Annotated in this window: 40 protein-coding genes; 23 read left to right on the top strand and 17 right to left on the bottom strand. The window is 40.0% G+C overall.

The annotated features are described in order from the left end of the window. Nucleotides 1–108 precede the first annotated feature (108 nt). A complete protein-coding gene (locus AC13EX_RS21515) occupies nt 109–693 on the top strand; it encodes a porin family protein (RefSeq protein ID WP_048640719.1) in 585 nt (194 codons plus the stop codon). Between the two features lie 77 nt (nt 694–770). On the opposite strand, the gene AC13EX_RS21510 is transcribed toward AC13EX_RS21515, so the two are convergent. The 5 genes from AC13EX_RS21510 to truA form a co-directional block, all read right to left on the bottom strand. Further along, nucleotides 771–1,664: a carbohydrate kinase family protein gene (locus tag AC13EX_RS21510; protein ID WP_482894290.1), complete on the bottom strand. Its 894-nt coding sequence runs from the start codon at nt 1,662–1,664 to the stop codon at nt 771–773. Continuing rightward, nucleotides 1,657–3,000: a sugar porter family MFS transporter gene (locus tag AC13EX_RS21505; protein ID WP_482894289.1), complete on the bottom strand. Its 1,344-nt coding sequence runs from the start codon at nt 2,998–3,000 to the stop codon at nt 1,657–1,659. Before AC13EX_RS21505 ends, AC13EX_RS21510 begins: the two co-directional genes overlap by 8 nt. Before the next feature lie 260 nt (nt 3,001–3,260). Beyond that, nucleotides 3,261–3,956: a hypothetical protein gene (locus AC13EX_RS21500; protein ID WP_048640716.1), complete on the bottom strand. Its 696-nt coding sequence runs from the start codon at nt 3,954–3,956 to the stop codon at nt 3,261–3,263. Between the two features lie 355 nt (nt 3,957–4,311). Continuing rightward, nucleotides 4,312–4,833, bottom strand: coding sequence for a DUF4494 domain-containing protein (locus tag AC13EX_RS21495; RefSeq protein ID WP_048640715.1), 522 nt, complete (start codon nt 4,831–4,833; stop codon nt 4,312–4,314). Nucleotides 4,834–5,106: 273 nt separating this feature from the next. Continuing rightward, on the bottom strand, nt 5,107–5,898 hold the full coding sequence (gene truA, locus AC13EX_RS21490) for a tRNA pseudouridine(38-40) synthase TruA (protein ID WP_048640714.1): 792 nt from the start codon (nt 5,896–5,898) through the stop codon (nt 5,107–5,109). 208 nt (nt 5,899–6,106) lie between these two features. On the opposite strand from truA, the gene AC13EX_RS21485 reads away from it, so the two are divergent. Further along, nucleotides 6,107–7,615: a sulfatase family protein gene (locus tag AC13EX_RS21485; protein ID WP_482894288.1), complete on the top strand. Its 1,509-nt coding sequence runs from the start codon at nt 6,107–6,109 to the stop codon at nt 7,613–7,615. A 169-nt stretch (nt 7,616–7,784) separates the two neighbouring features. On the opposite strand, the gene AC13EX_RS21480 is transcribed toward AC13EX_RS21485, so the two are convergent. The 6 genes from AC13EX_RS21480 to AC13EX_RS21455 all read right to left on the bottom strand — a co-directional run bounded on the left by AC13EX_RS21480 (nt 7,785) and on the right by AC13EX_RS21455 (nt 18,753). Further along, complete coding sequence (locus tag AC13EX_RS21480; RefSeq protein ID WP_482894287.1) at nt 7,785–8,405, bottom strand: transposase; 621 nt, start codon at nt 8,403–8,405, stop codon at nt 7,785–7,787. A 72-nt stretch (nt 8,406–8,477) separates the two neighbouring features. Continuing rightward, nucleotides 8,478–9,824 (bottom strand): enolase C-terminal domain-like protein, encoded by a 1,347-nt coding sequence (locus AC13EX_RS21475; RefSeq protein ID WP_482894286.1) that lies wholly within the window; start codon nt 9,822–9,824, stop codon nt 8,478–8,480. Nucleotides 9,825–9,880: 56 nt separating this feature from the next. Further along, on the bottom strand, nt 9,881–11,149 hold the full coding sequence (gene dgoD, locus AC13EX_RS21470; RefSeq protein WP_339709877.1) for a galactonate dehydratase: 1,269 nt from the start codon (nt 11,147–11,149) through the stop codon (nt 9,881–9,883). Between the two features lie 309 nt (nt 11,150–11,458). After that, complete coding sequence (locus AC13EX_RS21465) at nt 11,459–12,997, bottom strand: SusD/RagB family nutrient-binding outer membrane lipoprotein (protein WP_048640709.1); 1,539 nt, start codon at nt 12,995–12,997, stop codon at nt 11,459–11,461. Between the two features lie 4 nt (nt 12,998–13,001). Next, the gene (locus tag AC13EX_RS21460; protein WP_482894285.1) at nt 13,002–16,133 is read right to left on the bottom strand and encodes a SusC/RagA family TonB-linked outer membrane protein; all 3,132 of its coding nucleotides are present in this window, start codon (nt 16,131–16,133) and stop codon (nt 13,002–13,004) included. Nucleotides 16,134–17,514: 1,381 nt separating this feature from the next. After that, on the bottom strand, nt 17,515–18,753 hold the full coding sequence (locus AC13EX_RS21455; RefSeq protein WP_482894284.1) for a mandelate racemase/muconate lactonizing enzyme family protein: 1,239 nt from the start codon (nt 18,751–18,753) through the stop codon (nt 17,515–17,517). Nucleotides 18,754–18,999: 246 nt separating this feature from the next. On the opposite strand from AC13EX_RS21455, the gene AC13EX_RS21450 reads away from it, so the two are divergent. Beyond that, nucleotides 19,000–20,160: a DUF4221 family protein gene (locus AC13EX_RS21450; protein ID WP_482894283.1), complete on the top strand. Its 1,161-nt coding sequence runs from the start codon at nt 19,000–19,002 to the stop codon at nt 20,158–20,160. A 596-nt stretch (nt 20,161–20,756) separates the two neighbouring features. Next, complete coding sequence (locus AC13EX_RS21445; protein WP_482894282.1) at nt 20,757–22,001, top strand: serpin family protein; 1,245 nt, start codon at nt 20,757–20,759, stop codon at nt 21,999–22,001. 667 nt (nt 22,002–22,668) lie between these two features. Here the strand turns inward: AC13EX_RS21445 and AC13EX_RS21440 are convergent. Continuing rightward, on the bottom strand, nt 22,669–23,181 hold the full coding sequence (locus AC13EX_RS21440; RefSeq protein WP_339709864.1) for an RNA polymerase sigma factor: 513 nt from the start codon (nt 23,179–23,181) through the stop codon (nt 22,669–22,671). Nucleotides 23,182–23,604: 423 nt separating this feature from the next. Here AC13EX_RS21440 and AC13EX_RS21435 point away from each other — a divergent pair, with 423 nt between their 5' ends. The 15 genes from AC13EX_RS21435 to AC13EX_RS21365 all read left to right on the top strand — a co-directional run bounded on the left by AC13EX_RS21435 (nt 23,605) and on the right by AC13EX_RS21365 (nt 42,626). Then, nucleotides 23,605–24,546, top strand: coding sequence for a FecR family protein (locus AC13EX_RS21435; RefSeq protein ID WP_482894281.1), 942 nt, complete (start codon nt 23,605–23,607; stop codon nt 24,544–24,546). A gap of 38 nt (nt 24,547–24,584) precedes the next feature. Then, the gene (locus AC13EX_RS21430) at nt 24,585–28,028 is read left to right on the top strand and encodes a SusC/RagA family TonB-linked outer membrane protein (RefSeq protein ID WP_482894280.1); all 3,444 of its coding nucleotides are present in this window, start codon (nt 24,585–24,587) and stop codon (nt 28,026–28,028) included. A gap of 29 nt (nt 28,029–28,057) precedes the next feature. Further along, a complete protein-coding gene (locus AC13EX_RS21425) occupies nt 28,058–29,641 on the top strand; it encodes a SusD/RagB family nutrient-binding outer membrane lipoprotein (RefSeq protein WP_482894279.1) in 1,584 nt (527 codons plus the stop codon). 388 nt (nt 29,642–30,029) lie between these two features. Beyond that, on the top strand, nt 30,030–33,584 hold the full coding sequence (locus AC13EX_RS21420) for a PAS domain-containing protein (RefSeq protein WP_482894278.1): 3,555 nt from the start codon (nt 30,030–30,032) through the stop codon (nt 33,582–33,584). A gap of 32 nt (nt 33,585–33,616) precedes the next feature. Next, nucleotides 33,617–34,084, top strand: coding sequence for a DinB family protein (locus AC13EX_RS21415; RefSeq protein ID WP_482894277.1), 468 nt, complete (start codon nt 33,617–33,619; stop codon nt 34,082–34,084). A 466-nt stretch (nt 34,085–34,550) separates the two neighbouring features. Continuing rightward, entirely contained in the window at nt 34,551–34,769 is a 219-nt protein-coding gene (locus AC13EX_RS21410; protein WP_482894276.1) for a hypothetical protein, read from the top strand. After that, complete coding sequence (locus tag AC13EX_RS21405) at nt 34,769–35,074, top strand: type II toxin-antitoxin system RelE/ParE family toxin (protein WP_482894275.1); 306 nt, start codon at nt 34,769–34,771, stop codon at nt 35,072–35,074. The genes AC13EX_RS21410 and AC13EX_RS21405 overlap by 1 nt, the downstream gene beginning before the upstream one ends. Nucleotides 35,075–35,522: 448 nt before the next feature. Then, nucleotides 35,523–36,551 carry a toll/interleukin-1 receptor domain-containing protein gene (locus tag AC13EX_RS21400; protein ID WP_482894274.1) on the top strand — a complete coding sequence of 343 codons (1,029 nt, stop codon included), beginning with the start codon at nt 35,523–35,525 and terminating at the stop codon, nt 36,549–36,551. Nucleotides 36,552–36,749: 198 nt separating this feature from the next. Then, nucleotides 36,750–36,977, top strand: coding sequence for a hypothetical protein (locus tag AC13EX_RS21395; protein ID WP_482894273.1), 228 nt, complete (start codon nt 36,750–36,752; stop codon nt 36,975–36,977). A 131-nt stretch (nt 36,978–37,108) separates the two neighbouring features. After that, on the top strand, nt 37,109–37,765 hold the full coding sequence (locus AC13EX_RS21390; protein WP_482894272.1) for a PQLLE family protein: 657 nt from the start codon (nt 37,109–37,111) through the stop codon (nt 37,763–37,765). A 9-nt stretch (nt 37,766–37,774) separates the two neighbouring features. Beyond that, on the top strand, nt 37,775–37,924 hold the full coding sequence (locus tag AC13EX_RS21385) for a hypothetical protein (protein WP_482894271.1): 150 nt from the start codon (nt 37,775–37,777) through the stop codon (nt 37,922–37,924). Between the two features lie 71 nt (nt 37,925–37,995). Further along, nucleotides 37,996–39,105 (top strand): Fic family protein, encoded by a 1,110-nt coding sequence (locus AC13EX_RS21380; protein WP_482894270.1) that lies wholly within the window; start codon nt 37,996–37,998, stop codon nt 39,103–39,105. Nucleotides 39,106–39,591: 486 nt separating this feature from the next. Then, nucleotides 39,592–39,843, top strand: coding sequence for a type II toxin-antitoxin system ParD family antitoxin (locus tag AC13EX_RS21375; protein WP_482894269.1), 252 nt, complete (start codon nt 39,592–39,594; stop codon nt 39,841–39,843). Then, nucleotides 39,836–40,135: a type II toxin-antitoxin system RelE/ParE family toxin gene (locus AC13EX_RS21370; RefSeq protein ID WP_482894268.1), complete on the top strand. Its 300-nt coding sequence runs from the start codon at nt 39,836–39,838 to the stop codon at nt 40,133–40,135. The genes AC13EX_RS21375 and AC13EX_RS21370 overlap by 8 nt, the downstream gene beginning before the upstream one ends. A gap of 1,048 nt (nt 40,136–41,183) precedes the next feature. Then, nucleotides 41,184–42,626 (top strand): ATP-binding protein, encoded by a 1,443-nt coding sequence (locus AC13EX_RS21365; RefSeq protein WP_482894267.1) that lies wholly within the window; start codon nt 41,184–41,186, stop codon nt 42,624–42,626. Between the two features lie 1,521 nt (nt 42,627–44,147). On the opposite strand, the gene fdhA is transcribed toward AC13EX_RS21365, so the two are convergent. Next, nucleotides 44,148–45,338: a formaldehyde dehydrogenase, glutathione-independent gene (gene fdhA, locus AC13EX_RS21360; RefSeq protein ID WP_482894266.1), complete on the bottom strand. Its 1,191-nt coding sequence runs from the start codon at nt 45,336–45,338 to the stop codon at nt 44,148–44,150. A gap of 273 nt (nt 45,339–45,611) precedes the next feature. Next, entirely contained in the window at nt 45,612–47,678 is a 2,067-nt protein-coding gene (locus AC13EX_RS21355) for a M13 family metallopeptidase (RefSeq protein ID WP_482894265.1), read from the bottom strand. Nucleotides 47,679–47,938: 260 nt separating this feature from the next. Here AC13EX_RS21355 and AC13EX_RS21350 point away from each other — a divergent pair, with 260 nt between their 5' ends. Next, nucleotides 47,939–49,696 carry a DUF5060 domain-containing protein gene (locus AC13EX_RS21350; protein ID WP_482894264.1) on the top strand — a complete coding sequence of 586 codons (1,758 nt, stop codon included), beginning with the start codon at nt 47,939–47,941 and terminating at the stop codon, nt 49,694–49,696. Between the two features lie 255 nt (nt 49,697–49,951). Further along, entirely contained in the window at nt 49,952–52,144 is a 2,193-nt protein-coding gene (locus AC13EX_RS21345) for an APC family permease (RefSeq protein ID WP_482894263.1), read from the top strand. 115 nt (nt 52,145–52,259) lie between these two features. On the opposite strand, the gene AC13EX_RS21340 is transcribed toward AC13EX_RS21345, so the two are convergent. From AC13EX_RS21340 to AC13EX_RS21330, 3 genes are all read right to left on the bottom strand, one after another. Next, a complete protein-coding gene (locus AC13EX_RS21340) occupies nt 52,260–53,510 on the bottom strand; it encodes an NRAMP family divalent metal transporter (RefSeq protein WP_482894262.1) in 1,251 nt (416 codons plus the stop codon). Nucleotides 53,511–53,524: 14 nt separating this feature from the next. Beyond that, a complete protein-coding gene (locus AC13EX_RS21335; protein ID WP_482894261.1) occupies nt 53,525–54,598 on the bottom strand; it encodes an Ldh family oxidoreductase in 1,074 nt (357 codons plus the stop codon). Between the two features lie 75 nt (nt 54,599–54,673). Next, nucleotides 54,674–55,639, bottom strand: coding sequence for a Ppx/GppA phosphatase family protein (locus tag AC13EX_RS21330; RefSeq protein WP_482894260.1), 966 nt, complete (start codon nt 55,637–55,639; stop codon nt 54,674–54,676). A gap of 343 nt (nt 55,640–55,982) precedes the next feature. Here AC13EX_RS21330 and AC13EX_RS21325 point away from each other — a divergent pair, with 343 nt between their 5' ends. Beyond that, nucleotides 55,983–56,432 (top strand): hypothetical protein, encoded by a 450-nt coding sequence (locus AC13EX_RS21325; protein ID WP_339717792.1) that lies wholly within the window; start codon nt 55,983–55,985, stop codon nt 56,430–56,432. 425 nt (nt 56,433–56,857) lie between these two features. Continuing rightward, complete coding sequence (locus AC13EX_RS21320; RefSeq protein ID WP_482894259.1) at nt 56,858–57,397, top strand: lipocalin family protein; 540 nt, start codon at nt 56,858–56,860, stop codon at nt 57,395–57,397. Nucleotides 57,398–57,671: the final 274 nt, after the last annotated feature.

Raw genomic sequence — 57,671 nt, 5'->3', positions numbered from 1 at the left:
CTGAGTTTAAATGGTTGGTTCATTTGTGTTATATTAATATTTGATTAATAAATAATCTCTGGCATAGAATTGGTATCAATTAAAACCTAAACCAATTATTTTATTACTATGCACAAACTAGGACTATTACTATCGTTTCTCCTGTTGGGGACAGTGGCCGTACAGGCGCAAAATGAATCAGGATTTGGAGTAAGAGGTGGAGCAAATTTCTTCACCTGGGGTGGATCGGATGTCAGTAGCAATGACTACAACAATCGAGTTGGCTTCCATGCAGGATTTTATGGAAATGGATTTATTTCCGATCGGTTCTCAATTGAGCCAGGGCTGTATTACTCTGTGAAAGGAACACAAAATGATGATATGGTCAATTCCAGAGCTGTATTGGATTATGTTGATTTGCCAGTATTGTTTAGGATTTACGCTACAGATGGAGTGAATCTATTTTTTGGTCCACAGGCTTCTGTTCTAGTAGGTTCAAGCTTTGAAGCTGATGCCTTAGGGAATACTTATGGTTGGGATACTGACAATATAAGTGATTTTGATGCGGCTGTGGTCGTAGGCGTTGGGTATAATTTACCGAAAGGTCTTAATCTTCAAGCTAGCTATGATTTTGGAATTAATCCCGTATTCAAAGACTCGGATGCCTCAGTTTACAACAGAGGATTTAAATTATCCGCCGGTATTAGTTTCTAATTAGAGGTAAGCTAATTACTTCTTCAGGATGTATTCACCTTCTGAAAAATAAAATGAACCCTTTGGAATGGCTTATCTCATTCGGAGGGTTCACTGCTTTTAATTGTAGCAATGTCTTCATCGTTGTATTGAGGTGTTCCTCCATTGAAGGTGGCCACCAATGCCCCTAAAGCACAGGCGAAATCAAGAATTTTTTCGGGTGATTCCTTCGCTAGAAATTTGCTGACAAAGCCAGCCAAAAATGCATCTCCGGAACCCACAGTGTCTTGCACTTCAACAGGGTAGCCAGGATGTTTGATGATTTCTCCCTCTTGATAGATAGCCGCTCCTTTACTTCCCAGGGTTATGCACACCAATTCAAAAGAAAACAGCTCACTTAATTTTTCCAGGGCTGCATCCATCTGGTTAGGCAAGTCATAGAAATTGGCAAGCAGGGTAAGCTCATCCTCATTTATTTTTAATATATCCGCTTTGGTCATAAGTCGATCCAATAAATCTGCGGTATAATAAGGAGGACGAAGATTGATGTCGAGAATTTTTAATACAGGAGTCTCTAGAAGTTTGAAAAGCGTTTCCTTGCTTTCTTCTTCTCTAGCTGCTAGTGAACCGAAAATTATCGCATTGACATTCCTTGCTACTTTCTCAATGTCTTCAGTCCATTGAATATGATCCCATGCTACAGGTTTTACAATTTCATACTTGATGTTCTCCTTGTCCTGATCGTCTACTATTACACTTCCTGTGGGATACTCCTTGTCTACCTGGATAAGCTCCTGGTTTAACCCATACTTTTCTGTAAATGCCAGTAATTTACGGCCAGGTTTGTCATCTCCAACCTTAGAAATCATTTTTACATCTAAACCAAGATGCTGAAGATGTAAGGCAACATTCATAGGTGCACCACCAGCAATGCTTTCTTTAGGGAATACATCCCACAACATTTCACCAAAACAGATTATTTTTTTAACCATTGTCTTTTACAAATTCTTTTTGAATTTCTTCAAGTGAACGACCCTTAGTCTCTGGCATTTTAGTAAATACCCATACCAATTGCAACAACATCATTAATGCAAAGAAGCCAAAGATGACCATTGGACCAAATTGGTTGGCCATTAAAGGGAAAACATTTGCGATAATGGCAGCCAAAATCCAGTGGGTGAAACAGCCCATAGATTGTCCATGTGCACGGAGTTCATTGGGGAAAATTTCAGAGATGAAAACCCAAATGACAGCCCCCTGTCCAACAGCATGTGAAGCAATAAACATGAAGACAAATACCGGCAATAAAGAACTATTGATCTCTGCACCGGAGAATGAAAAGGCAATTAGAAGTAAGGATACAATATATCCGAATGAGCCTATGTACATTAATTTTTTTCTACCGATCCTATCAATTAGAAATAGCCCTAACATGGTGGCAACTATATTTATTACACCGATCCCAACAGTTGATAGTAAGGCACTTTCAGCACTGATTCCTGCCATATCAAAAATTCTTGGAGCAAAATAGATGATGGCATTTATTCCTGAAAGTTGATTGAACAATGCGATGAAAATTGCGAGCATTGTTATTTTTATGTATTTCTTATTGAACAAGGCCATAAAGCCTACCGTAACCTTATTAAGCTTTTTCTCTTCCAGGGCAAGTCTAACGGCTTCTTCCACACCTTCTGGATCTGTCTTTTTAAGGATCTTTTCTGCTTTTTCAAAATCACCCCATTTAGCAATCAACCATCTTGGGCTTTGAGGTACTCTCAATACCAAGAGTGTATAGATTAAAGCAGGAATAGCCTCCACACCTAGCATCCATCTCCAGCTGTTTACTGCTATGTTTATATCGATAAGGTAATTTGATAAATAAGCCATTAGAATGCCAAAAACCAGATTGAATTGATACAAAGCTACTAACTGACCTCTATTTTTTGCAGGTGAAATTTCACTGATGTACATCGGGGCAACTACTGAAGATGCTCCTACACCCAATCCTCCTATAAAACGGAAAATCATAAAAGAATAAATCTCTGGAGCTATAGCAGATCCTAGAGCGGATACAAAGAAGAGTATACCTATCCAAATCAATGATTTCTTTCTACCATATTTGTCTGCAGGGATTCCTCCGAATAGGGCTCCTATAACGGTTCCATATAAGGCGATTGCAATTGCGAGTCCATGACTCCAATCACTTAAAGACCATAATTCCTGAATCTGCCTTTCAGCACCGGAAATAACAGCAGTATCAAATCCAAACAAAAAACCTCCCAATGCAGCTACAAGGGAGAGAAACAGGACATAACTATTAATTTTCATAGGTTATCTGGGTGTGAAGATTTTTTAAATCTAGAAAGTTATGGGCTTTTTTAAAAATATATTCTGAATTTAAATTGAAATGGATTTGTGAAAGCTTTATTTATAAATCCTTAATTAAACATTCTCTCTCCAGTTAGATTGTTCTAAGCGGCAGCTTAACCTTCGGGCAGTTTCAAAGTTTAATTTATAGCCTTAGGAGATCTCCATAATAAACCTACTCGTTTTATTGCATACCGTTGGTGGTTAAACAAGCTGCTGAATCAATACTTGTAACCTATGTAAATCCTATAATAAAACTGGAGTTGCATCAACATGTCAGCTTTGATTCGTTTCTGTTGTAAATCATTACCATCTAGTTGGCCGAAGGGACTGTATATAAATGTAGATTCCAAACCAATGTCAGCATTGGATTTCAATTCCTTAAAAATGCCAACGCGGAAAGGAATGTAAATTCCTGAGTCCGACGCATCGTAGGTCTCTGATCTTCCTCTTGGGTCATTTGGAATAATCCTTTCATCCCTACGGTCGGCGTAGAAATACCCTAGCCCTAAACCTGTATAAACTTTGATTAATGAAGGAATATACCCGCTTAAATTTGGATTGATATGGTAAATAGGCATAACGTCTCCATAAAAAACATTTCCAGAAAAGGCATGAGGGAGGTTTGCGGCAGCAATTACATCGATTTGCTCTTGATTGTAATGATCCCCGCTATTTATCATCTGCCAGCCTAATGTTCCTTTGAGGTCAAAGTAAGGGGTTAGTTTCTTATGGTAATCAACTGAAATGGCTGGTAATACCTTAAAATTGAATTTGCTGTGTACCCCTGTGTTGTCCCCATACATAAAAGAAGGGCCAATTCCAATCCCAAGCCTATCCGTACGGTCATCCTGAGCCACGACTGAATTGAACGTCAATAAAATAATACAAACTAAAAATGTTAATGAGCTTTTCATCGCAGTATAATTTCCTTCTAACCAATTCGTAAGTTAATAATAACTTATTAATATATAAAGTAATATGTATTTCGTAATAAACAAAACAATTTTCATTTAGAAATTGTTGCTTTTCGATTTATATACGTCGATAGTGCCTGATCCAGATCTGCTTATGGTTGAGAAAAGCATTGAAGCCATAAGGTGACCTTTTGTAGATTTTCTTCGAAGAATGAATTTGGGAAGGTTCCCTCCAAGTTTCTAGTCGTATACCAATTAGTCCCCTCATACCTGAAAGCTATATAGGTAAAAAAAGGAGATGGCTTTTTGGCCATCTCGGGTATGATTTATAAAGAGAAGAAGTTCTTGACCTTGCTTAGGATTGGGTTTCTTCTACATTTTCACTTTCATTCTCTACCTCTGATAAAGGTTTTAAATTATCGGGAATAGCGGGATTTAATTCCTCATCATCCTTTTCGTAAGGGAAAATTTCTACGATTGGGCTTTCTGAAATATCAGGAACATTAAAGCTTACAAGCATATTGTTCAGACTTTCATAGATACGGTCGTAGGCTTCCTTGAGGTTGTGGGCTGTTACCAACATGTATTGGGTAACCTTTTTCTCTTTGCCACTGTCTGCATCGGCTACAATATAGGTGATTTTACATTTATGCCAGACATCCACATCATCGAAGAAAAAGACATCTACGATATTGCTTTTACTAATACTGGTAACTTGAAAATCTCCTCTGATGACACTTCCTAGCATGTCATATATCCTGGCTTCAGCCTCTGTAAAGGATACTGCATCTACTAGGTATTGTTCTGAGACATTTTTGAGAAGTCCCTCCTCATTTTCCTTGGCATACTTTACCTTACACAAAAACCATGTTCTCATAACTGTATTACTTCTTAACGATGAAGTTACGAAGGTAATCTGAAATCCTAAAAACAAAAAAAGCTTTGGAAGAAATCAAGCAAATTTGATTGAATTAATTGTTGTAACCACTCAGGGTCATCCAAATAATACAGGTGAAAAGACATTGAAAAACAGTTAGAAGTACTTAATTCAATACCCTGACATGGTTTATGCAATAAGCTTTTTATTCAATCTATAATTTTCGGATTTGTAAGAAAAGAACAAGTAACTGCTTGGGTTTGTAGATTTAATTCAAAATAAATTGTCTTTGAAAACAACTTTTTCAAGAATTAAGCCATTTGCTGGTGCTTTACCGCAAAACGGAGTTTTCTCCTGGCTTTGAAGTGCATATTTTAAATCAGCTAAAGTTATATCACCTTTACCTAGTTGGAAAAGTGTTGCCGTCATCCTTCTTACTTGATGCATGAGAAAGCCTTCCCCAATAATCCTGAATACCTTTACGTTTTTTTCAGGTAGGAAAAAATGGTTTTCAGGAGGCGTTTCGATTTTGGAGTGGATTATATTCCTTACGAAATCATCCGTGTTTTTGCCTTGGGTGCAAAATCTTCTAAAATCATGTCTTCCTTCAAATAAGGCCGCCCCTTCCTGCATGATGTTTAAATCTATCTTTAAGCCAGCATAGGCAACCGACCCTGCATACATGGGGTGTGGTTTTTCACCATAGGCGAAATAATAGCCATAACTTTTACTGGCAACATCCTGAATGATGTTGAAAGCATACGTGGATTGAGCAGCACTCAAGATTTTTATGTCAGAAGGGAGGGATTCATTTAAAGTGGCAATGTATTCCTCGGGATTGATCTCATGGCTTAATAATAATTCAAAGGCTCCATAAAGACAAGAAACACCTGTGTCAGTCCGGCTTGAACCCAGTATATTGAAATCTTCGTGCTTAAGTACAAATCTGAAAGTTTTTTCGAGTGTACCCTGAATGGTTTTAAGACCTTTCTGAACTTGCCATCCATGGTAGCGGATTCCCAGGTATTGTAAGCGAAAGACATATTTAAAAGGCTTTGTCTGCATGGTGCAAAGCTATAAATTGAGAGATAAATTGCCAACTATGACTAGGAAAGGATTGCACTCAATTTTGGCAATGCCCTAATTGTAAAATGGAATATACCAAGTTTTTAATTATCTTGGATTTCTAATTAATAGCCATCATTAGGTCTTCTTTATCGAAGAAAATGCCAGGTGCTTACTAACAGTAAAAATTAAAAATAACCCAAAGAAAATGACCGTAAATAAAATTAAAGCCATACTTGGGGCAATATGTTTATTGCTTTCTACATCCATTACCTACGCTTTTCAAGAAGCGATTGAAAGGCCCAATATTTTGTTTATTTTAACTGATGATCAGGCCCCATGGGCTTTTGCTTCCTCGGGGGATCCCAATGCTTATACACCGAACTTGGATAAACTAGCAGCAAAAGGAGTGTCTTTTCGCAATGCTTTTACCACCACTCCGGTATGTAGTCCTTCACGGACCAGTATAATGACAGGGCGTTATGCCAGTGAATACAATATTTTGGATTTTATAGTAAGTCCTAACCATAGTAAATTGACATTTGATCCTAATGTGAATGCCGGACTTGATCCTAAGAGTATCACATTTGCTGAGATGCTTCAAAAAAACGGCTACCATACAGGTTTGGTAGGGAAGTGGCACTTAGGAGACTGGTCAACTGAAGATGGGAAGCAATACCATCCCAAAAACCATGGCTTTGATTATTTCTCAGGTCTTTTGGGAGGTGGGACAAGTCCTGAAAATCCTGAATTGGAAATAGATGGGGAAGTAAAAATTGTAAAAGGTTTAACCACAGATATTTTGGCAGACGAAGCTATCTCTTTTATTAAATCCACAGGTAATTCCCCATTTCTTTTGTGTTTCAATACCCGTGCCCCACATTCTCAATGGTTGCCTGTAGCGGATGAAGATTGGGCACCTTTTCAAAATATGGATCCCATCTTACCGAATCCGGGCTATCCAGACCTTAACATTGCAAAAGCCAAAAGAAAAATGAGAGAATACCTTGCCAGTACTGCCGGAATGGACAGGAATGTGGGTAGAGTCCTTGCAGCACTTGAAGAAAAAGGCCTTATGGACAATACCATAGTTGTTTTCATGTCTGACCATGGTTACAATATGGGGCACAATGGCATAGAACATAAAGGGAATGGAAAATGGATTACAAAAAACATCCCCGCTGCTACTTCCAATATTAATACCGGCTATCGACCCAATTTATTTGATAACTCTATAAAAATACCTGCCATTGTGTACTGGAAAGGAGTGACTCAGGCGGGAAGAAAGATAGATCAAACTATCTCGGTGCTTGATATTTACCCTACGCTTCTTGAAATGGCTGGAGTTGGGCTTCCTTCTGAGACTGAACATAAACTCAGAGGTCGGAGCTTGGTTCCTTTAATTAAAGGAGAAGAAGTCGCTGATTGGGACAATGATTTTTATTCTGAATACAGTATGGTCAATTATGCGACTTCCTTTTTAAGAAGCTACAGGACTCCAGAATGGAAATTGGTAAGGGACTTTATGGACCCAAAAAGAGATGAATTGTATCATATCGCCCTCGATCCCGAAGAAAACATTAACTTGATCAACGACTCTAGCGAAGAGGTTCGGCAAGTAATTGAAGTTCTCCACCAAAAAATATTAACTAAAATGAAAGAAATTAACGATCCGTTATTGAGCGAAATTGAGGTGGATAAAGCGTATTTCAGGTAAGGGGTTTGTGTAGAGGAATATAGGGTGATCTGTGATTTAGTGATGTGGTGGTTCTCGCTTGATCAGATGAGATTCGATCATACTTTTGCACTATTGGTTTTTTATTTTTCATCCCTCCTAAAAAACAATACTCAAAATAGCTATTACCTATATGGGTTCATAAATAAGGTTAATCTTCGAATTGTAAAATAACGTCTCTTTTTTTCATCTCCTGATGCAAAGATAAAAAAGCATCGGTTCCCCCAAACCAAGAAAGGCCTTCTTTTTTAGCTAGTTTGGTTGGTTTCGTTTTCAAATAGGTGTGCCAACTACTGTGTGGCCAATCTGAAGGGGCTTTTACAAACCCATGGTGTACCGGGTTATTGTGAATATAGGCGATCAAGGCTGTGAAATAATTGTCCGAATCTATAAGCTTTCGGTGAAAACGTGTAATAAAGAGATTGCCTTTTCTATTGAACATTTTGTTGTAGGCTTGTGAGTACGCGTTAAAAAGATTGGAGAATTGTCTGCTGAAAAGTGTAGGAAGATTGATTCCTTCGAGGGTTTGAAGCCTTTGAAGGGGGCCTGTTTTTTTCAACTCCTCTTGCCGTCGAAACCTTATCATCAAGTGAAGGTGATTGGGCATAAGGCAATAAGCGAAGGTATCTCCAATTGGATAAATGTATTTTGAGTATTTCTCGAGAAAATAACGGTAGTTTTCCTGGGAGCGGAATAGGTTTTCGTTTCCAGTGGCGTGTGTCCAGATGTGATACATACCTTCAGGCTCCAGTGGTATCCGTGGATCAGTCATTTTTCGCTTCTATTTTAATAGCCCTCCAAGGGTTCAAAAACCCTTGGAGGGCTGGTTAATCGTGATATTTCTTTAAGGCCTAATAATCGTCCCATCAAACTTCCTTACTGTCCAGCGAGAATTGGTGTGCATGGGGTATTTGGCGGCCAGCTTTTCGTTGATGTCAACACCCAAACCTGGAACTTCATTTACCCACATATAGCCATCCTTCATCGTAGGTGATCCTGGGAAAATCTCTCTGGATAAATCCGATATTCTGGCAGCTTCCTGAATGCCGAAATTCCAGATGGCAAGGTCTATGTGTGCATTGGCCGCATGACCTACCGGAGACACATCTCCTGGGCCATGCCAAGCAGTTTTTATACCATAAAATTCACCCAGTCGAGCCACTTTCATGGCTGGAGTAATTCCGCCAATCTGGGAAATATGAATTCGGATATAATCAAACAAGCGATTGGTCATAGGCTCTTTGAATTCATTGATATTATTGAACAACTCACCCATAGCCAAAGGGACGGTAGTGGCATTTCTTAATTGTTTGAACCATTCCATCTGTTCGGGAGAGAAAGGGTCTTCAATAAAGAATGGATTGTATGGCTCCACACTTTTGATGACGTTAATGGCGTCTATGGGGTCTAGTCTTTCATGAATGTCATGCAGTAGTTCGACTTCCTCTCCACATTGCCTCCTTACGGTTTTAAATAATTTTGGCACATCCTTTCTGTATTTGCCCTGATCCATGTACTGGTCTGTGTTACGGGCAAAACCTTGTTTTTTAAAGTCTGGTTCGCCGGAAATCCCTGCCCCGCCATAACCTCCTTGCTGAATCCTTACATAACGGTAACCCTCCTCCATATAGGAGGAAACCTGGTTGGCCGCTTCCTCTGGGGTGTTGCCGCTTGCGTGGGTATAGCATGGAATGGCAAACCTACATTTTCCTCCTAGCAATTGATAGGTAGGCATGTTGGCGCGTTTGCCTTTAATGTCCCATAAGGCCTGGTCAATCCCACTGATGGCATTGTTGAGTACTGGTCCATTTCGCCAATAGGAACTTACAAAAAGCGACTGCCACATGTCTTCGATATTGTCAACATCTTTGCCTACGCAAAAATCCTTAAGGTATTTTTCTATGGCGGTTATTACAGCAAAGGCCCTTTGGGTAAAGGTGGCGCAACCTAGTCCGTAAAGACCTGGTTCGGAGGTTTCTACTTTTATTACGATTAGGTTTGATCCACTTGGAGCTAGGCCTATGGCTTTTACATTGGTGATAGTCAAAGGGGGGAGCCCGTTGAGGTAGGCTGGTTTTTCTTTTTCAGGTGCTGCCATTGCTTTTGGGTACATTCCTAGCATTCCTGCCATGGTACCTAGCCCCAGTCCTTTGATTAAATTTCTTCTTGTGTTGTTTTCCTTTACTTTCATTGTTTATCGACTATAAGATTTATCGTTTCTGTTTTATATTGCTTGATTGGAAATTCCTACCAGTCCACCACTGATCCATCCCTTGGGTCATAGGATTGAGGATTGGTCCAGTCGTGGCCTATCTTGTCTTGTAAGGCATCCTCGTCCAACTCAATACCTAATCCCGGTCCTTTTGGAATAAGTACCGTGCCGTCTGATTCCAGCTTAAATGGTGTTTTTAGATAGCCTTCTCCCAATGAAACTTGTTCTTGTACCAGGAAGTTGGGTACGCTAGCCGCTAAATGCAGGCCACAAGCCAAGGAGATAGGGCCCATAGGGTTGTGTGGAGCGATGGCTGCATAATAGGCTTCTGCCATCCCGGCAATCAATCTTCCCTCTGTCAATCCACCAGCATGACAAAGGTCAGGCTGAACTATGCTGGCAGCACCTTTTTCTAAAATCTCTCTGAAACCCCATTTTGTAAAAATTCTTTCTCCAGTGGCAATAGGTAAATGTGTTCCTCTGGCTATTTCTGCCATCACATCCACATTTTGTGCTTGACAAGGTTCCTCTATAAACATGGGTTGGTACTGTTCCAATTCTTTGATGAGTACCTTGGCGGTTTGTGGGGAGATAGATCCGTGGAAATCTATTCCAATATCCATCTCCGGTCCACCGGCTTCTCGAAGGGAGGCGAAATTGTCCGAGGCATATTGTATGAAAGCTGGGTTCTCCACTATTCTGGCAGGCTGTTTTTTAGCTACACCTGTTTTGATTACGGTATAACCTTCCTGCTTTCTTTTTTTCATGTCTTCGGCATTAGAGGCTCGGCCGTATATTCTTACCCGGTCTCGGGTAGGTCCTCCGAAAAGCTCATAGACGGGCACACCGAGCAGCTTTCCTTTAATGTCCCAAAGTGCATGATCAATGCCGCTTAGGGCTGAAGTCAGGATAGGACCTCCTCTATAAAAAGCATGGCGGTAAATCGCTTGCCAGTGATGTACCACATGTCTAGGATCCTTGCCGATTAGGTATGGTTCTAATTCTTTAATGGCAGTTTGTATGGTTAGTGCTCGGCCTTCCAGTAAGGGTTCGCCCAGTCCTACTACACCAGCATCTGTATGGATTTTTAGAAAAATCCAGCGTGGTTTTACTAAAAACGTTTCTAGTTTGGTGATTCTTACTTCGCCTGCCTTGAAGTTGGTTGGGCTAGGTTTGTCAGCATAAGAAGAAAGTGGAAGGAGTAAGCTCGTTCCTGCTAGTCCTAGAACTGACTGGATGGCATTTCTCCTAGTCACAGGTCTGGTGGCTGGTTTTTTTATGACTTTTTTTTCTGTTTTTTTCATTGATTATTGGGTTGTTGTTTAAATCTTTGTTTTGTGAAATTATTGCTGGGTTTTCCTTTTGAAGCAGTGTGAGGCCTAAATTCTTGTCCGAGCAAGCTTCAAAAAAATTCCAGCATGGTTTGTACTCCTGTTTTGTGGTTAACTGCTGCACTTAAGTAATCTTCTTCTTTTAGTGAATATTAAGGTGTAAAAAGAAAGCTAGAATTTAGTGTACAAATTAAACTATTAAAAACCATCTGTGGAATAAGTTTTGGCTTTCACTAAAAAAACGAAGCGTACCTGCATAATTAAGACAGGTACGCTCCCTTCTTAAGGTTGATCCCACCAAACTCTTCGATCCAGATTGTTGGGGCCTTGTCTGCTTATAGCTTCCTGTAAATTGGAGCGGTTGACTACTGTTTCAGAGTCAGGATAAGGCATACTCCTGATAAAATCTCCAGTGATTTCAGATCCTGCATAAGGGTTGGGCTCCAATGTTGGGTATCCGCTTCTTCTGAAATTGGCAAATAACTCTGATCCGTCTAGGAAGGCCGAAATCCAATATTCAGTATTGATCTGTTCCAAAGCCGTTTCACCTACTAGGGGGTGGTTGGCGATATACGTTTCGGCATCCTGCTCCGAAACAGTGGCTTCCACATCATAAAGTGCCATTTGCTCCATATTTGCCCTTATTCCCTCTTCGTAATAAGTGGAGGCATCGCCTTGTACCCATCCTCTTACAGCTGCCTCAGCCAAGAGCAGTTGGTTTTGGGAATAGGTGAGGAAAAACTGGGGAGAGTCCACTTTTAAAACTGTGTAAATATTTGCTTGCGTATAGTCCCAAAGGCTTACCACGCCCGTTTCAGCTGAAACACTGTTGATGGAAACATCATCGTGGCCCATGGGCATGCCTATTTGTAGGTCCGGGTCTCGGGTTATTCGGCTTATTGTTTGACTTGGGCCATTGGTAGCTCCCACATGTCTGATGGCAATGGATACCAGTCTAGGGTCCTCATTGTCTTTAAGGTGATTGACAAATGGTTCAGTTAGGTAGTAATTGGCCTTTTCCCTTGCTCCCAAATGAACGCCTAGGTAATTGTTAAAGATGGAAGTGTTGCGAAGTACGGCATTTTCCTCATTGGAAGAAATCAAACCTCCAGCCACGGCCTTAGAAACATAGGTTTCAGCAGTGGAGGGGGCGACTTTGGTTAGTCGCATGGCGGCACGCAACATTAAAGAGTAGCCGAATTTTTTCCATTTTAAAGGATCCCCACCATATAAGATTTCACTTGTGGAAGATGGTTTGGAAGGGTCTAGGCCTGCTGTGGCTTCTTCCAGTTCTTTCAATAGGTCCATATAAATGGTTTCCTGACTGTCATATTTTGGCGTGACTATTTGCTCTATGAAACCTTTGGCTCCTTCAAAATAAGGGATGTCACCATAGGTATCTGTCAATACCATATAAGCATAGACTTTCCAAATCCTCGCTGAATGATACAGGTTGGTGTTTTCTGGGTCTACCTTGCTTTTTTCAACCGCATCTACCGTGTTCTTTAGGACATTGCGGTAGGTGTTAATCCATATATGTTGTGAATTGGACAGGTTCAATTGGTTGTAATTGGCTCCGGCTAAGGAGCTGCCAAAAGGGGTGATAATTTGTTGTACAATTCCAAAGTTATAGGAGAGGTCTTGCAAGGAGCTCACCCCATCTCTATAGCGCATGTCAAGAATTCCCTGATTCAGTAAGAATAGCGGGTTTAAAGTAGTTGGGTCAACCAGGTTGGTGTTGATTTCATCAAATTTCTCATCACAACTGAAGAATCCCACTGCCATAACCAGGCTCAAAAGGTATTTTGTTAGCTTTTTCATGGTTTTAAAATTTTGCGTTTAGGTTAAATCCCAGACTTCTGGTAGGGGGTAAGGCAGGCCAGAAATCCATGCCATTGGCATTGTCAGAGGTTACAGAAACGTTTTCAGGATCCATGTTTTGGGTCCATTTTTTCAGGATCAGCACATTGTTGGCTACACCACTTAGGCGCAATTGCTTGATGAAGAGTTTGTCCGGCAGAAGTTTTGTGAAGTCGTAACTCAGTGAAACTTGACGAAGCTTCCAGAAACCGGCATTGCTCACCCAATCTTCATTAATACCTAACACGTTGGTTGTTTCGTAAAAAGGCTGAATCAAAGATTGAGTGGTATTGATTTCTCCGTTAGGGTTGACACCATCACCCACCACATAACCCTGATCTCTGCCATCAAGGGTGTTTTTATGTAATCCATGTCGTAGGAAGTTTTGGTTTCTACCTGCGATCATCTTGTGTCCCAGTTTGAAGTCAATCAAGGCGTATAAACTCAATCCTTTATACGTGAAAGTGTTAGAAATCCCTCCAAAGTATTTAGGCAAAACGGAGCCCATGTTTTGAGGTTCGTCATTTCGCAATGGTCGCCCACTGTTTTCATCAAAAACCATTCTACCCTGATCATCTCTCAGGTAGGTGAAGGTGTAGAGCTGACCAATTGGTTGGCCAACTACCTGGCGAAGAATTCTTCCTCCTCCAGAGCTTACGGTGATCATGGTGTCGGCTTCAGATACACCTAGTTGTAAAACTTCTGAGGTATTGTAAGTGGCATTGACACTTGCGTCCCAGCGGAAATCCTTGGTGCGGACAGGTGAGCCAGATACCAGAACTTCCAGTCCTTTGTTCATGCTTCGGCCAATATTTACCAATTGATTGGTGAAGCTGGAAGCATCGGAAATCTGGGTAGCAAGGATCTGATCGTTGGTTATCTTGTGGTAGTATGCAAAATCAAAATTGATTTTCTCGTCAAATAACCTTAGTTCCATGCCAATTTCAGTTTCCTGAACTCTCAAAGGTTTTAGGTTAGTATTGGGTACAGTGCTGGCATTGACTCTTCCAAGTGGAGAAGGTAGCCCGTCGGGGTTTGGGAAAAGGTTATTGTCTACCGCATAAAATAGGGCATTGGAATAAGGGGAGACATTGTCATCGCCCACTTCCGCATAGGCGACTCTCAATTTGCCGAAATACAGCCATTCGGGTAGGTTTTGGAAAGCTTGTGAAAACACAAAACTCGTTGCGGCAGAAGGGTACATAATGCTTCTGTTGGCTGGTGCTAAAGTCGAGAACCAATCATTTCTTGCTGTTAAGTTTAGGAAAAGCCATTCTTTATAAGAGAATTCTCCCAGTCCGTATAGGGAGTTGATCTTTTTTTCAGAAAGGCTGTACAGAGGGTCTTTTACCCTACCATTCATTACTGTGTACAGATTAGGGATTACAAAATCTTTTACCGCTACACTGTTGTAGTCCATTCTAACATAGCGCTGGTTTCCACCGAAGGTCAGGTCGATGTTGAAATCCCCAAAAGTTCGGTTGGCTCCAATTAAAAAATCATGGTTGGTTTCCCTGAACCTTCTGGTGTCTTGGGTGAAACTCCCATTGACAAAGCCTGCAGGTGCGGGTGGTATTGGGGCGTAGCCATTGGGGGTGTTGTAGTCGTTGTCTCTAACATAAAAATCCATGGAGAGTCGGCCCATAGCATATAGCCAAGGGGTAAATTGGTAATTAAGGGATACATTACCAATAAGGCGGTCTCGTTTCACATTGTCAAATCGCTTAGAGGTGGAGTAGTAAGGGTTGTTTCTAACGAGAAATCTTGCCATTACTATTTCATCTCCGTTTGGATAAGTGATATTGTTTCTCAATGCTTCAAAAGGCATGGAGTTGGCCAATGTCATGATCAAGGTCGCCGAGGAAAAATCCTGGGCATTGACCTGTGGTGGATTCTGGTTTGCCTCATGGGAATAATTGGCATTTCCGGAAGCCGTAAGCTTAGGTGTGATGTTTTGGGAAAAGCCCAGATTGATGGTTTTCCGATTTAACTTTGAGTTAGGGACAATGCTTTTGTTGTCTGTATTGGCAAAGGAAAGGCTGAAGCCGCCATTGTCTCCACTATTGGAGACGGTAACTGTGTTGGTCCAGTTGGTTCCTGTGTTGTAAAATTGTTTGATTCGGTCGTGTACAGGTTCGTAGGGCCATTCTTCATTGTCGAAAAGAATCTGTGTCATTCCCGGCTCAAATTTTTCACCAAAACTCCAAACTCCAGAAGTGGGGTAGGCGGTAGTGGGTCTAACGCCTCCTTCTCCTTGCCCGTACTCATATTGGAAATCTGTGAAGTCAAGTGGTGTGTCAGTTGTAAAGTTGGAGTTGATCTCTACCCCTAAGCCTTTGCTGGAGTTTTTGCTTTTGGTAGTGATCATGATCACTCCATCTTTGGCTCGAGAGCCGTACAATGCGCCGGCGGTTGCTCCTTTTAATACTGTCAAGGTTTCAATATCATCAGGATTAATGCTTAGTAGTCCATCTCCACCGTCGGAGTTGTTCAATTGGCGATCACCAAAATTACCTCCAAGGGAATAGTTGGAATTGTCCATGGGGACACCGTTGATGACTACCAAGGGGTTGTTTTGCCCGCTAAAGGAAGATTGTCCCCTTATCCGAATTTTGCTTGTGCCTCCGGGGCCCGTGGACATGGAGGAAATGTTTACCCCTGCTACTTTGCCTTGAAGTGCATCTGCAAAATTGGGAGTTCGGTTGTCTGAAATGAGTTCTCCATCTACTGTTGTGGTGGAAAAGCCCAAGGTCTTGGCTTCTCTTTTGATTCCTAGGGCGGTAACCACTACCTCTTCCAGCCCAATGTCATTGGAGTAAAGTGTTACGTCAATGGTTGTTCGGTTTTGGATTTCGATGGTTTGTGATAAGTATCCAATAAAGGAAAAAATTAAAGTGGCATTAGGTGCTGCGTTTAAGGAAAACTTCCCATCAATGTCTGAGACAGTGCCCTGTGAGGTTCCGCTTATCATGATACTGGCACCTGGAATGGGTTCTCCATTGGTGTCCGTTACGGTTCCCGTAACATTGTTGTTCTGTGCGTAAATCTGGCCATACCATAGCATGGTCAGAAAAAGCAAAAATGCTTTGTTTTTCATAATTTAGGTTGTTTTGGGTTGAATAATATTTAATAGATTTGGTAATTAACATGTTTGTAATAGTTGATTTATGCATTAAATAGGTAATTAATTAAATTATAATATTTTATTTGATATAAAATTTGACTAAAATATTTTTAATATATGTTTTAATGATTTGTTATTGTATTTATTTTGTTATATAATTTATTAATTATTTAACCAATATATTAGTATTCATTAAAACAAACAATTTATGATTGCTAAAATGTATTTATTAAAGTTAATATGGTGTACTATGGTTAATTCTAAGAATAAAATGTTTGAATAAATAGAAATTTACTAGGATCGAATTGTGAATTAATTTTGATTGTTTATTCCTAATACATTGTGAAACAAATAATATATTGTACTAAAAATTGTATTTAATTTGATTGAAGTAATTAAGTCCTTAATTCAATGTGGTTTAGGTCTTGTTTAAAAGTTTCGACCAAGGCTTCATAGCCTTGGCTACAAAAATTTCACCTCCTATAGGGTTTTGGGATTTGTTAAGTTTTGCCGCCAATATTACCATAAGGGGGAATATCAAGCGAAAATGAATTCTAGGGTAGGTTAAATATCAATCCTATATAGCTTTAGTTGCCTAAGCTTGTTCAACCCGAATTATGTAATAGGATTCGTAATGAGTGTTGCAATCGCAAGAAAATCAGACTGTTTGGAGATTTTAGCATAGCACCGCTATGGTGAAATTGAAAACAGCAACGAAGTGACTGATTTTAAAGCGATTTCAGCACGTAATAGAATGTCTATTGCATATTTCGAGTTCAATTCCATTTACTTTTTTAGGCCTTATGGAAATTAGTAAAATGGATTGCTCAATGGCGTTAAAAACAAAAAACTGTTTGAGGCCTTTATGGCTGATTTTTTTTTGTTTAGCCAGGGAGTGATTCATTTTGCGTTAAGATTTCCATACAGCCTTGATTTTTTTGGTTCGTTTTTGGATCAAGCCTGCCCTGATTTCTATTCAGGGCCTGCCCTGATTTCTATTCAGGGCCTGCCCTGATTTATAACTCGCTCAGGGGAAAAAATGAACAGGTAGAAATTAGGATAACTATAGGCGAAAGCGATTCTGTCAACATTATTGCAGAAAAAAGAAAGCAACAACACGCCACAATCGTATCTTACTTTTTTCTGACCATTGACCTACATCCATGACTTTGATTTTTTTAGTTTCTATGGGAATATTGATAATAGGAGGAGGGTTTAATGTCAGGTGATAAGAATGGGAATGGAAAATCAATACCGTTAATGGATGAAACTTAGGTTGTGATTTTGTCAGTATTGTCGCCTAAAAAAGCAATACCACCAAAATCTTAAGTCCTTAGATTACTTATAACATCTACTACCAATTGTGAATAGCGCCATCTGGGCTTTTTAGGTAGGGATGCGTAAACTCGGTGTTTTTAGTGACCTCAAACAAAAGCGATGCTTTTTCTGGTGAGAAAATCACGCCAAGTCCTGGGCGGTCATTGAGATGAACTTTACCCTCCCTGAAATCAATAAAATCTTCATTAAAATAGCTAGGCTTCTCAGGTTCTCCTCCCGCCAATTCTATCATGCATCGGGTGGGGCTGGAGGATCCCAATACATGTACAAGTGCAGCTGTAGACAGGGGTCCAGTAAAATGGGGGATGATGCCTACATAATGGGTTTCTCCTATGGCTATTATTTTCTTTAATTCGGAAATTCCTCCGGTATTGGGCAGGGTAACCCGACTGTAATCAATCAGGTGATTTTCCATCAGCACATTGCTGTCCCAACGGTCTCCAAATTGCTCTCCAACTGCGATGGGCACCTTGGTCATGTTCCGAATGGTCTTGTAAACCTCCGGGTTTTCAGACCTGATAATGTCCTCTACAAAATAGGGTTCTAACTCTTCCAGCGCATCACAGATTTTTATCGCTTCTGTGGTGTCAAAACGGGTATGGAGGTCAATCGCCCAGTTACCACTTCCGCCCACAGCTTTGTCTAATCTTTGGCAGGTTTCTATGGTTTTTTTACTGTTTTCGTAAAAATCAAAAGGAGTAGCACCATTTCCTCCGGTGGGGCCAATCCTGAAACATCTTAATCCGGCCTCCAGGCAGTCCTGCGCTTGGCCTTCCATTGTCGTGGCTTTGCTCTTGCGAAAACCTGTGGCATAGCATTCTACATAATTCCGCGTTTTCCCACCCAATAATTCGTAAACAGGAACTCCTAAAGCTTTTCCTTTAAGGTCCCATAAAGCCATTTCAATGGCCCCAACTCCATGAAGCTTCTCACGGCCGGGAGGGTAGAACATGCCTCGATAGAGGTATTGCCAAAGGTGTTCGATTCTGAATGGGTCTTCGCCGATAAGCATTTCCGCACATTGTTTCACCATGTCGGGAGTGCCTCCTTCACCAATCCCAATCAATCCGGAATCGGTTTCTATTTCCACAATGCCCCTGGCCTGATTAAAAAGCGGCTTGTTGTATCCGGGAGCTGCATAATAACGGATTTTTTTGATTTTGAAATCGGAACGTGCGTGACTTGAAAAAGGAATTCCGGAAAATAAGGCGACAGAGCTCAGGCCACCAATCTTTAAAAATTGTCTTCTTTCCATGGTTAAGGTTGGGTTTAATGCTAATGAAGGGCTTAATCTTCTAATTAAATTTTAATAATGCAAATACTATCGGTTAAATTAAGCTTTCATCGGTTGGTTGGGGGAAACCGGAGCAATTAAAATTATAGTCTGGCCCAAATGCATATTGCCCAACAAATATTCCATTCCCCTGGATAAAAGGGAACGGTTTATTGGGAAGGGGTAATTATTTGTTTAGTTTTAAGCATGTTCTTAGCCAAGCGTTTTATGAAGTGGAGTCTGTTTTATTATTGTTCGGTACTAAGTCTCCTCTTTTTTGCCTGCCAAAATAACACTGAGAAAGGGGAGTTGAAATTAAAAGTGGTGGATGAGTTTACTTTTGAAACAGACAGCCTGGTGCCTATCAATCCGGGGCATATTCAGTTTTTGGAAACTGATTCGGGATCTCAAATATTTATATACAATTATTTTAAAAAAATATACCAGTTTTATTCCTATCCTGAAGGGAAATTGGTGAAGGAAGTCCCTTTGCATATGGCTGGGCCTAATAGTGTCAAGCCTTTTTCAGGTGGAGTACTCATGGCTGAAGACTCTATCTGGCTGGTCAATTATGCCCCTCAAAAAATCGTTTTAATTAACTTGGAAGTGGAGGTTCAGTTACGAAAACCCATTTACAATGAACTTTTTCCTATTTCTTATATAGGTGTGTCCTTGGAAACCCCACTTTACCAAATAGGTAATAAGGTATTTGGTGCGCAACCACTTTTTATGGGGCACCATGACATGGATAAAGCGGACATTCAAAAGCACCAGTTGGTCTACAGTTATGATATCGTGGAGGATACTGTGCAGTGGTACGATGTTTTTTACCGGGAAGACTATTGGGACAAGGGCAAAAAAGGCAGTGGCTATTCCTGGGCAAAAAGAGGAGATAAAATTTATATTGCGGCATTGTATGACCATGAAATTCAGGTTTTTGATACCCAATCGGGTAAGGTTACCAATAGAAAAGTGGTTAAATCTGAAAAAGTCAATAATTTTCTTTATGTAGAGGAATTGGCACCTAATCACAGGGCGGCTTTGGAAGATAGGATAAAATATGACCAATATGGTGCCCTGATCTATGATCCTTTTAGGGATGTTTTTTATAGAATCACCAGTTCAGCAGTGGAATATGATCCGGAGGCCTCTGATGAAGACTTAAACCATTTGAATTATTACCGTCCCTATACCGGTATCATGGTTTTAGACAAAGACCTGAATATATTGGCGGAACATACTTTTGACACTTTCGAAGTGTATGTTGGAAGAAATTTTTTTGTTAGGGAAGATGGTTTGTACCTCTCTAGAAATAACCTTTTCCACCCTGATTATGATGAGGAAGTTTTCAGGTACATGGTGGTCAGGTTTGATGAAGTCAATGACTGATTTAGCTGACTCAAAAAAAAACACCGCCTAAATCTAAGGTTAAGAAAGGGGATTCTGGGCTTTCCAATGTTGGCGAATACGTTTTTGAGGCTAAATTTATTTGCTCCGGTTGAATTCTACCAATTCCGCATAAAATACCTTTTGTCGCAACTCTCCCTTGGCAGGGGGGTAGGGGGATTTGGAGTTGTAGGTCATTGAATTAAAACATTTTATATTTATTATGATAGTGCCTTAATGAGCGAAACCGAAGGAAGGGATAGGCCGAAGTTATTAGCATTGTCTTCCAATTCACTTAGTCACTGGAATAACAAACTTTAATTTAAATCTAAGGTAAGAAGGGGGCGTTTTGGTCAATGTTTTTCAAGGCTGAATTTTTAGAATTTAAAGGTACTGTTAAATCAGGAACGTACTCGTAAATCCTGAAAATCCAAAATCCCCCTTTTTTTTAAAGGGGGACCAAGGGGGATTCTTTCGTAAACATTCAAAAATACAAGCTCTCCCAATCCGAAAATGGAAGCCGATTTTGGTTTTTTCAATTTTTATTGTAGCATTTCCTCACCGCTTCCCGTATAGGTGATAAATAAATTCCAAAAATCATGAAAATATCTACTGCTTTGTTCTGTTTATTGGCATTTACCGCTTGCAACTGGGGTGAAGATGAGGAGATCGATCTTACAGCCAATATCCGGCCTTTGCAGGTTCAGGAGCAAGAGATGGTTTTGAGTAGTTCTCAATTCGCCTTCGATTTGTTTCATGAACTTCAGAAGAAGGAAGATGTCAACCAGTTTTTTAGCCCTTACAGTGTGCACCAGGCACTCGCCATGGCCATGAATGGCAATGAAGATGAGATTGAAGCAGAATTTATGCGGGTTTTGCGCTTTGAGGGGATGGAATTGGAAGAAGCGAATCAAGCCGCAAAGTCCCTGACCAATTATTTATTGGAACTAGATCCCAAGGTGAGGTTGGCTATCGCCAATGCCATTTGGTACAGGCAGGGCTTGGAATTGAATCAGGAGTTTGCAGCAGATGTCAGGGACAGTTTCAGTGCAGAGATTGCGAGCCTGGACATGTCCAACCCACAATCCAAGGACATAATTAATCAGTGGATCGAAAACAATACCAATGGGATGATCAAAGATATGCTTGACGCAGTTTCTCCGGATGCAGCCATGTACTTGGTTAATGCAATCTATTTTAAAGCGGATTGGAAGTATCGTTTTGATGTTGACAATACGAAGAAAGCACCTTTTTATACGGCTTCGGGTTCAGAAGTGACCGTCGATATGATGGAATTGTCTTCTCCGGCAGGGTTGAGGTATTATTCTGATGGCGCATTGGAGTACTTGGAAATACCTTATAGCACCGGGCAGTATACCATGGGAGTGATCATGGACAAGGATTTTGAATTGGACAATAAGATGGAGGCATTTACTTTGGAAGACCTGGAGCACTTTAGAGCCAATGCGGATACCTCCAATTTTATTCTAAAGATGCCCAAGTTTAAAATGGGGTATAGAATAAACAATTTAAAAGAAGAGCTACAGCACTTGGGTTTGGTAAAACCATTTGTGCCCAGTCCTCTAAATTTCAGTAAGCTCTTTGTAAATCCAACCGCACCAATGGTAATCAGCAGGGTGATTCACGAGGCGGTAATTGAAGTCAATGAAAAAGGTACCGAAGCTGCTGCTGCCACCGTGGTAGAAATTGAATTGACCAGCGTAGGACCTTCCCAGCCCAGGGTTTTTAGTCTGGACAAGCCCTTTGTCTTTTTTATTCAGGAGAACAGCAGTGGGGCGATATTGTTTGCAGGAAAACTTGGAGATCCTTCCATATTGAATTAGACGAGGTTATTTATTTTTATGTGTTAGGCCTTTTCGGCCTTCAAAGGTTATGGTTTTTGGAGCAGGGTGGAGGGCGTTAAGAAAATGAGTAAGCTCCCACAAGGAGATCCACTCATTTTTAGCCAGGAATCCTGATACAAAAATCAAATGATGGCTACGTAAAAGACATTTGTCCATTAAACAATTACCCATCATTTGAAATAAGATTTGACAGCCCTGATTTGCAACTCGTTCAGGACCTGCCCTGAAGTACAGCAACTCAGTGGCAAAAATGAACAGTGGGAAGAATGAAAAATCAACCAGTCAGGTGAGATCTGGATTGCAAGGTCAATTCATTTCCGTGAGAAAACGTTCATCAGGGAGATTTTGTCAGCATTGTTGCAGAATTGGCAACAATACCGCCAAAATCGTATCTTACTTTTTTCTGGCCATTGACATACATCCATGGCTTAATCCTTTCAGATTCTACCGAAATATTGAATACAGTAAGAAAGTTTATAGGGTATTTTAAAGTACTCAAGCCCTGACAGGGCAATATATCAAAGCACAGGGTGAAGCCCTGTGTTAGGAATAAATGATTTATACACAAGCCCTGGAAGGGTGTAATAAATTGTATAGGGAGCAACAATTCCTTTAAGGGCGATAAAAAGCGAGGATAAATTCTTCCCTAAAAAATCAATTGGCCAATAGAACCTATAATTATGGTCAATAATTCCGGTTTCATTTGAGAACGGATTACTTTTAATGCCCTGAAAAGATGGTTTTTTGCCGTGTTTGGCGCAATGTTTAATTCTTGCGCTATTTCCAATAGAGACAGTTCTTCTGAATGGTGCAGTTTAAATACCTCTTGCTGTCTTTGGGGAAGCTCTTTTAGGATAAGGTCAAGCCGGTGATTTGCTTCACGTTCATACAGGTAGTTTTCTGTTTTGTTTTCAGATTTTTCCATACGAACCCACACGGCCTCTTGTAAAGATTTCTCTTTGGCAAGTTTTTTAAAATAGTCCATCACGGCATTTTTCGCCATTTTAAAGACATAAAAATCCGGATTGTCCATACCCAAAATTTTATCCTTGTGCTCCCAAGCCTTGAGCATAATGTCCTGAGTAATGTCTTCTGCACAGGATGGGTCTTTGACAAGTTTTAGGGTAAAGGAATAAACCTTATTCCTTAAGATTTTCATCCTATTTTCCATTGTTTATATTTAATAATAAATCGTGGTCTATAGACTGAATAAGAACTATTTATTAGGAGAGAGGAAATATGATCAGCTAATTTATCAAAAAAATGCATAAACAAAAACAGATATGATTTTTAAAGTTTATTACACCCAATAATCTGCCTTCAGTTGCTCTAAAAGCCCAATTTTATACTTATTTAATTTTTTTTTATTTTCTCACTGGTCTGTTTTTACCAATGTGAGGTCTTCTTATCGATTGGAGAATAAATTGACTAAGGCTATTTGAGAGAAGGAGATGCCTAAGATCATATTTGAACGTACGTAAAAGCGCAAAATGGAATGTCCATTTTGAAACCTAACTACCCCTTGACAATGCTGAAAAGAGGTTGCATAGTATACCTATGTTGTTATTAAAAAGACTTACTTGTGAAAAATAAATTCCAAAAGTTATTTAAAAAATATGTTGATGGTACCCTTTCAAGAGAGGAATACGATAAATTTTTAAGCCTTCTTGATAGTGAAAGCGCTATGGCAGACTTAGATAATGAATTGGAAAATTTATGGGAAAAGGACAGCCAAAATGAAAGTAAAGTCCCCGCAAAACCTATAGCGGCCAAAGCTTCTTATAGCCCTAAGTTTATTTGGGGAATAGCCGCTTCTGTATTAATGGTATTGGGCTTTGCTTCATGGTTTCTATTGCTTCAGCAAAGGCCATCGGGAATTGAATCGTACAGTACTGACTTTGGAGAGGTTAGGGAATTATTGCTTCCTGATGGTAGTGAAGTCAAGTTGAATGCCAATTCCACCATCACCTGGGACAATGCCTGGGAGGAAAAAGGAAAACGGCAAATTGTGTTGACAGGTGAGGCGTTTTTTGACATACAATCGCTTCCCGGGAAAATTCCTTTTGTGGTAGAGACAGGGAAAGTGTCACTAGAGGTGATAGGCACTTCCTTTAATGTGGACAATAGAAGCGAAAAGGTAGAGATCTATTTGGATGAAGGGCGCCTTAATGTTCATATGGAAGACCCTGAAATTGACATTATTAAAATGATCCCGGGCGATAAGGTTCAAGTGGATCCTGAAACCAATGAAATAGCAAAAGAATCCAATACTTCATTGATCAATTCAGCTTCCTGGAAAAATGGCATTCTCAATTTTAAGGACATGAAGCTGGCCGATGTGCTTGTTAAGCTGACGGACATTTATGGGAAAACCTTTGTCTGTGAAAATGAAGCCTTATTGGATATTGACCTATACCTGGGTGTTCCTTTTGCCGATTGGGACACTGTAAAGCAGGTTTTGGCTTTGTCTCTGGATATAGAGTTTATTGAAAACAATGATTTAGTTGAGATTAAACGCTTATAATATAACAAACAATTTACCCTGAATAACTGAAATAGAATATGAAACAATTAAAATGGAGACTTGGCCTGTTTAGCCTCTGGGCCATGAGTTTATTGTCTGTGATGGACGTAAATGCCAATGACCTCAAAAACATTGAGGAGATGTACCTTATTGAGGCGATTGATAAAATCAGTCGGGATTTTGATGTTTATTTCACCTTCGACAAAGCCTTGGTTAGTGGCATCAAAGTGAATTATGACAACAATGCAGAAAATGTGGAAGATGCCGTTGGTAAGGTGCTTAAGCGCACTTCTCTTACTTTTAAGCTTATTAATGAACAGTTTTTAATTATCTATAAGAATGACGAGGAAGGCTTAAAGTCCCTCAGAAGCATGTCCAAGCACCTGGACAAATTAATCAGGGAGGAAGAAAAGGCTTTCAGCAAGCAAGCCATATTGACACCCCGGCCAATCCCTTCTCCCTCCAAATTGATCGCCAATATCAATGGAAAAGTGGTTAGCGCTAATGGCGAACCATTGGTGGGGGTTACTATTTTGATTAAGGGCAAAAGCCGCGGAACCGTAACGGACCTGGATGGTGGATTTACGCTTGATGGGGTTGACAGTAATGATGTGTTGGTTTTTTCCTATATAGGCTATTTGACACAGGAAGTAACTGTAGGAAACAATTCTATGCTTTCTGTAACCCTTCAGGAAGATTCCAAAGCCCTTGATGAAGTAGTCGTAACAGCACTAGGGATCAGAAAAGAAGTGAAAGCACTAGGCTACTCGGTAACCAAAATCGACGGAGAAAATTTCTCTAAGGCTAGGGAAACCAACTTTGCCAATTCTTTGGTAGGTAAAGTGGCAGGTGTAAATGTGACGGGTGTAGGTTCTGGACCCGGTAATTCATCAAGAGTTACCATTAGAGGAAATACCTCTATTTCTGGTGACAACCAACCTTTGTATGTGATCAATGGCTTGCCAATGGACAATACCCAATTTGGTAGCCCGTCCGGAGCCAATCCTGATTGGGGAGATAATATCTCTAGTATTAACCCTGATGATATCGCAGAAATCACCGTGCTAAAAGGAGCTACAGCAGCAGCACTTTATGGTTCAAGAGCAAAAAATGGTGCCATTGTGATCACTACCAAATCCGGTGCCGGCAAAAAAGGTCTTGGCGTGGAAGTAACAAGCCACAATACCTTTGATGTCCCTTACTATTTATGGGAAATTCAAGACCAATATGGTCAGGGATATGGTGGGGTGAAACCTGCCAGTCAGCAGGATGCAGCCAATCACGGACAAAATCACTGGGGAGCACCTTTTGATGGATCTCAGGTTATTCAATTGGATGGGGTAGAGCGTCCTTATTCTTATGTGAAAGACCAGGTTTTGGATGATTTCTATAGAACCGGTAGCACCTCTAGTAACAATATCTCTTTCTCAGGTGGAGGCGACAATGGTTCTTTCAGACTTGGTTTTACCAATTTGAGAAATAGCGGAATCATTCCTCACTCAGGCATGGAGAGGAACAATATAAGCTTAGGACTTACCCAAAAGGCAGCCAAGAACCTTACCATTTCTGCCAATGTAGATTACATCACAGAAAATGTAAATAACAGGTATGTCAATAGAGGTACACAGGGAAGTGCCGGTGGTACCATTCTCTTTGTAAACAGCAATATGCCCACTAGTGCCTTGGCACCGGGGTACAATGATGACATGAGCGAGAAAGTATTGGGAACTGACCTTAATGCAACCAATCCTTACTTCGTTATCAACAGAATGAGCAACAAAACCAAAAAGGACAGGTTTATCACCGGAGTAACCACAAGATGGGACATTCTTCCTTGGTTGTTTGTACAAGGTAGAGCGGGTCAGGATTATTATACTTTCAAAGGTGACAATATCATACCTGATGGTACGGGTTTCCGTGTAAATGGACAAATTGACCAAAGGGTAATGAACTTCTGGGAGAGAAATTTTGAAGGCCTGATTGGGATTAATAAGGACTTGAATGAAGATTTTGACCTTGCCGTAAACTTGGGAGGTAACCTAATGTCTCAACACAGGTACACTACGAATATTTCAGGTTTGGGATTTGTTATTCCTCAATTGAACGTAGTCAACAATACCTCCATAAGAAATACCTCTACCCAAAACTATGACAAGAAAATCAACTCGGTTTTCGGAACCATGGAATTGAGCTTTAGAAATTACCTATATTTCAACTTAACAGGAAGGAATGATTGGTTTTCAACCCTTAATCCTAATTCAAACAACTTCTTCTATCCTTCTGCAGGGGTGAGCTTTGTGCTTTCTGATGCCATTGACCTGCCAAGGGCAATTAGCTTCAGTAAATTCCGTGTAGCCTATGCTTCAGTGGGTGGAGATACAGATCCTTACGGATTGAACCTGACTTATGGCTTGTTGGATTACAATTACAATGGACGACCTCTAGGTACCATCAATCAGGAAACCGTGCCCAATAACTTGCTTCAACCCCTTAATGTGGATGAATTCGAAGCTGGTTTAGACCTTAGGGTATTGGACAATAGATTGGGATTGGACTTCGCTGTCTACAATAAGCTGACCACCAATGATATCGCTGTGGAAAGTATTTCTACTACAAGTGGTTATTCCGGTGTATCGGTAAACGTAGGAAGTATCAGAAACAGAGGCGTTGAGTTTTTGCTTACTGGTAAGCCTGTAGTGGGCAATGATTTTGAGTGGGACATCACGGGTAACCTTGCCTACAACAAAAGTAAAGTATTGAAAATCTCAGATACTTCTAATGAGTTGATCTTGGCAACCACTACCAAAGCCTTTATCAAACACATAGAAGGAATGGAATATTCTCAGATCGTAGGCCGGACTATCCTTAAAGATGAGCAAGGTAGAGACATTATAGATGCAACAGGACTTCCTATAGTTCCTGCCAATGTGGTTCCTTTTGGTACAGGTGTTCACAGATGGACGGGAGGATTGGTAAACAACTTCAGGTACAAATCCTTCAATCTAAACATCTTGGTGGACGGTAAGTTTGGCGGAAGCATTTATTCCCAAACCAATTATGACCTGGAACACAGGGGCATGTCTTATGGCTCTCTTCTAGGAAGAGAAAATGGAGCTGTTTTGCCAGGAGTCAATGAAAACGGTGAAGTCAATGACGTATTGGTTTCTGCTGACAGGGTAAACAACAGGGCCATTATTGTAAGGAGAAGAGATGCGCTAGATGATTATTTATATGATGCAAGCTTTATCAAATTAAGGAACGTTTCCTTGACCTATAGCTTACCGGCATCTTTCTACAACAAGTTAGGATTCGTTAAAGGTGGCAGCGTTTCATTGGTAGGAAGAAACCTGCTTATACTAATGAGCCATTCTCCCGGAATTGATCCTGAAAACAATTTGTATCCGGGAAACAGTCAAGGTGTAGAATCCAGTGCCTTGCCTCCTACAAGGAGTTTAGGGGTGAATGTAAACCTTAAATTCTAATCTTAATGTCAATAATAGACCGAATTATCATGAAAAATAATCTGTTAAATAGCGCACTATTATTTTGTCTCTTGATCCTGGCGTCTTGCGACCAAGGCTTTGAGGAACTCAATAAGGATCCAAATGCAGTAACTGCCGAACAATTCAATCCCTCCTTTTTGCTGACCACTGCACAACTGCGCTCAGCACATGGAGACCATAACACAAGTTTGTATTATGGAACCTGCTTTGTACAGCAAATGGCTTCTTTGAGTAATGTGGGGATTTTTGACTACCACGGAGACAAGTACGTTTACCATAAAGGAAACAACGAACAACTTTGGAATGCTACTTATGGTAGTGCTTCAGAGTCTCGCCCAGCCAAGCTAATCGAAGACATACTCGTGCAAACGGAGGGAGATCCGGATTTCAACAACCTACACCAAATGGCTAGGATCTGGAGAACCATCATCTACCATAGGTTGACGGATATGTATGGAGACATTCCTTATTTTGAGTCGAGCAGGGGATATTATGAGCAAATCTTCAAGCCCAAATACGATGCTCAAAAGGAGATCTATTTGGATATGTTAAGTGAACTTGAAGATGCGGTGAGTAAGTTGGATGCTTCCAAGGAGAATTTCGCAGCAGCCGATATTGCCTATGATGGAGACATTGCCAAATGGAAGAAATTAGGCAATTCCATGATGCTAAGATTGGGAATGCGTCTTTCAAAAGTAGAGCCATCTACCTCTGAAGCCTGGGTTAAAAAAGCGGTAGCGGGTGGAGTATTTACCGACAATGAAGACAATCTATTTATCAGTGGCACAGATGCTACTGGCACCTCGGCGGCCCTTGCCAATGGCATGAGCTGGACGATAAGTGTGGGTACAAGAAGCCCGGGTAAAATAGCCGCGACTTTCTTTAACTATCTAAGTGACCACAATGATCCAAGGCTGAAATATACCGTGGCGGTTTACACAGATCCTACGGATGTGAGTACAAAAAATACCGATCCATCCGTCCAAAAAGGCTTGCCTAATGGATTGGACAGGCAAACCCTGGAAGCTGATCCTAGCTACAATCCAAATAGCCCTGGTCAGGAACACCAATATTCCGGTGTAAACAGGTCCGTATATGCCAAGCTAGATGGGCCCAGGATGTTTATCACCTATGCGGAAGTGCAATACATGATGGCAGAAGCTGCTGTTCGTGGCTGGATCAGCGGAGATGCTGCCAGCTATTATGAAAGTGGTGTGGCTGGAGCCATGAAAATGCTGAATCAATATGATGCCTCAGCAGTTATCACGGATCAGGAAATCGCTGAATACCTTCAAGCGCATCCATTTGTAGGAGCTGCAAATACCGCGGCCGCATTAGAGCAAATCAATACGCAGTATTGGGCAGCTACTTTCTTGAATGGCTATGAAGCCTTTTCCAACGTCAGAAGATCCGGCTACCCGGTATTGACGCCTATCAACTATCCTGACAATGAAACAGGAGGGCTTTTCCCTGGTAGGTTAAGGTATCCAGACAATGAGCCTGTACTGAATGCAGAGAACTACAATGCTGCAGTAAGTAGACAAGGAGCCGACAATTATATAACCAAAGTATGGTGGGATGTAGCCAATTAAAACCAAGACAATAAGGACTTATTGTCCCTACTCAATTATCACCAAGTGAAGGCCGCCAAGAGTAAATCTTGGTGGCTTTTTTTATGAAGAGTCCTAGGTAGACTTTCCTACCCACTGCTTATGAAACTTTAAACCAATAATGAATAAACACAAGGTTGTGCTGGTTTGAGAAATAACGACCTATTTTTACAAACATTTTCACATTTTTCACGGTTATCATTGATATATTAGTGGTTCCAATGCAATTTTTATCTTAAATACCTAATTTGCCAAAAAAAGCAAGTTGTAGGAACGAGGGTGATTAATCTTAATACACGCAACTTCCTTCCTAAAAAATAGCTATAAAAAATGCTATTCGTATTTTTTAAACAGTGAAAACAGCTAATTGATGGAAACAAATTACCTCAAACAAGAACTTTACGAACTCATAAAATCAGATGAGCGAATTTTTGATTTCATTCAGGAATCTTGTCTGGATGGCATGTGGTATTGGGATTTGGAAAATCCCGAAGAAGAATGGATGAATGCTAAATTTTGGGATGTTTTAGGGTATGACCCCAGTGAAATGCCACACAAAACTTCCGCTTGGAGAGATATTATTCATCCTGAGGATTTAAAAATTGTTACGGAAAGGATTACTCAACATTTCGAAAACCCGGATTACCCTTACGATCAAACTGTGCGTTACACCCATAAAAATGGGTCTACAGTGTGGATTAGGTGTCGTGGTTTAGCCATTAGAGATAAACATGGCAAACCACTAAGAATGTTGGGAGCTCACCAAAATATTACAGAATTTAAAAACAGCGAATTAAAGTTTCAAAAGAGTACTGCTCTACTTCGTAATGCTCAACAAGTCTCTAAGATAGGGAGTTGGGAACTTGATCTAAAAACCAATGAGGTAGTCTGGACAGAGGAGCTATATGAAATGTATGGCTTTGATCCTTCGCTACCCCCTCCTCCTTATACCGAACACATGAAGTTATTTACTCCGGAAAGCTGGGAGCAACTTACTTCTTCCTTGACCCAAACCAGAGACCATGGTGTTCCATATGAGTTAGAGCTTATAACCACCAAAAAGGATGGAAGTCAAGGTTGGATGTGGGTGCGTGGAGAAGCTATTTACAGTGAAAGCAAGGAGATTATTGGGCTGAGAGGAGTTGCACAGGATATAACAGAAAGGAAGAACATTGAATTGGAAAAAGAAGCACTTACAAAGCGATTGAATTATGCGATGGATGCTTCGGGTGACGGGATCTGGGATTGGACCCCTATGGATGGAGTTACTGTCTTTTCTAAGGCGTGGGTGGAAATGTTGGGGTACAAAGTAGGCGAGCTTGCCTCCTTAGCAAGCGAATGGTCAGACAGATTACACCCTGATGATATAGAATGGGTATTTGCGGATATTAATAAAGTAACGCAAACACCGGAAAACGGGGACACTTTTAGCCATGAATACCGATTTAGGCACAAGGAAGGTAACTATCTATGGATATTGAACAAAGCGAAAGTAGTTGAAAGAAACGAAAATGGAGAAGCGACAAGGGTTGTAGGCACTCATAAAAACATTACGGAACGTAGAAAATTAGATGAAGAGAAGAAGGAAAGTGAATTGCGCTTTTCAGTGGCCATAGAAGGAACGGAAGCAGGTGTATGGGATTGGGACATGATTAACAACAAGGTGGTTTTTTCCAAACAATGGAAAGCCATGCTTGGGTATGAAGACGCAGAAATAGAGAATGCTTTTGAGGGATGGAAAAATCTATGGCATCCTGATGATGCCACTTCAATTGAAAAAGCTGTAGCGGACCATCTGAATGGCATCACCCAAAAATATGAAATAGTACACCGTTGTCTTCATAAAGATGGCAGTTGGCGTTGGATCATGACGCGTGGTAAAATTCTCCGGGATGAAGATGACAAACCTTATCGGTGGATAGGTACCAATGTGGACATTACCGCTCAGAAAAATGCAGAAGAAGAGCAGAAAATAGCCAAGGAACAAGCAGAGACTGCCAGTAAAGCAAAATCTGAGTTTCTAGCTAATATGAGTCACGAAATCCGTACGCCCCTAAATGGGGTAATTGGCTTTACCGATTTACTTACCAAGACTCCCCTTAGCCCTGTTCAGCAGCAATATGTAAACAGTGCCAATGTTTCCGGTCATACGCTTCTTGGCATTATCAACGATATCCTTGATTTTTCTAAGATTGAAGCAGGCATGTTGGAGCTGGAAGAGATTAGAACGGATATGATAGCACTTTTCGAAAATTGCATTGATATCGTTAAATTCTCTGCAGCAGAGAAAGGACTTGAATTGTTAATGGATATTGATCCAGGCATGCCTCGTTTTGCTCATATAGATCCCATTCGTACCCAGCAGATTCTGGCAAACCTTTTAGGCAATGCTGTCAAGTTTACCCAAAAGGGGGAAGTGACCGTTAAAGTGGAGTATTTACCATTAGGTCAGGATCAAGGTACCCTTAAAATAGCTGTAAAAGATACCGGTATTGGCATTAATGAAGAACAAAAAGCCAAGCTTTTCAAATCATTTTCTCAAGCCGACAGTTCCACTACCCGTAAATTTGGAGGTACCGGATTGGGTCTGGTCATTTCGCAAATGATAGCTGAAAAAATGGGAAGCAAAATCCAAATTGATAGTAAACCTAATGTAGGTACTACTTTCTTTTTTGAGATCATAACTCATTTTGAAGAAGGTGAAAAACCGGATCCAACAAAGATTACAGGTGTGAAACGCTGTTTGATTATTGATGACAATGCTTACAACCGCGTTATTTTGCAACAGATGCTTGATCAGTGGCAAATAGAATCAGATACCTGTGAGAATGGATTTCAGGCACTACAAGTGATGGAAAAGGCCTTGCCTTATGATGTAATCATTTGCGATTATAATATGCCCTATATCAATGGCCTGGAAACCATTCGCCTCATGAAGGAAAAACTGAATTTAAATCTGGAAACACATCCGGTGATTCTACTTTATTCCTCCGCTCAGGATGAAATAATCCACCAAAAAAGTATGGAAATTGGGGTTCGTTTTCGCTTGACCAAGCCCGTCAAAAGCCAAGATCTGTTTACTTTTCTCTCCAATCTAAATCAAGATCTAAAAACCGGGCCCAGGCAAGAAGCTGAAGCAAAAAAACCTGCATTAGATTCAAAGGGAAAAATAAAAATCATCATTGCCGAAGACAATGCCTTAAATATGGTGCTTAGCAAAACTTTGCTACGCCAACTAATGCCCAATAGTGAAATTTACGAAGCAGAGGATGGGTTAGTAGCTGTAGAGCAATACAAGAAGCTTAATCCTGATATAGTGTTTATGGACATACAGATGCCTGAGCTGGATGGCATAGGTGCCACCAAGCAGATAAGGATTATAGAAAAGGGTGCCGGTAGACATATTCCAATTATTGCACTTACGGCTGGGGCATTAAAGGAGGAAAAAGTGAAGTGTTTGGAAGCCGGAATGGATGAATTTCTGACCAAACCACTAGAATTCCAAAAAATTGAATGGGTACTGAAGAAATTTTTCCGCCAAGATAAGGAAGCTAATGCAGACATAAATGAGGCCATTGCTACAAATGAAGTTCATTTCGGCTATAGCGAACTTTTGAATAGTCTTGGTGGTGATATCAAGAGTGCGCAACAATTAATCACAATGTGTTTGGGGGATATGCCGGATAAAATATTTCAACTCAACCAAGCCTATGAGGAAGGGGATAGCAAAGCCATAAGCCAAATTGCCCATTCAATTAAGGGGTCAATGCAGGCCATACGCTGTAACCTTTTGGTTGATATTGCTTCCAAAATAGAGCGAGAAACAAATGAAAATTCTCTGAAAATGCTTGGATTACGTTTAGCAGCCTTAAAAGAAGAATGGGAATTCGTGAAGCAATTATTGCTGGAAAAAATAGATGAATAGCCAGCTAAACAGATATCCTTGAAATTGAAAACATGAGGCATTCCGAACTGTTAATTTTGAACTTTACAGAAATAAGGAGAAGAAGCATAATATTGTGGGAAAGTCTTCCTGCCAGCCATTACCAATGGAAACCGGATGAAAAAGCCATGTCGGCAATGGAGATGATTAGGCACGTATTAGAAGCCGATTATGGCTGGAACATCATTATCAATAGGGGGAGCATGGCCAATTATCAAAGCCCTTGGAAAAACCAACCCATGAAAAGTCTTACTGAAGAGCTTGAATTTGCAGAACCCCATAGGCAAGCATTTTTAGAAAGTGTAGGCAAATTTTCTGATAAAGAATTAGATGAAACTCAAATCATTCATCCCGGAAATGGAGAAAAGAAAATCCTCGGAAAATATTTATTGCGGATTGGCTATCATGAATCCGTTCATGCAGGACAATTCCAATCCTATTTGCGGGCGATGAATATCAAGAGACCTGATATCTGGGATTAAAGAAAAATAATATATACACTCAGACCTTGTCCCCTGAGCTTGTCGAAGGGAGTCTAATAGAACCGTAGGATTCTTTTTTTAGGCTGAGTGGAATTGCCTTACTTGGGGGGATGGATTTTTTTAAAAAGGCAGGGAAAGGAGCTTAGGAGCTTATTGCATAAAAATTATAGAAGTGAGGAAAAGCCTAGGCCTAAGTATATGCTGTGTTTTAGGGAGAGAAATGTCCATTTATATCTTTTTTTCAACCATTTTTAATATATTCCATTAATATTTTAGTATTTCCAATGGTTTGTTTGGCCTAAATTGTTAATTTAAGGGGAGAATTTAGGCGGAGGAGTTGGGGGGTAGTTGGTGGATGTAACTCCTTGGGTGGAATTGTTTATATACAAATGTTGGGCTTCATACTGAAAAAGAATCGAACTGAATCATATATTTTGTACATTTGTTTAATTAAAGAGATATTATAATGGATATTCGAACAACAAAACTTGAACTGCTAAAAACAATTTTGGAGACTGAAAACAAAGATTTTATCCAAAGAGTAGCCGACTTTGTGAAAAAAGAAAAAGTTGATTTTTGGGACGAATTGACTCTATCAGAGCAATCTGAAATAAAACAAGGTGTTGAAGAATTAGATAACGGAAAAAGAATTTCATACGAGTCATTCCTAAAGAAAATTTCTTAATGAAAGTATTCTTATCCGAACTTGCCGAATCAAAACTTCTCAAACTATCTGAATATTTACTCGAAGAGTGGAATTTAAAAACTCGTGACAAGTTTATTTCTAAACTAAACGATAAAATCAAACAAATATCAAATCAACCTGATAGTTGTCCAAAATCATCGGAATTTAATAATCTTTATAAATGTGTTGTAACAAAACAAACGACATTTTTCTACAGAATAATAGCTGAGCGAAAAGAAATAGAAATAATTACAATTTTTGACACACGACAAAATCCTGATAAGTTAAAAAAAGACATCGATTAAAAAGTACGAAAGCCCAACAATGGCTATAAGTAATTGCTTGCTCTCGCCTACTTCTGAAAATCCGTGAGGATTTTCAGTTTGGTCTGTACTTGCAAAGTTTCGTGTTATAAACCACGCAACTACTCATAGCCGAGACCGTTAGTGTGCCACGAAGTGGCATTTATCCAGTAGATGTAAATCCTACCAGGGAAATTAACTGTTCACCCTGAAGAATAGCGGACAGTAAATTTCGTGAGTAGTTCGCTGAAGTTCCCTTGGATCAAATTCTCAAGCCGCAATGCGGAAGTGTGAACCCGTTGTAGATTTGATAGGAATAGAATTTCTCTGAATTTAAAAGGCTTCAGATTGATGATGGGGATGCTGATTGTTTAGTTCTTCTTATTATCTTTATAGGTATAAATAAAGTAGGCTGTTAGGCTCTACTCTACTATGCAATCAAAACAAAAAGATGAGCGATAAGAGAAAAACTGTATTTATTTCATATTCTTGGGACAGTCCTGAACATCAAGAATGGGTTTTACAATTGGCAAAAGATTTAATGTCTAAATATGGTTTGAAAGTTATTCTTGACCAATTTGAATTAAGTGCTGGAAATGACTTGACTTATTTTATGGAAAGTTCCATAGAAAAAGCTGATAAGGTATTAGTCATTCTTACCCCAAATTATAAGAACAAGGCGGAAGAACGTAAAAGTGGTGTAGGATATGAAACCTCATTGATTACTAAAGAGATTTTTGATTCAGATATTTTAAAAGTCAAATTTATTCCTGTTTTGAGAAATGGTACACAAGCTTCTTCAACACCAAAATTCTTAAAGTCAAAGCTATATCATCCAATGACAAGCGATAATTTATACTTGAACAAGCTTTTTGATTTATCCAGAATAATTTACGAGAAACCATTGGTTGAAAAACCGGAATTAGGAGATATCCCTGATTTAACAAAAAGCGAGTTAGACCCTATTGTAGAAATAGCTAATTCTGTATTAAGTGAAGAAAAAATTAATAAAGAGATTGATTTTATTTTGGATTCAATTGACGGTGTTCAAATGTTTAAAGAGGAAATTCACGAATTGAATACTCGAATTAAAGAAAAATCGAATTATTATAAAGAGCACACTAAAATACCTTTTACCTACGAAAGCGATGATCGTGAATCTGCAATAATTCAAGCCCTCGGTTATTCTGTAAGTTTTTATTGGAGTGTGGTTTATTCAAATAGTACGAGAGGTTCTAAGGTAGTTGTAAATTATTGGAAAGGAAACTTAAAACTCAATAGCTATGTAGTCTACCTTCCTGGTAAGGAACCTAAAAATGTAAAGGAATTTATTTACTCGTTTGATTTAAATTATGAGAAGGAAATCCTATGGAAATTCAATAGTGAACATTTCCTGACAGACCAAATTATAAAAAGTGCGTTTCTTTTTATAATTGAAGAAATTAAAAAGGAAAAAAGTAAAAAATTTAGAAATAAATAATTGGATACAATAACTAGGCATTTTGAAGATTGGAACCCTTTGGCGGTCTCTTGGCCCTAAACTTGGCCTCACTTTAAAAGCATTTAAAACTTATCCATAAAGCTTTCAATAGGCTTAGGCCTCCCCAATTTTTTGATTTCATAAAAATTTATTATATTCATAGTTATAGCCATAGGATCAATCACTTAGCGATTTGTGATGGGAAGGGATAGGCTTGTAGGCGGTAGGGACGCAAATGTAGGTTGTAGGAAAGGAAATGTAAGCGGTAGGAACACAAATGCAGGTCGTAGGAACAGCCATGTAAGTGGTAGGAATGCAAATGTAGCTCGTAGGAACAGGGATGTAAGCGGTAGGAACACAAATGTAAGTCGTAGGAACAGGGATGTAAGCAGTAGGAATGCAATTGTAGGAAGGGAGATGAGGTGATGTAGTGATGGGGTGAGCTAGTGATGGGGTGATGTAGTGATGTGGTGAGTTGGTGATGGGGTGATCGGGTGAGGGTTTGGTTTTGAATGCGGATTTTCATACTATTTTATAAACCTTTAAATTCAATTTCTATGGCCAGTAAACCCAAATATTCAGAAGCCGGAACTTTAGAGCAGTACAGGATTGCATTGGACAATGTAACCTCCCAATCAAGAATCTCCACGATCATGGCGGAGTTAGGTTATGATGCTGCAAAGATTGAAGAAGGCCGCGCCATTCTTAATGAAACCAGGCAAGCCTACGAACAAAATCAAACCGAAGATGATGAGAAAACAGCAGCCTATGCTGATTTTTCAAGCAAAAAGGAACAGCTGGAGGATATTTTTAGCATGCATCGGAAGAAAGCAAAAGTTATTTTTCGGAAAGATCCCATTACCGCAGAGGAATTGGCCATTTCCGGAGCAAAGCCACGAACCTATATGCGTTGGTTAGAAGCGGTCAAAAAATTCTATGGTATTGCATCAGCAGATACCGTGATTCAGAGCAAGCTCGCTAGGCTCAGGATATCAGTGGATGATTTAAATGTTGCAAAGGCGATGATTTCAGACATAGAAGCGGCGCGTTCTACCTACTTAAAAGAAAAAGGGGAATCACAAGATGCCACTAAAACCAAAGATGCAGCCTTTGCAAGGATAGATGATTGGATGAGCGAGTTCTACGCTGTTGCCCGGATTGGATTAGATGACAATCCCCAGCTATTGGAAGCATTAGGTAAGGTGGTAAGGTAATACAAAGTCATGTCTTGCCCTGTAATCATCAGTAAACGGTTTGATGAAGGTAGTGCTGAAGGTCTGCTGCTTCTTATTATCATTAATGTAGGCTATCAGGCACTACGCTACCCAGCAAGCAAAAGTGAGGACCGTGCAATGAATAAGGAGGGTATTTAATGCAAAATTTGCAACGATTAATTTTGATTTGCGTCGAATAAAAATTATTTTCGTTGCAAATGATGCATTGAATGAAAGCTTTTATACATCAAAAAGAAAATTGGCCGGCATTTACTTGGAATAGTAATGATTTTTTGGATTTACTTAGTGAGGCAAGAAATTTACAAGGCAGACTTATTGGGAAAATGGAAACATTGGGTTTTGATTTGAGAAATGAGGCCCTACTTGATACCTTAACGCTTGATGTATTGAAATCATCTGAAATTGAAGGTGAATTTCTTAACCCAGACCAAGTGCGTTCATCAATTGCTCGAAGATTAGGAATGGAAATCGCGGGTGCAGTTGAATCTGATCGGAATGTTGAAGGAGTTGTTGAAATGATGCTTGACGCAACTCAAAAATGCTTTGACCCTATAACGACAGAAAGACTTTTTGATTGGCATGCTGCTTTATTTCCGACAGGAAGAAGTGGGATGTACAAGATTACTGTAGCAGACTGGAGAAAGGATACTACCGGACCGATGCAGGTTGTATCTGGAGCATTGGGAAAAGAAAAAGTACATTTTCAGGCACCTGACTCTGATTTGGTAGAAAAAGAAATGACTCGATTGATAGATTGGTTTAATAATAGTAAAGTTGATTTGGTTGTTAAAGCTGCTATTGCTCACTTATGGTTTGTGACAATTCATCCCTTTGAAGATGGAATCGGAAGGATAGCAAGAGCACTGACAGATATGCTTTTAGCCCGGTCTGATAAAAGTAACCAACGCTTTTATAGTATGTCAGCTCAGATTCGATTAGAAAGAAAGGGGTATTATGCTATTTTAGAGAAAACACAAAAAGGAGATTTAAATATAACCACATGGATTATCTGGTTTTTAAAATGTTTGATTAATGCTTTAAAAGCAACAGATTCTGTTTTGACAAGGGTGTTGTTTAAGGCAGACTTTTGGCAAAAACACCTTGACACAGTAATAAATGACCGTCAGAAGAAATTGCTGAATAAGCTTATGGACGGATTTGATGGGAAACTTACCTCTTCAAAATGGGCTAAGATTGCAAAATGCTCTAAAGATTCGGCTGTTAGGGATATTAACGATTTAATTGACAAAGGAATCCTACAAAAAGAAGCGGCAGGAGGAAGGAGTACAAATTATGAACTGAAAGGAATGCGGATGTAGTGATCGGATAATGTAGTGATGAAGTGATGTGTTGATGAGGTGAACTAGTGATGCCCTGATTTTTAATTCACTCAGGACCTGCCCTGATTTTTACTCAGGGGCAAAAATGAACAGGTAGAAATTTGGATAACCATAAGCGTTAGTGATTTTGTCAGCATTGTTGCAGAAAAAAGAGCAACAATACCGCCAAAATCGGGTTGTGCTTATTGTTTTGACCAAGGTTTGGTAGCCTTGGCTACAAAAATGTCACCACTATGGGGTTTGGGATTTGTTAGGCTTTACAACATTTATTTCACCCATCCCTGGTAGAAATGACCCTATTAGGACTTAAATTAAAAAAGCAAAATTCAAGCCGATAGGGTGCATGTTTGGTTTATGCGCAAATTCTCAGCTAAGCTTGAGTTTATAAACTTGAGTTTATAAAATTGTTTAGTGTGATTTGGGGGAATTACCAATAATTGGTATTTTAGTGCAAAAATTTAAATTATGAGTAAAAACACCTCAATTTCACTCGGGAATTATTTTGACCAATTTGTGAGTAACCAAGTTGCTGCCGGACGGTATAAAAACGTAAGCGAGGTAATCAGAGCTGGACTTCGTTTATTGGAAAATGAGGAAAGCAAAGAAATTGCCTTAAGAAACGCAATTCAACAAGGACTAAAAAGTCCAATTGTAGAAGACTTTGATTTCGATGAGAATCTTAAAAAACTAAAAGCCGAAAAAAGAAAGAATGGCTAAAGTTGTATTTAGACAAGAAGCCATCGGTGATTTAAATAATATTTGGTTATACACATTCGAGACCTGGTCTGAAACTCAAGCGGACAAGTATTACGCAACGATAAAAATGGTGTGTAAAGGAATCGCTGATAATCCAAATATTGGAAAAGAATATGATGGAATAAATAGAAACCTTCTGGGAATAAAATCCGGAAAGCATATAATCTTCTATCAGATCATTAACCCCGAAAGAATTGAAATTATCAGGATCCTGCACGAAAGAATGGATCTGAAAAATAGAATAGCTGAGTAAAAAAAATACCTATTAGTGATTTTGTCTGCGTTGTTGCAGAAAAAAAAGCAACAATGCCGCCAAAATCGACTCGTGTAGTTCGTTATAACTAAGGCTTGACAGCCTTGGCTACAAAAATGTCACCACTATGGGGTTTTGGGATTGGTTTAATTTTACCGTCGATGGTTGGGGAGTTTCATGTCGGTAATCGTGGTTTTTCTTGAGCGCATAATCTATTAGGTTTTATCGGCCTTCAAAGGTTATGGTTTTTGGAGCAGGGTGGAGGGCGTAAAGAAAATGAGTTAGCTCCCACAAGGAGATCCACTCATTTTTAGTCTGGAACCCTGATTCAAAAATCAAATGATGGCTACGAAAACGACATCTGTTCATTAAACGATTACCCATCATTTGAAATAAGATTTGACAGCTTTGATTTTTTTGGTTCGTTTTTGGATCAAGCCTGCCCTGATTTATAACTCGCTCAGGGCCTGCCCTGATTTATAACTCACTCAGGGCCTGCCCTGAAACGTAGTAACTCAGGGGAAAAAATGAACAGGAAAAGAAAAGGCTAACCATTAGAAAAAGTCAATAAACCATCTCAAAAGGTTAATTTCCCCTATGAATAATATTTTATGATTCTTATAAAAGAGATTCTGTCAGCATCGTTGCAGAAAAAAAAGCAACAATGCCGCCAAAATCGGATTTTGCTTATCATTTTGACCAAAGCTTGACAGCCTTATCTACAAAAATGGTACCCCTATTGGGTTTTTGGGATTCGTTAGGCATCATGGTAGTACGGCCACATAAAGTATTGTTAAGATTTAAAGTGTTAGATGGGACGCTAGGATATTGATTAGTAAGTTAAGGAAACTTAAAGAAGAGGTGAACTTTAAAAATGGAGAAAGAATATTAAACTAACCGTTATGCTTATTTGCGATAAGCTGAGCAATTGTCCAATTAACTATCCATTTACTATGTATTTCTCCTAAAGTTTCATTATTTGTATTAATAGATAGGTTACGATATATTTAAATTTACTATATTGCTGTATTAAGATGAAAATATGGTAATGATGAACCTTATTCCGACAGAAAAGATTATTGAACGTCTTCGATATGAAAATCCATGGTGGATTACCAAAGAGATACCGAGCACCTATAGCTTAATGTCCAGGAGATTATACTTTGATCTCTTTTATCCATTCGTCCTTGAAAGGACCATTAAGAGGGCTTTAGTTCTAATGGGGCCTAGAAGGGTTGGTAAAACTGTAATGTTATTTCATTGTATAGAAAATTTACTGAAAGAAGGAACGAATCCTCATAGATTATTCTTTATCGGGATTGACAATCCAATTTATGTCAATTTAAGCTTGGAGGATGTTTTAACTTTATGTAAAGATTCTTTAAGCCTTGAAAACCTAAACGGTTGTTACGTCTTCTTTGATGAAATACAATACTTGAAAGATTGGGAAAGACATTTAAAAGTATTGGTTGACTCATATCCGGAAATAAAATTTATCGTTTCTGGCTCCGCAGCAGCAGCTTTGAAATGGCACAGTACGGAAAGTGGTGCGGGTAGATTCACTGATTTCTTGTTGCCTCCATTGACATTTCAGGAATATATCCATTTAAAAAAACTAGACCACTTAATGTTTGAAGGGGAGATTCAATATGGATCCAAGGATATAAAGTATTGCTTAACTCATGATCCTAAAGCATTGAATAAAGAATTTGTCCATTATTTAAATTTTGGTGGATATCCAGAGGTTGTGTTATCTGAAAAAACACAAGGTGACATGGGGAGGTATGTGAAAAATGACATTGTAGACAAAGTGCTACTTAGAGATCTTCCAAGCTTGTACGGAATCAAAGATGTTCAGGAGTTAAACAGATTTTTCACCTACATAGCTTATCATACTGGTAATGAATTTTCATATGAGACCATGTCTAGAGAAAGTGGGATTCAAAAGGATACATTAAAAAAATATCTCGAATATTTAGAAGCAGCATTCTTAATTAAGGTATTAAATAAGGTTGGGGTCAATGCGAAAAGATTAAAAAGAATCACAAGCTTCAAAGTATATCTTACCAACCCATCTCTTCGCACGGCTTTATTTTCCCCTATAAGTGAAACAGACCCAGAAATGGGAAACATGGTTGAAACAGCAATTCTTTCACAATGGATGCATCGAGAGCAACTAGATTTAACCTATGCTAGATGGAAAGACGGCAGAAATGAAGGGGAGGTAGATCTTGTTTTGGTAGATGATAAAAACTATAAACCTGTTTGGGGAGTAGAAATTAAATGGAATAACCGATATTTCGATAAACCCCAAGAATTGAAAAGTTTAATTAACTTTTGTGAAGCAAATAGCCTTAAATCTGCCGTTGTCACTTCAATTAATCAAATGGGGATGAAAGAAATACAAGGTTTGAAATTTACTTTTCTTCCCGCTTCGATATATGCATACAATATTGGAGAGATCACACTAAAAATGAAGACCAATAATTAAAAAAAACGAAAGTACACCATCGGACGAGTTCACCATTTTTTTCTTAAAAACAAGTATGGGGCAAGTTGAGAGAATTTTTATTTCTAAGGATTTGGGGTATTAAGGGATGTGGCTTTCTTCTTTTTTATAGTTTACGAAAGTGATTTTGTCAGCATTGTTGCAGAAAAATAGCAACAATACCGCCAAAATCAAGTTTTGTTTACCGTTTTAACCAAGGCTTGACAGCCTTGGCTACAAAAATGGCACCCCTCTGGGGTTGTTGGGATTCGTTAAGTTTTGCCGTCAATATTACCGTAGGGAGTAATGTCCAGCAAAGTGAGTTCTTTGCTAGGTTAAATAGCTAGACTATATGGTTTTAGCTGTATAAGCTTGTTCAATTCTATTTATTTTTTTCGGTCTTATGGAAATTAGTAAAATGGATTGCTCAATGGCGTTAAAAACAAGAAACTGTTTGAGGCCTTTTCGGCCGAGTTTTTTTTGTTTAGACAAGGGAGTGATTCATTTTGCGTTAAGATTTACATATAGCCTTGATTTTTTTGGTTCGTTTTTTCATCAAGGAAAAAATGAACAGGAAAAAAAAAGGGTAACCATTGAAAAAAGTCAATAAACGATCTCAAAAGCTTAATTTCCCCTATGAATTATATTGATTATATTTTATGATTCTGATAAAAGAGATTTTGTCAGCATTGTTGCAGAAAAAGAGCAACAATGCCACCAAAATCGGGTTTTATTAATCGTTTTGACCAAGGCTTGACAGCCTTGGCTACAAAAATATCACCCCTCTGGGGGTTTGGGATTTGTTAAGTTTTACAGTCAATATTACTAAAGGGAGTAATGTCAAGTGAAAATGAATTCTAGGGTAGGTTAAATAGCTAGACTATATAGCTTTAGCAGCCTAAGCTTGTTCAATTCTATTTATTTTTTTCGGCCTTATGGAAATTAGTAAAATGGATTGCTCAATGGCGTTAAAAACAAAAAACTGTTTGAGGCCTTTTCGGCCGAGTTTTTTTTGTTTAGCCAGGGAGTGATTCATTTTGCGTTAAGATTTACATACAGCCTTGATTTTTTTGGTTCGTTTTTTCATCAAGGAAAAAATGAACAGGAAAAGAAAAGGGTAACCATTAGAAAAAATCAATAAACCATCTAAAAAGGTCAATTTCCTCTATGAATTATATTGATTATATTTTATGATTGTTATAAAAGAGATTCTGTCAGCATAGTTGCAGAAAAAGAGCAACAATACCGCCAAAATCAGGTTTTGTTTACCATTCTTACCAAGGTTTCACAGCCTTGGCTACAAAAATTGCACCCTTTTGGGGTTTGGGGATTCGTTCATACCCTATGTGAAACAGTGAAATTTAATCCCAAATATCCCGCCATCTAATCTGGCTTGTACTGATTGATAAGCATACCATTTATTTATTTTCACCCGGGTATCTTTGCTTTCTAGGTCGGTTCAATAGGAAAAGCCACCGAAACTTAGTTTCGGTGGCTTTTCTAAAGTATTGCAAATCAATTGAATCAATTCGGAATCAACCCATGTGGATCAATCACGAATTTCTTGGCGGCACCTCCGTCAAAGTCTTTGTACCCTTGAACAGATTCCTGCAAGGAAATTATCTGCACATTGACCGCTTTTGCAATCTGAATTTTATCGTACAAGATGGCATTCATAAGTTGCCGATGGTATTTCATTACCGGGCACTGCCCAGTATGAAAGCTGCAGGATTTGGCCCATCCAAGACCCAAACGAATACTTAGACTTCCTTCTTTAGCTGCTTCAGTGGAAGCCCCTGGGTCACCTGTGACATACAAGCCGGGGATACCGATGCTTCCTCCAGCCCTAGTGATGTCCATGGCGGCATTCAATACCGTAGCAGGCATTTCTTTGTCAGCATCTCCACCATGGCCTCTGGCCTCAAATCCCACACAGTCTACCGCGCAATCCACTTCAGGTTCACCTGTTATTTCTGCGATGGCATCTGCAAGTGGTGTTTTGTCCCTGAGGTCAATTGTTTCACAGCCGAAGCTCCTGGCTTGTGCTAGTCGTTCGGGAATCATGTCTCCCACAATCACTACTGCAGCACCCAAAAGGTGGCAAGAAGCTGCACATGCCAAGCCAACAGGCCCTGCGCCTGCAACATATACGATGGATCCTGGACCAACGCCTGCTGTTACGGCTCCATGATAACCTGTAGGAAAGATATCTGAAAGTAGGGTAAGGTCTCTGATCTTGTCCATGGCCTGGTCCTTGTCCGGGAATTTCAATAAATTGAAGTCTGCATAGGGTACCATTACATATTCAGATTGACCACCGACCCATCCACCCATGTCCACATAGCCATAAGCTGCGCCTGGTCGGGCAGGGTTTACATTAAGACAAATGCCTGTTTTTTGTTCTTTACAGTTTCTACACCTTCCACAGGCAATGTTGAAGGGAACGGATACGAGATCACCTTCTTTGATAAACTCCACATCTCTGCCTGCCTCAATTACTATTCCAGTGATTTCATGACCTAGGATTAGTCCTTTTGGAGCCGTGGTGCGCCCTCTTACCATGTGCTGGTCACTACCACAAATATTGGTTGATACAATTTTTAAAATGACACCATGTTCACATTTCCTGTTGCCTAAGGCCAATTTAGGGTAATCGATTTCTTGTACCTCTACCTTACCGGGTTCTAAATAAGCCACACCGTGGTTTTTACACATATTAATTTGGGTTTAGTTGAAAATTGCTTTTAATCGTTACTATTTCTGATTAGAAATTAATAAAAAAATCCAATAAAGTATATTTATTCAAACATTTCCTTTAAATATTCTCTTTTAAAAATAGGGGAAGGCTTATTTCACCTCATTATTTGCGCCATAAAGCCAAGTTGAAAGCGTGGCCAATCCATAACTAAAACAGTATCAATGCCTAAAATAAAAAAGGTGCTGTTTCATACAGCACCTTTTTTATTCCTAACAGGTAAATGACTGGTCTTACCAGATCCTTACCCTCTCCTCAGGTGCGACATACATTTGATCCCCTTTTTTGACATCAAAGGCCTGATAAAAAGCGTCCACATTGACCAATGGGCCATTGGCGCGGTATTGGGCTGGAGAATGGGAATCATTTTGTATTTGAGTTCGGAGTGCTTCTTCTCTGCTTTTGGTGCGCCATACGGTCGCCCATGAGAGAAAGAATCGCTGTGAGGGAGTAAACCCATCAATCTTTCCCGGATCGCCATGCTCTTCCAAATGTTTTTGTAATCCGTCAAACGCCACCAATACACCACCTAGGTCACCAATGTTTTCTCCCAAGGTAAGCTGTCCTTTGACCTTCACACCTTCAATAGGTTCATATTGATCATATTGCGCGACTAGTTGTCCGGTTCTTTGTTGGAAGTTTTCAAGGTCTTCCTCTTTCCACCAGTTTTCCAGATTCCCCTCCGGGCTGTAACGGCTTCCCTGGTCATCGAAACCATGTGAAATTTCATGCCCTATGACAGCTCCTATTCCTCCATAATTTACAGCAGCATCTGCTTTGTAATTGTAGAATGGGGGCTGAAGAATGGCTGCAGGAAATACGATTTCATTGTAAGTAGGATTGTAATAGGCATTTACGGTTTGAGGGGTCATAAACCATTCAGACCGGTCCACTTCCTTGCCCAGTTTGTCCATGTTTTTTTTGAATTGGAATTTATTGGCTGCGATTACATTGCCCAGGTACGAGGCGGTTTCTTCGTTGTCATCCACTTCCAGCGCAGCATAACTTTCCCAAGTATCAGGGTAGCCGATTTTTACCGTGAAAGTTGCCAGCTTGTCCATGGCTTTAGCTTTGGTTACTTCGCTCATCCAGTCCAATTGCTGAATTCTGTTGCCCATGGCTTCTAAAATATTGCTGACCATTTCATTGGCTTTTTCTTTGGCCTCCTCTGGGAAAAACTCTTCCGTATACAATTTACCAATGGCTTCGCCCGCAGCACCTTCGGCACTGCTCAAGACTCTTTTCCATCTGGCTCTCATTTCCTCTGTGCCCTGAAGTTCTTTGCCATAAAAATCAAAATTTGCCTGTACCAGTGCATGATTCATATAGGGGGAAGCCATACGTACCAAGTGCCATTTCAAATAGTTTTGCCATAATTTCGGATTGGAATCGCTAAATACTTCTTCCAGAGCAAGCATAAAATAAGGGGTGCTTATAATGACCTCATCGGTGTTGGCTCCAAGTGCTTTGGTTAGACTGGACCAATCCAATGAAGGAGTGGCTTTCTGGAGTTCTTCCATCGTGTATTTGTTGTACCGGCCCTCAGAATCACGCATTTCAATCCTGGTCTTACTGGCTACTGCAAGTTTTGTTTCAAGTAATAAAACGTCTGAAGCCAATTTATTTGCTTCTTTCTCCGAACTGCCGAGCATTTGAAAGACCTTGGAAATATGGGCCTCATATTTGGCTTTGATTTCTTTGAATTTTTCGTTGCCCTCATCTACATAATAATCCCTGTCAGGCAATCCCAATCCACCTTGACTTATGTAGAGGGCATTTTGGTCTGAGTCTTTAGCGTCTGTACTAACATAAATATTAAAGAATGGATCTACTCCAGCAGGATAGATTTTTTCCAAAAAGGATTGTAAGTCTTCCTTGGATTTTATCTGATCGATTTGATCAAACCAGGGGAGCAATTCCTTATGACCTCTTTTTTCGGCCAAAAGTGAATCCATTCCAATGGTATAGAAAGCAATGGCTTTGTATTGGTCTGAGCCTTCGGGGTATTCGCTTATATTGGCCTTGGCGGCTTCCATCACCTGCTTTACGCCGGCGATGCTTAGCTCTCTCAATTCCAAAAAGCTGCCCCATCTGCCCTGATCGGCAGGGATTTCAGTTGTAGCCAGCCAACTTCCATTGACATACTGGAAAAAATCATCCTGTGGGCGAATGGAAGTATCCATATAGCTCTTGTTGATGGCCTGGGTTTTTGCAGCATTTGTTTCTTGCGCTTGTGAAAAGGACGTTGTTGTCCAAAAGACCAATAGCGCCACCGCTGTTATTTGGCTAAGGTTTCTCATGTTTCCAATTAATTTATAGCACTTTTATTTATTTTCTAATAACAAAGATACACGATATATCAATCCATAAAGTTGTGGCTTTTTCAAGTGTAAATGACCTGTGCAATATGCATTATTTGTCCATATTGGTCCTTACATTCATTTTCCGTAAGCTGAATCCCATGCTTTTTGAGCTTTTATTTATAGGGGAAAAACTCTTTATGAATTAGTCTTTGCTTTTCCTATATTTAGTGCTGATTCCAACCTTTAAATTTGATTTTATGCCTCGTATATCAATGATATGTTTTTTGTTTATAGGATTTCTTCTTGTTTCCTGTGGACAAACACCAAATATTACCGGGAATTTCAAGGCCTTCCAAAAGTTGACCTTTTCATGGGAGGGGCCAGAACTTACTGAAGATAAATCGACATTTTTGAATTACCGGATGGAAATGAGTTTTACGGATCCTGATGGTCAGCAGATCCTTGTTCCAGGTTATTTTGCAGCAGATGGAAATGCTGGTGAAACTGGTGCAGAAACAGGAAAGATCTGGAGAGCGCATTTGTTGCCTCTGAAAGCAGGTGAATGGGAGTATGAAGTCAGATTTTTGGAAGGTGAAAATATAGCCATTGCTACAGACAATTCCACTGCTAGCAGTTTGGCCTTTGACAAGCAAAAAGGAAGTTTTACGGTATTGCCAGAAGATAGGTCCGAGTCTGGATTTTTGGGCAAAGGGAAACTACAGTATATAGGGGAGCACTTCCTTCAATTTAGCAATGGGGATTATTTTTTTAAAATGGGAGCCAATGCTCCTGAAGTACTGCTTCAATACAAGGATTTTGATGGGACAGCTTCCGATAGGGCTTATAAGGACCATATAGCCGATTGGAAAGAAGGCCATCTTCTATGGCAAGGAGAGAAAGGCAAAGGTATAGTTGGGGTCATCAATTACCTGAAAGGTCAAGGCATTAACACCCATTATTTTTTATTGATGAATGCTTATGGGGATGGGAAAACAGCTTTTCCATGGAAAGGCAAGGATAATTATTACGAATACGATGTTTCGAAACTTGACCAATGGCAATATCTTTTTGACTACATGATGCAAGAAGGGATGATGACTCAATTCGTGTTATCAGAGCAAGAAAATCAATCCTATTTTGAGCACAAAGAAGGGGGCGATTTTGCAGACAGCAGAAAGCTTTTTTACCGGGAATTGGCAGCTAGGTTTGGTTACCTAAATGCGGTAACCTGGAATATAGGAGAGGAAAATGGTTGGGAAAAAGACCCTACTTATGGTAAATCTATTACCACAGACCAGAGAAAACAATTTGCAGCTTATCTAAGTGATTTATTGCCTTACGATGAATTAATCGTCGTCCATAATGGGCCATCAAATACAGATGCTATTTTTGAAGATTTGCTGGGAGATCCTTCCTATTCAGGCATTAGCTTTCAAGGGAATTATCAAGATGTAAACCATGGGTATGGACGTATTTTGCATTGGAGAAATGAATCTGCTGCAGCAGGTCACCCATGGGTGGTCACCTATGACGAGCCCTATACCAGTCCTGAGTATCCTGACTTGGATGTATGGCGAAAGCACTCTCTTTGGGCCTCCCTTATGGCAGGAGCAGCTGGGATGGAAGTATATATTGGCAAAGGAGAAGATCTAGTGATCCAAGATTACCGAAAATACCAGTCCTATTATGAAATAATGAATCATGCCAAAAACTTTTTCACCGAGAGCGGCATCCCCTATCAGCAGCTAAACCCCATGCCCACTGAGGATAACAATTCCTGGGTACTTTCAGATGACGAGGAAGTATTTGTGGTTTATCTTCGAGAGGGTGGTGAAGGGGAACTCAATTTACCTTCTGAGATGTTTGAAATCCATTGGTTTAATCCCAGATCAGGAGAATGGTCCCAGAATGAAGCTTTAAAGAAAGTTTCAGGGGAAGAAAAGACAGCTTTGGGGAAAGCGCCAAGCCAACCTGATTTAGACTGGGTGGTCTTGTTGAAAAAGAAGAAAGAATAATTTAAACTTTCAATCCAAAATCACCTTCCATTTTACATAAACCCGAGTTTTGAAACAGGATTCGCAATAAGTGGTGTTGTTTTTATTTTGAAATTTATGCCACAAATCGACAATCCTTGGTGAAGGTAAAGTTGTTGTTTTGATTGCCCGATAAAGGCCTAACTGATTTGAAAGAAATTGCATCAGTAGCGGTGGTTTGGAATGAAAATGAAAAACTCCACTTGAAATCCGTTATTTAAAAAGTAGATTATTCTTATGAACATCAGAAATTTAAATAAAAGCAGTTCCACCAAGCTTGGAACTTTTGGAGGTGTTTTTACCCCTTCCTTGCTAACGATCTTGGGTGTGATCATGTACCTGAGATTTGGCTGGGTGGTAGGGAATGTAGGTTTGATTGGGACCCTATTGATCGTAACGCTTTCCACAACCATTACTTTCCTGACCTCCTTGTCCATTTCTGCCATTGCCACAAATGCACCTGTCAAAGGTGGAGGCGCCTACTTTTTGATCAGTAGGTCATTGGGGGCAGAAATTGGTGGGGCGGTAGGAATACCCCTGTACTTGGCCCAGGCATTTTCTGTTTCTTTGTACGTTATTGGTTTTTCGGAATCAGTAGTTGCTATCTTCCCTACTTTGGATATAAAATGGGTAGGCATAATTACAACCTTGTTTCTAGGCGGTTTGGCTTTGTTTTCCACTACCGCTACGATTAAATCCCAGTTTTTTATCATGGGTTTAATCGCCATCTCCTTATTGTCCCTGGCTTTGGGCAGTCCAATGGAAGATTCGCAGATTGAGCTTTGGGGAGTGCCTGCTGCTCAATCTGTTGATTTTTGGCAGGTTTTTGCCATCTTCTTCCCCGCGGTGACAGGCATTATGGCCGGCGTTAATATGTCGGGAGATTTAAAAGATCCGGCCAAATCCATACCCAAGGGCACCTTTATGGCCATAGGCGTAGGCTATTTGATTTATATGATTTTGCCAGTGATATTGGCGAGCAGAGCAGATGCTTCTACCCTGATCGAAAATCCCTTGATCATGCAGGATATCGCCATTTGGGGAGGAGCCATTGTGCTTGGCATTTGGGGCGCAACCCTTTCTAGTGCAACAGGTAGTTTATTGGGGGCTCCCAGGGTATTACAAGCCCTGGCCAATGATAAAATATTGCCCAAGTGGGCGGGGATATTCAGTAAAGTAGAGGGGAAAGAGAAAATTCCCCGTGCAGCTACGGTTTTCACCATTGGCTTGACCTTGGTAACAGTGTATTTCGGTAATTTGAACCTTATTGCTCCTGTTCTAACCATGTTTTTTCTAACCACCTATGCCGTTTTAAACATCACTGCGGCCACAGAGCGGTTTTTGGGTAGTGCTTCTTTCAGGCCTAAATTTAAGGTGCATTGGATTTTTTCATTATTGGGAGCGCTTGGTTGTGCGGGTGTGATGTTATTGATCAATGCATTGGCCACATTTATGGCCTTTCTTGTGATTGCTATCATTTTTGTTTGGCTGGAAAGGCGAAAAATAGAAGCGACCTGGGGAGGCTTAGGGAGGGGAGTATTTTCTTCCATTATCAGGTACGCTTTATTCAGGCTAGAAAAAGAAGGCAATGCCAAAAGCTGGCGGCCCAATATCCTTGTTTTGTCAGGGTCACCAGGGAAAAGGTGGCGTTTGATAGAACTTGCGGATGACATTACGAATGGGAATGCCTTGTTTACTGTGACCACCATTGTGTCTGAATCCAATGTTCCTCAGGAGAAAGTAAAAGATTTTGAGAATAGAATTATGGATTACCTGGTCAACAAAAATGTTCAGGCATTGGTTAGGGTGGTCAGGGCGCCAGATCCATTTTCAGGTGCCATGCATATGGTCAATTCCTATGGTTTGGGGCAGTTGGTGCCCAATACGATATTGCTGGGAGATACCAGAGAGAACAGGAATTTACTTCCTTATTCAGAAATGATACGGCACTTTTTTAAATCCAAGAAAAACGTAATCATTGTTCAGGATGAGGACAATATAGGTTTCAAGAAGAAAGAAGTTATTGATATATGGTGGGGAGGATTAAAGAAAAATGGTAGTTTGATGATCATTTTGGCCTACTTGTTAAAAAACAGTAGGGAATGGCAACAGGCTTCTGTAAATGTGAAAATGGTAGTTCCCAATAAGGAAGCTTATGGGGGTGCAAAGGAAAATTTAGATAGAATTTTTGAAGGAATGCGAACCGGTTTTGATTACCAGATATTAATTGCTGATGGTAGAAATTTTTGGGACATCATGGCTGAAGAATCAAAAAACAGCGACATGATCATGATGGGCTTGGCAGTGCCTGAAGAAGAAGGGGCTTTCGAAGATTATTATGTAAGGTTAAAAGAACGTACCAAATCCCTGCCTACTAAGGTCTTTGTATTGGCCGCGCAGGAGGTGGAGTTTGATAAAGTATTGATTTAGTGGTTTTAGAATATTCACGAAATAAATCTCCCTTTGACTCTCTTGACAAGTGGGCCGGAGGATTTATACGGGAATATCGAGCCATTTCGGATTGAAATCGAGGACATTTGCAGGCCTATTGAAACCAATTGAAATAGATAAGCACAAATGAAAACAGGAAAAGAAAGCCAATTCCGGCAATGGAAAGCCATTGCATGGCCTTGCTAGGTTGTTGTTTCTTTGTTAAATGTTGGCTGAAAATCAACTTGTAGTTAAGCATCGCTATAATGGGCGCTATCAGGAAAGAGATAGTGGTGGCCAGACCAATAAGTTGGTTAAATGAAGCCATGAAAAGACCGATGACCAGCATGCCTCCAAGGGTGATTAGCACCAGCCAGAGCAGGTAATCTGATTGCTTTTCCTCCTGATTGCGCATCACGGCAATTACCCTTGCCGTGGAGCGGGCATAGCCATCCATGACCCCAATGCAAGTGCCTAGCATAATGGAAAAACCTGCAGCGGCAATGATTAAAAATGTCCAAGAGCCCAGCTGTGCGGCATAGAGATTGACCACCCCAGTGGCAAAAGCTACATTATCGTCGGGAAGTAGGTTCCCTGTGTTGAAAAGCAAAAAAGCACCAAGCACTACAAAACAAATGGACAAGGTAGCAGAGATCCAATAGCCAATATTGAATTCAAAAACCGATTCTTTGACGGTGGGGGCATAGCCACTTTGTTTGCTTCTGGCAATGGTCCAGAGACTGTTCCAGGTGGAGGAGTCAATGGCTGCCGGCATCCAGCCCATCAGTGCAATTACAAATGGCAATGAATGGGGTGTAAGATGAACAAAAATAGAGAAGTTTTGAATCGGTACCTTTGGGCCATCGAAAATTGCAATAAAGAATGCCAAGAGCGTGCTGACAAACATAAAGCTACCAATAATCTTAATTCCAGAATCTAGCAGTGAATACCTTCCCAGTGCCAGAAAGGAAAAAGAGAAAAGTAACAAGACTACTGATGGAACAAAGAAATAGATAGCGTCCAATTCAATATTGAATAAGTTTTGTAAAAAACCTGCTGCTACTAAACTCACAGCTGCATTTACAAAAAACATGGAGACGAGGTTTATCCCCAAATACAGACGGGAAAACCAAGGGCTGATTTTTTGGTAGCCATCGATTAGTGACTGTCCGGTGGCTGCTGCATACCTGGAGCCAAATTCGAAGAAAGGCCACTTGAATAGATTTGCTGCGATAATAAATCCCACCAAGCCAAAGCCATATTCTGCACCTGCTTTCGTGCTTTGCACTAGGTGCGAAACACCAATGGCTGTGCTCGCAAAGAGAATACCCGGTCCTAAAGTCTTTAAAAATTGTTTTATTTTCAATTGATATCGTTGGATTATTCCCAGTCAACGCCCAATTTATCGCCAAGGGCGCGTAAATCATCTACAACTGCTGTAAGTAAAGGAATGCCTTTGGCTCTTCTTTCTGCTTCCAGTTCACGTTCAGGATCTCCTGGAATTAATACTTTCTCATGCCCATCTATTGGTGTAGCTTCTCTAAATCTGCCGATCCAATTGTCCATATGATCTTTGAATTCGTCTGCAGGTCGGAAAGCATCCACGCGCATGGCGCCAAAGAAATGACCCAAGCCTTCCCCTACAGGATTAGGGTGCGGTTCCAAAAATGCAACGAAGGGAGGTACCCATGGGCCATAATTGGCTCCAGAAAGCACCGCTGAAAATATATCTACCACCGCGCCCAAGCCATAGCCTTTTTGGGAACCATGTTCCCTGTCTCCCCCTAAGGGCAAAAGTGCACCCCCATTTTTTACGCCCAATGGATCTGTAGTCGATTTCCCATCCTTGTCTTGGATCCAACCAGCAGGAGCCTGTCCTTTTTTCCTTTGCAAAATTTCCAATTTGCCATTGGCCGCAGTGGTGGTAGCCATGTCCAGTACAAATGGGGGCTGCTCTTTAGCAGGAATGGCCACCGAAATTGGGTTGGTGCCCAGAAGGCGCTCTTTAGAAAAAGTAGGGCTTACCAAAGGACTTGCATTGGTAAGCGAAATGCCAATCATGTCATGTTGCAAGGCTTGCATGGCATGGACTCCCGCAATTCCATAGTGGTTGGAGTTTTTTACAGACACCCATCCAGTTCCAGCTATTTTGGCTTTTTCGATGGCCACTTTCATGGCATAAGGAGCTACTACCAAACCCAAACCAGCATCACCGTCTACTACAGCGGTACTTGGCGTTTCATGCACTACCTGAACGTTAGGTGTAGGATTTATCCTTCCGGCTTCCCATAACCTAACGTAGCCCGATAAGCGGGCTACACCATGGGAGTCTACGCCACGAAGGTCAGCAGAAAGGAGCACAGCAGCGGCCGTTTTCGCATCTGCTTCAGGGCATCCTATTTTTTGTAAAACAGCAATTGTAAATTTTTCTAATTGATGGTGTGTGAAATTCATTTTTGGACAAGGAATTGGGTGATCAATGGTACAAAAATGCAAAAAGATAATGCGTATAGGAAGAATTTCCTCGATTTATTGTGTGGTAGCTAAGCTAGAATTTTTTTTCTCTGCCACCTTTGCCATTGCTTCTGAGACGGCCCCTTCTTTTAGTGAATAGGTGGAACAAATTAGCTTGTTTGTTTTAACGTGCTGTAAAATAAAGCGAATCAAGCAGGAGGCTACTACGATCATGTCCACTCTCATTGGGATCATGCCAGGGATTTTGAGTCGTTTTGCTTTGTCTAGGAGCAAAAGGTCTGTAGCCATTGCCTCAAAATCAGTAACTGGTAAAAAATGCTTGATTATTTTTCTGTCTTTTTTCTTTCCTTCGTTTGCAAGGTACATGTCCGTTAAGGTGTCAAAGGTGCCTGAGGCACCTATAAGTTGTTCAGGAGCATGTTCTTTTATGGCATTGGTAAGTGGGAGTAACTTTTTGGATAAATAATCAGAAAGTTTCTCTACTTCTTCAGGCAAGATGGGGTCATGATAATGAAACAAGTCTAGCAGTCTTTGACCTCCTATTTCAAAACTACCTTTCCAGAGGATATCTTCTTCATTGCCAATAATGAATTCTACAGAGCCTCCTCCGATGTCCATCATCAGGGCATTCTCTTCGTTGAGGCAAGCACTTTGTCGGATGCCTTTATAAATTAACTCTGCCTCCCTTTCTCCATCAATAATTTGCACCTCAATACCGGTTTGCTGTTTTATTTTATGGATAAATGCAAGTCCATTGTCCGCATTCCTGACAGCACTCGTGGCAAAAGCGAAAATTCGGGTAATTTCCTCGCCTTTAATCAGGTTTTGGAAGTGCCCGAGAGTATGTAAGCCACGTTTTTCGGCTTCTGGTAGGATAAGGTTTTGATTGATGCCCCCCTGACCAATTTTCACAGGTACTTTTTCCTGGTAGATTACCTCAAAACCATTGCTGTCAAATGCTATCATTAGCAAATGAAAGGTATTGGTACCCATGTCGATGACTGCCGCCTTCTTTTTCATAAAACCTGGCTTTCAAAAGTTTGTGCGAATATAGAAAGTTTCTAGAAAAATTTTTCATGCCTGCGATTTTATATTCACAAAAATGAAGTTAAAAGCAATAAGGAGAATCTTTAAACTTCAAATAGTAATAAACTTCAATTTTTCAATCTTGCTTTTGGAGGGCTATTTAAATGGTTTTTAAATTGTCCAATGGTGAGTTTTTATTTGACTCAGTGTTATTTTTTGTACGTTTCTATTCTTTTATAACAATTAAAAATAAATTAGTTTAGTAGAGAGGTTAAAATGAGAGGATTCCAGTCTTTATAATTAATATTAGACTGGATATCAGTGGGAACTAAACATAATGGGAAAAAAGTTTTCAAATAGAAACAGAAAAACGCATTCCAAGAGACGGGTAAACTGGATTGGGACATTCACGCTTGTTGCGATATTTTCAGGTATTCTGCTATTCCTTACCAGCGAAAAACAAAATGAACAGGTACTCAAATCTTATTGTGGAGATTTTGGAATTTATGGCAAGTCTTTGGTCCTTATGAAGGACAGCACATTTAGATTCAGTTATCATGGTTGCAGTCAGGATAATGGTTTTGTAAGCGGGACATGGGAGGATAATGGTACAACTTTAACCTTCTCACCCGATCAAATTAATGTAAATTTAGATTTCCAATACCAACGTAGCAACCACGAACTTGTGCCATTAAATAAGCCCATTAAAGATAAATTTACTTTATGTGAAAACTACATAGCGGATTGGGAGCTTATTGAGATGATTGAAGATTCCGATAGCTTATAAAATCTTTAATTTAAATCTTATTACAAAATATACATCTAGTCGTGATGCCAATCCATCGAGAGTAAGGAATTTATCCACTTATGGTATAAGCCCCTTTTAAAACCGTAAAAACTTAGTTAAACCCGAAATATGCAATAGACAATCTATTACGTGCTGAAATCACTTCAAAATCAGCTACTTCGTTGCTGTTTTCAATTTCACCATAGCCGTGCTATGCTAAAATATCCAAACAGCCTGATTTTCTTGCGATTGCAACACTTCCCGTAAACACGGGACAGGCTTCACCCCTGACTATTGTCAGGACGGAGAAATCCTTTTACATAATCCGGGTTTAATTTTCTTAACCCAACTTAAGTTAGTAGGCCTATGGTATATAGGCATGACATTTGATTAATCAAATACAGTTTCTAACAGATTTTAAAAGTATGAAAATTAGCAAATTGATTTACTCACTATTAACAGGCTTGATAATGATGGGATTTTTTTCTTGTGCGACAATACCAAAAGGGGCAGAAGCTGTAAAACCTTTCGATAAAGAAAAATACCTTGGAAAATGGTATGAGATTGCCAGACTGGATTTCAAGTTTGAAAGGAATTTGAATAATACTACTGCCAGCTATTCCTTAAATGACAATGGAACCATTAAGGTTGACAATCAAGGGTACAATATCAAAAAGGAAGAATGGACCCAAGCGATAGGTAAAGCCAAATTTGTAGGTGATGATGATATTGCCAAGCTTAAAGTGTCCTTCTTTGGGCCTTTTTATTCAGGGTACAATGTGATCGCTATTGACAAAGAATACAAATATGCTTTGGTGGCAGGGGAAAGTCTAAAGTACCTGTGGATACTTTCGCGTGAGACAGTGATACCCGAAGATGTAAAGAACGAATACCTAATGATGGCCGAGAAAATTGGTTACAATACTTCCGAGCTGATTTGGGTTGAACATACTAAGCAGGATTAAAATACGAAGACTTTAGCATCAATTATGAGAAAAGCATTGATTTAACCCGAAATATGCAATAGACAATCTGTTACGTGCTGAAATCGCTTCAAAATCAGCTACTTCGTTGCTGTTTTCAATTTCACCATAGCGGTGCTATGCTAAAATCTCCAAACAGCCTGATTTTCTTGCGATTGCAACACTTCCCGTAAACACGGGACAGGCTTCACCCCTGACTATGTCAGGACGGAGAAATCCTATTACATAATCCGGGTTTAAGGTGTGTAAAACAATC

The sequence above is a fragment of the Cyclobacterium sp. L-R genome (assembly GCF_056859355.1).
This window is presented reverse-complemented; position numbering and strand designations above follow the sequence as displayed.

What these genes read in the sequence shown, in the direction of transcription:
- AC13EX_RS21515 (WP_048640719.1), top strand. Translation starts at nt 109, where the DNA reads ATGCACAAACTAGGACTATTACTATCGTTTCTCCTGTTGGGGACAGTG.
- AC13EX_RS21510 (WP_482894290.1), bottom strand. Translation starts at nt 1,664, where the DNA reads ATGGTTAAAAAAATAATCTGTTTTGGTGAAATGTTGTGGGATGTATTC.
- AC13EX_RS21505 (WP_482894289.1), bottom strand. Translation starts at nt 3,000, where the DNA reads ATGAAAATTAATAGTTATGTCCTGTTTCTCTCCCTTGTAGCTGCATTG.
- AC13EX_RS21500 (WP_048640716.1), bottom strand. Translation starts at nt 3,956, where the DNA reads ATGAAAAGCTCATTAACATTTTTAGTTTGTATTATTTTATTGACGTTC.
- AC13EX_RS21495 (WP_048640715.1), bottom strand. Translation starts at nt 4,833, where the DNA reads ATGAGAACATGGTTTTTGTGTAAGGTAAAGTATGCCAAGGAAAATGAG.
- truA (WP_048640714.1), bottom strand. Translation starts at nt 5,898, where the DNA reads ATGCAGACAAAGCCTTTTAAATATGTCTTTCGCTTACAATACCTGGGA.
- AC13EX_RS21485 (WP_482894288.1), top strand. Translation starts at nt 6,107, where the DNA reads ATGACCGTAAATAAAATTAAAGCCATACTTGGGGCAATATGTTTATTG.
- AC13EX_RS21480 (WP_482894287.1), bottom strand. Translation starts at nt 8,405, where the DNA reads ATGACTGATCCACGGATACCACTGGAGCCTGAAGGTATGTATCACATC.
- AC13EX_RS21475 (WP_482894286.1), bottom strand. Translation starts at nt 9,824, where the DNA reads ATGAAAGTAAAGGAAAACAACACAAGAAGAAATTTAATCAAAGGACTG.
- dgoD (WP_339709877.1), bottom strand. Translation starts at nt 11,149, where the DNA reads ATGAAAAAAACAGAAAAAAAAGTCATAAAAAAACCAGCCACCAGACCT.
- AC13EX_RS21465 (WP_048640709.1), bottom strand. Translation starts at nt 12,997, where the DNA reads ATGAAAAAGCTAACAAAATACCTTTTGAGCCTGGTTATGGCAGTGGGA.
- AC13EX_RS21460 (WP_482894285.1), bottom strand. Translation starts at nt 16,133, where the DNA reads ATGAAAAACAAAGCATTTTTGCTTTTTCTGACCATGCTATGGTATGGC.
- AC13EX_RS21455 (WP_482894284.1), bottom strand. Translation starts at nt 18,753, where the DNA reads ATGGAAAGAAGACAATTTTTAAAGATTGGTGGCCTGAGCTCTGTCGCC.
- AC13EX_RS21450 (WP_482894283.1), top strand. Translation starts at nt 19,000, where the DNA reads ATGAAGTGGAGTCTGTTTTATTATTGTTCGGTACTAAGTCTCCTCTTT.
- AC13EX_RS21445 (WP_482894282.1), top strand. Translation starts at nt 20,757, where the DNA reads ATGAAAATATCTACTGCTTTGTTCTGTTTATTGGCATTTACCGCTTGC.
- AC13EX_RS21440 (WP_339709864.1), bottom strand. Translation starts at nt 23,181, where the DNA reads ATGAAAATCTTAAGGAATAAGGTTTATTCCTTTACCCTAAAACTTGTC.
- AC13EX_RS21430 (WP_482894280.1), top strand. Translation starts at nt 24,585, where the DNA reads ATGAAACAATTAAAATGGAGACTTGGCCTGTTTAGCCTCTGGGCCATG.
- AC13EX_RS21425 (WP_482894279.1), top strand. Translation starts at nt 28,058, where the DNA reads ATGAAAAATAATCTGTTAAATAGCGCACTATTATTTTGTCTCTTGATC.
- AC13EX_RS21420 (WP_482894278.1), top strand. Translation starts at nt 30,030, where the DNA reads ATGGAAACAAATTACCTCAAACAAGAACTTTACGAACTCATAAAATCA.
- AC13EX_RS21415 (WP_482894277.1), top strand. Translation starts at nt 33,617, where the DNA reads ATGAGGCATTCCGAACTGTTAATTTTGAACTTTACAGAAATAAGGAGA.
- AC13EX_RS21410 (WP_482894276.1), top strand. Translation starts at nt 34,551, where the DNA reads ATGGATATTCGAACAACAAAACTTGAACTGCTAAAAACAATTTTGGAG.
- AC13EX_RS21405 (WP_482894275.1), top strand. Translation starts at nt 34,769, where the DNA reads ATGAAAGTATTCTTATCCGAACTTGCCGAATCAAAACTTCTCAAACTA.
- AC13EX_RS21400 (WP_482894274.1), top strand. Translation starts at nt 35,523, where the DNA reads ATGAGCGATAAGAGAAAAACTGTATTTATTTCATATTCTTGGGACAGT.
- AC13EX_RS21395 (WP_482894273.1), top strand. Translation starts at nt 36,750, where the DNA reads ATGGGAAGGGATAGGCTTGTAGGCGGTAGGGACGCAAATGTAGGTTGT.
- AC13EX_RS21390 (WP_482894272.1), top strand. Translation starts at nt 37,109, where the DNA reads ATGGCCAGTAAACCCAAATATTCAGAAGCCGGAACTTTAGAGCAGTAC.
- AC13EX_RS21385 (WP_482894271.1), top strand. Translation starts at nt 37,775, where the DNA reads ATGTCTTGCCCTGTAATCATCAGTAAACGGTTTGATGAAGGTAGTGCT.
- AC13EX_RS21380 (WP_482894270.1), top strand. Translation starts at nt 37,996, where the DNA reads ATGAAAGCTTTTATACATCAAAAAGAAAATTGGCCGGCATTTACTTGG.
- AC13EX_RS21375 (WP_482894269.1), top strand. Translation starts at nt 39,592, where the DNA reads ATGAGTAAAAACACCTCAATTTCACTCGGGAATTATTTTGACCAATTT.
- AC13EX_RS21370 (WP_482894268.1), top strand. Translation starts at nt 39,836, where the DNA reads ATGGCTAAAGTTGTATTTAGACAAGAAGCCATCGGTGATTTAAATAAT.
- AC13EX_RS21365 (WP_482894267.1), top strand. Translation starts at nt 41,184, where the DNA reads ATGATGAACCTTATTCCGACAGAAAAGATTATTGAACGTCTTCGATAT.
- fdhA (WP_482894266.1), bottom strand. Translation starts at nt 45,338, where the DNA reads ATGTGTAAAAACCACGGTGTGGCTTATTTAGAACCCGGTAAGGTAGAG.
- AC13EX_RS21355 (WP_482894265.1), bottom strand. Translation starts at nt 47,678, where the DNA reads ATGAGAAACCTTAGCCAAATAACAGCGGTGGCGCTATTGGTCTTTTGG.
- AC13EX_RS21350 (WP_482894264.1), top strand. Translation starts at nt 47,939, where the DNA reads ATGCCTCGTATATCAATGATATGTTTTTTGTTTATAGGATTTCTTCTT.
- AC13EX_RS21345 (WP_482894263.1), top strand. Translation starts at nt 49,952, where the DNA reads ATGAACATCAGAAATTTAAATAAAAGCAGTTCCACCAAGCTTGGAACT.
- AC13EX_RS21335 (WP_482894261.1), bottom strand. Translation starts at nt 54,598, where the DNA reads ATGAATTTCACACACCATCAATTAGAAAAATTTACAATTGCTGTTTTA.
- AC13EX_RS21330 (WP_482894260.1), bottom strand. Translation starts at nt 55,639, where the DNA reads ATGAAAAAGAAGGCGGCAGTCATCGACATGGGTACCAATACCTTTCAT.
- AC13EX_RS21325 (WP_339717792.1), top strand. Translation starts at nt 55,983, where the DNA reads ATGGGAAAAAAGTTTTCAAATAGAAACAGAAAAACGCATTCCAAGAGA.
- AC13EX_RS21320 (WP_482894259.1), top strand. Translation starts at nt 56,858, where the DNA reads ATGAAAATTAGCAAATTGATTTACTCACTATTAACAGGCTTGATAATG.